The organism is Luteipulveratus halotolerans (genome assembly GCF_001247745.1).
Lineage (GTDB): Bacteria > Actinomycetota > Actinomycetes > Actinomycetales > Dermatophilaceae > Luteipulveratus > Luteipulveratus halotolerans.
Genome location: NZ_LAIR01000002.1, coordinates 3,896,793 through 3,954,463, shown reverse-complemented (window position 1 = coordinate 3,954,463; position 57,671 = coordinate 3,896,793). Strand labels below are relative to the sequence as shown.

50 protein-coding genes and 2 pseudogenes (2 of these 52 cut by a window edge) are annotated in these 57,671 nt (G+C 68.1%); 30 read left to right on the top strand and 22 right to left on the bottom strand.

Translation table 11 applies throughout. The features are described from left to right. Positions 1-1,544, top strand: the 3' portion of a protein-coding gene (locus VV01_RS22965; protein WP_157508978.1) for a S8 family peptidase. 175 nt of this gene lie to the left of the window's left edge; only the last 1,544 of its 1,719 coding nucleotides appear in the window; its start codon lies beyond the left edge, outside the window; its stop codon occupies positions 1,542-1,544. A gap of 265 nt (positions 1,545-1,809) precedes the next feature. On the opposite strand, the gene VV01_RS24085 is transcribed toward VV01_RS22965, so the two are convergent. Then, complete coding sequence (locus tag VV01_RS24085; protein ID WP_197275114.1) at positions 1,810-2,193, bottom strand: hypothetical protein; 384 nt, start codon at positions 2,191-2,193, stop codon at positions 1,810-1,812. Between VV01_RS24085 and VV01_RS19845 the strand changes: the two genes are divergently transcribed. Then, positions 2,185-4,050 (top strand): CHAT domain-containing protein, encoded by a 1,866-nt coding sequence (locus VV01_RS19845; protein WP_197275113.1) that lies wholly within the window; start codon positions 2,185-2,187, stop codon positions 4,048-4,050. The genes VV01_RS24085 and VV01_RS19845 overlap by 9 nt on opposite strands. 346 nt (positions 4,051-4,396) lie before the next feature. Here VV01_RS19845 and VV01_RS19840 read toward each other — a convergent pair whose 3' ends face one another. The 4 genes from VV01_RS19840 to VV01_RS24075 all read right to left on the bottom strand — a co-directional run bounded on the left by VV01_RS19840 (position 4,397) and on the right by VV01_RS24075 (position 8,558). After that, positions 4,397-5,830 (bottom strand): FAD-dependent oxidoreductase, encoded by a 1,434-nt coding sequence (locus VV01_RS19840; RefSeq protein ID WP_231635288.1) that lies wholly within the window; start codon positions 5,828-5,830, stop codon positions 4,397-4,399. An 86-nt stretch (positions 5,831-5,916) separates the two neighbouring features. Continuing rightward, the gene (locus tag VV01_RS19835) at positions 5,917-6,465 is read right to left on the bottom strand and encodes a GNAT family N-acetyltransferase (protein WP_050671408.1); all 549 of its coding nucleotides are present in this window, start codon (positions 6,463-6,465) and stop codon (positions 5,917-5,919) included. 249 nt (positions 6,466-6,714) lie between these two features. After that, on the bottom strand, positions 6,715-7,557 hold the full coding sequence (locus VV01_RS24080; RefSeq protein WP_071606462.1) for a DUF7507 domain-containing protein: 843 nt from the start codon (positions 7,555-7,557) through the stop codon (positions 6,715-6,717). Then, positions 7,512-8,558, bottom strand: a complete 1,047-nt coding sequence (locus tag VV01_RS24075; protein ID WP_071606461.1) for a sialidase family protein — start codon at positions 8,556-8,558, stop codon at positions 7,512-7,514. Before VV01_RS24075 ends, VV01_RS24080 begins: the two co-directional genes overlap by 46 nt. A 255-nt stretch (positions 8,559-8,813) precedes the next feature. Here VV01_RS24075 and VV01_RS19825 point away from each other — a divergent pair. The 3 genes and pseudogenes from VV01_RS19825 to VV01_RS19815 all read left to right on the top strand — a co-directional run. After that, positions 8,814-9,623: pseudogene (locus tag VV01_RS19825) on the top strand (C1 family peptidase); the annotation flags it as partial. 26 nt (positions 9,624-9,649) lie between these two features. Further along, complete coding sequence (locus VV01_RS19820; RefSeq protein WP_050671406.1) at positions 9,650-10,120, top strand: hypothetical protein; 471 nt, start codon at positions 9,650-9,652, stop codon at positions 10,118-10,120. A 4-nt stretch (positions 10,121-10,124) separates the two neighbouring features. After that, positions 10,125-10,448 (top strand): protease inhibitor I42 family protein, encoded by a 324-nt coding sequence (locus VV01_RS19815; RefSeq protein ID WP_050671405.1) that lies wholly within the window; start codon positions 10,125-10,127, stop codon positions 10,446-10,448. Here the strand turns inward: VV01_RS19815 and VV01_RS19810 are convergent. Continuing rightward, a complete protein-coding gene (locus tag VV01_RS19810; RefSeq protein ID WP_050671404.1) occupies positions 10,429-11,694 on the bottom strand; it encodes an MFS transporter in 1,266 nt (421 codons plus the stop codon). The two genes, VV01_RS19815 and VV01_RS19810, sit on opposite strands and share 20 nt — an antisense overlap. An 87-nt stretch (positions 11,695-11,781) precedes the next feature. On the opposite strand from VV01_RS19810, the gene VV01_RS19805 reads away from it, so the two are divergent. Next, complete coding sequence (locus tag VV01_RS19805) at positions 11,782-12,660, top strand: winged helix-turn-helix transcriptional regulator (protein WP_050672044.1); 879 nt, start codon at positions 11,782-11,784, stop codon at positions 12,658-12,660. A 19-nt stretch (positions 12,661-12,679) separates the two neighbouring features. On the opposite strand, the gene VV01_RS19800 is transcribed toward VV01_RS19805, so the two are convergent. Next, on the bottom strand, positions 12,680-13,111 hold the full coding sequence (locus VV01_RS19800; RefSeq protein WP_197275112.1) for a MarR family winged helix-turn-helix transcriptional regulator: 432 nt from the start codon (positions 13,109-13,111) through the stop codon (positions 12,680-12,682). A gap of 51 nt (positions 13,112-13,162) precedes the next feature. On the opposite strand from VV01_RS19800, the gene VV01_RS19795 reads away from it, so the two are divergent. Then, positions 13,163-13,972 carry an SDR family NAD(P)-dependent oxidoreductase gene (locus VV01_RS19795; protein WP_071606460.1) on the top strand — a complete coding sequence of 270 codons (810 nt, stop codon included), beginning with the start codon at positions 13,163-13,165 and terminating at the stop codon, positions 13,970-13,972. On the opposite strand, the gene VV01_RS24540 is transcribed toward VV01_RS19795, so the two are convergent. After that, positions 13,953-14,855, bottom strand: coding sequence for an SMP-30/gluconolactonase/LRE family protein (locus tag VV01_RS24540; protein WP_050671403.1), 903 nt, complete (start codon positions 14,853-14,855; stop codon positions 13,953-13,955). The genes VV01_RS19795 and VV01_RS24540 overlap by 20 nt on opposite strands. A gap of 33 nt (positions 14,856-14,888) precedes the next feature. On the opposite strand from VV01_RS24540, the pseudogene VV01_RS24985 reads away from it, so the two are divergent. Next, positions 14,889-14,969: pseudogene (locus VV01_RS24985) on the top strand (TetR/AcrR family transcriptional regulator); the annotation flags it as partial. A 63-nt stretch (positions 14,970-15,032) separates the two neighbouring features. Beyond that, a complete protein-coding gene (locus VV01_RS24530) occupies positions 15,033-15,437 on the top strand; it encodes a hypothetical protein (protein WP_231635286.1) in 405 nt (134 codons plus the stop codon). A 30-nt stretch (positions 15,438-15,467) separates the two neighbouring features. Here VV01_RS24530 and VV01_RS19780 read toward each other — a convergent pair whose 3' ends face one another. Then, positions 15,468-16,430: an alpha/beta fold hydrolase gene (locus tag VV01_RS19780; protein ID WP_050671401.1), complete on the bottom strand. Its 963-nt coding sequence runs from the start codon at positions 16,428-16,430 to the stop codon at positions 15,468-15,470. 161 nt (positions 16,431-16,591) lie between these two features. Here VV01_RS19780 and VV01_RS19775 point away from each other — a divergent pair, with 161 nt between their 5' ends. Continuing rightward, on the top strand, positions 16,592-17,230 hold the full coding sequence (locus VV01_RS19775) for a TetR/AcrR family transcriptional regulator (protein ID WP_050671400.1): 639 nt from the start codon (positions 16,592-16,594) through the stop codon (positions 17,228-17,230). A 21-nt stretch (positions 17,231-17,251) separates the two neighbouring features. Here the strand turns inward: VV01_RS19775 and VV01_RS19770 are convergent, their stop codons facing one another. Next, positions 17,252-17,632: a DUF202 domain-containing protein gene (locus VV01_RS19770; RefSeq protein WP_071606459.1), complete on the bottom strand. Its 381-nt coding sequence runs from the start codon at positions 17,630-17,632 to the stop codon at positions 17,252-17,254. After that, entirely contained in the window at positions 17,629-17,991 is a 363-nt protein-coding gene (locus VV01_RS19765) for a YidH family protein (RefSeq protein ID WP_050671398.1), read from the bottom strand. The genes VV01_RS19770 and VV01_RS19765 overlap by 4 nt, the downstream gene beginning before the upstream one ends. Positions 17,992-18,098: 107 nt before the next feature. On the opposite strand from VV01_RS19765, the gene VV01_RS19760 reads away from it, so the two are divergent. The 5 genes from VV01_RS19760 (at position 18,099) to ggt (ending at position 24,880) form a co-directional block, all read left to right on the top strand. After that, positions 18,099-18,968 carry a hypothetical protein gene (locus VV01_RS19760; protein WP_157508973.1) on the top strand — a complete coding sequence of 290 codons (870 nt, stop codon included), beginning with the start codon at positions 18,099-18,101 and terminating at the stop codon, positions 18,966-18,968. Between the two features lie 116 nt (positions 18,969-19,084). Beyond that, positions 19,085-20,707, top strand: coding sequence for a sigma-54-dependent transcriptional regulator family protein (locus VV01_RS24065; RefSeq protein ID WP_050671396.1), 1,623 nt, complete (start codon positions 19,085-19,087; stop codon positions 20,705-20,707). Next, positions 20,593-20,919 carry an AAA-type ATPase lid domain-containing protein gene (locus tag VV01_RS24060; RefSeq protein WP_456237225.1) on the top strand — a complete coding sequence of 109 codons (327 nt, stop codon included), beginning with the start codon at positions 20,593-20,595 and terminating at the stop codon, positions 20,917-20,919. The genes VV01_RS24065 and VV01_RS24060 overlap by 115 nt, the downstream gene beginning before the upstream one ends. A gap of 273 nt (positions 20,920-21,192) precedes the next feature. Continuing rightward, positions 21,193-22,857 (top strand): hypothetical protein, encoded by a 1,665-nt coding sequence (locus VV01_RS19745; protein ID WP_157508969.1) that lies wholly within the window; start codon positions 21,193-21,195, stop codon positions 22,855-22,857. A gap of 166 nt (positions 22,858-23,023) precedes the next feature. After that, positions 23,024-24,880, top strand: a complete 1,857-nt coding sequence (ggt, locus tag VV01_RS19740; protein WP_050671393.1) for a gamma-glutamyltransferase — start codon at positions 23,024-23,026, stop codon at positions 24,878-24,880. Between the two features lie 80 nt (positions 24,881-24,960). On the opposite strand, the gene VV01_RS19735 is transcribed toward ggt, so the two are convergent. The 3 genes from VV01_RS19735 to VV01_RS19725 form a co-directional block, all read right to left on the bottom strand. Next, positions 24,961-26,232, bottom strand: coding sequence for an ATP-binding protein (locus tag VV01_RS19735; RefSeq protein ID WP_050671392.1), 1,272 nt, complete (start codon positions 26,230-26,232; stop codon positions 24,961-24,963). A 132-nt stretch (positions 26,233-26,364) separates the two neighbouring features. After that, on the bottom strand, positions 26,365-27,300 hold the full coding sequence (locus VV01_RS19730; RefSeq protein ID WP_157508968.1) for a hypothetical protein: 936 nt from the start codon (positions 27,298-27,300) through the stop codon (positions 26,365-26,367). Beyond that, the gene (locus VV01_RS19725; protein ID WP_050671390.1) at positions 27,297-27,944 is read right to left on the bottom strand and encodes a hypothetical protein; all 648 of its coding nucleotides are present in this window, start codon (positions 27,942-27,944) and stop codon (positions 27,297-27,299) included. The genes VV01_RS19730 and VV01_RS19725 overlap by 4 nt, the downstream gene beginning before the upstream one ends. Before the next feature lie 227 nt (positions 27,945-28,171). On the opposite strand from VV01_RS19725, the gene VV01_RS19720 reads away from it, so the two are divergent. Then, on the top strand, positions 28,172-29,077 hold the full coding sequence (locus VV01_RS19720; RefSeq protein WP_050671389.1) for a hypothetical protein: 906 nt from the start codon (positions 28,172-28,174) through the stop codon (positions 29,075-29,077). Between the two features lie 15 nt (positions 29,078-29,092). Here VV01_RS19720 and VV01_RS19715 read toward each other — a convergent pair whose 3' ends face one another. Continuing rightward, on the bottom strand, positions 29,093-29,338 hold the full coding sequence (locus tag VV01_RS19715; protein WP_050671388.1) for a hypothetical protein: 246 nt from the start codon (positions 29,336-29,338) through the stop codon (positions 29,093-29,095). Positions 29,339-29,421: 83 nt separating this feature from the next. Beyond that, positions 29,422-29,934, bottom strand: a complete 513-nt coding sequence (locus VV01_RS19710; protein WP_050671387.1) for a DUF4262 domain-containing protein — start codon at positions 29,932-29,934, stop codon at positions 29,422-29,424. A gap of 211 nt (positions 29,935-30,145) precedes the next feature. On the opposite strand from VV01_RS19710, the gene VV01_RS24055 reads away from it, so the two are divergent. The 7 genes from VV01_RS24055 to VV01_RS19675 all read left to right on the top strand — a co-directional run bounded on the left by VV01_RS24055 (position 30,146) and on the right by VV01_RS19675 (position 42,229). After that, entirely contained in the window at positions 30,146-30,916 is a 771-nt protein-coding gene (locus VV01_RS24055; protein WP_050671386.1) for a hypothetical protein, read from the top strand. After that, positions 30,913-31,824 (top strand): J domain-containing protein, encoded by a 912-nt coding sequence (locus VV01_RS24050; protein ID WP_050671385.1) that lies wholly within the window; start codon positions 30,913-30,915, stop codon positions 31,822-31,824. Before VV01_RS24055 ends, VV01_RS24050 begins: the two co-directional genes overlap by 4 nt. Next, entirely contained in the window at positions 31,821-32,471 is a 651-nt protein-coding gene (locus VV01_RS19695; RefSeq protein WP_050671384.1) for a hypothetical protein, read from the top strand. Before VV01_RS24050 ends, VV01_RS19695 begins: the two co-directional genes overlap by 4 nt. Positions 32,472-34,358: 1,887 nt before the next feature. Beyond that, a complete protein-coding gene (locus VV01_RS19690) occupies positions 34,359-35,570 on the top strand; it encodes an IS30 family transposase (protein ID WP_071606428.1) in 1,212 nt (403 codons plus the stop codon). Between the two features lie 379 nt (positions 35,571-35,949). Then, on the top strand, positions 35,950-37,149 hold the full coding sequence (locus VV01_RS19685) for a DUF6361 family protein (RefSeq protein WP_050671383.1): 1,200 nt from the start codon (positions 35,950-35,952) through the stop codon (positions 37,147-37,149). Then, the gene (locus tag VV01_RS19680) at positions 37,149-38,951 is read left to right on the top strand and encodes a phospholipase D family protein (RefSeq protein ID WP_050671382.1); all 1,803 of its coding nucleotides are present in this window, start codon (positions 37,149-37,151) and stop codon (positions 38,949-38,951) included. Before VV01_RS19685 ends, VV01_RS19680 begins: the two co-directional genes overlap by 1 nt. Continuing rightward, on the top strand, positions 38,948-42,229 hold the full coding sequence (locus VV01_RS19675) for a DEAD/DEAH box helicase (protein ID WP_050671381.1): 3,282 nt from the start codon (positions 38,948-38,950) through the stop codon (positions 42,227-42,229). Before VV01_RS19680 ends, VV01_RS19675 begins: the two co-directional genes overlap by 4 nt. A 62-nt stretch (positions 42,230-42,291) precedes the next feature. Here the strand turns inward: VV01_RS19675 and VV01_RS23535 are convergent, their stop codons facing one another. The 4 genes from VV01_RS23535 to VV01_RS19660 form a co-directional block, all read right to left on the bottom strand. Continuing rightward, positions 42,292-42,834 (bottom strand): hypothetical protein, encoded by a 543-nt coding sequence (locus tag VV01_RS23535; RefSeq protein ID WP_157508966.1) that lies wholly within the window; start codon positions 42,832-42,834, stop codon positions 42,292-42,294. Positions 42,835-42,973: 139 nt separating this feature from the next. Then, entirely contained in the window at positions 42,974-46,039 is a 3,066-nt protein-coding gene (locus VV01_RS19670; protein ID WP_050672042.1) for a type I restriction endonuclease subunit R, read from the bottom strand. 18 nt (positions 46,040-46,057) lie between these two features. Beyond that, positions 46,058-47,329, bottom strand: a complete 1,272-nt coding sequence (locus VV01_RS19665; protein WP_050671380.1) for a restriction endonuclease subunit S — start codon at positions 47,327-47,329, stop codon at positions 46,058-46,060. Beyond that, a complete protein-coding gene (locus VV01_RS19660) occupies positions 47,326-49,284 on the bottom strand; it encodes a type I restriction-modification system subunit M (RefSeq protein WP_050671379.1) in 1,959 nt (652 codons plus the stop codon). The genes VV01_RS19665 and VV01_RS19660 overlap by 4 nt, the downstream gene beginning before the upstream one ends. 768 nt (positions 49,285-50,052) lie before the next feature. Between VV01_RS19660 and VV01_RS23530 the strand changes: the two genes are divergently transcribed. Beyond that, positions 50,053-51,315: a hypothetical protein gene (locus VV01_RS23530; protein WP_157508964.1), complete on the top strand. Its 1,263-nt coding sequence runs from the start codon at positions 50,053-50,055 to the stop codon at positions 51,313-51,315. Positions 51,316-51,473: 158 nt separating this feature from the next. Here VV01_RS23530 and VV01_RS24045 read toward each other — a convergent pair whose 3' ends face one another. After that, a complete protein-coding gene (locus VV01_RS24045; RefSeq protein ID WP_197275111.1) occupies positions 51,474-51,803 on the bottom strand; it encodes a hypothetical protein in 330 nt (109 codons plus the stop codon). A 441-nt stretch (positions 51,804-52,244) separates the two neighbouring features. Between VV01_RS24045 and VV01_RS19650 the strand changes: the two genes are divergently transcribed. After that, positions 52,245-53,276, top strand: a complete 1,032-nt coding sequence (locus VV01_RS19650; RefSeq protein ID WP_050671378.1) for a restriction endonuclease — start codon at positions 52,245-52,247, stop codon at positions 53,274-53,276. 11 nt (positions 53,277-53,287) lie between these two features. Here the strand turns inward: VV01_RS19650 and VV01_RS19645 are convergent, their stop codons facing one another. Beyond that, positions 53,288-54,748, bottom strand: a complete 1,461-nt coding sequence (locus VV01_RS19645) for an ADP-ribosylglycohydrolase family protein (protein WP_050671377.1) — start codon at positions 54,746-54,748, stop codon at positions 53,288-53,290. 77 nt (positions 54,749-54,825) lie between these two features. Here VV01_RS19645 and VV01_RS19640 point away from each other — a divergent pair, with 77 nt between their 5' ends. From VV01_RS19640 to VV01_RS19620, 5 genes are all read left to right on the top strand, one after another. Continuing rightward, positions 54,826-55,506 (top strand): NUDIX hydrolase, encoded by a 681-nt coding sequence (locus VV01_RS19640; RefSeq protein ID WP_050671376.1) that lies wholly within the window; start codon positions 54,826-54,828, stop codon positions 55,504-55,506. Positions 55,507-55,577: 71 nt separating this feature from the next. Beyond that, entirely contained in the window at positions 55,578-55,916 is a 339-nt protein-coding gene (locus VV01_RS19635; protein WP_050671375.1) for a helix-turn-helix domain-containing protein, read from the top strand. Further along, positions 55,913-56,770 carry an ImmA/IrrE family metallo-endopeptidase gene (locus tag VV01_RS19630; RefSeq protein ID WP_050671374.1) on the top strand — a complete coding sequence of 286 codons (858 nt, stop codon included), beginning with the start codon at positions 55,913-55,915 and terminating at the stop codon, positions 56,768-56,770. Before VV01_RS19635 ends, VV01_RS19630 begins: the two co-directional genes overlap by 4 nt. A 147-nt stretch (positions 56,771-56,917) precedes the next feature. Next, positions 56,918-57,424, top strand: coding sequence for a PIN domain-containing protein (locus VV01_RS19625; protein WP_050671373.1), 507 nt, complete (start codon positions 56,918-56,920; stop codon positions 57,422-57,424). Positions 57,425-57,477: 53 nt separating this feature from the next. Beyond that, a protein-coding gene (locus VV01_RS19620) for a hypothetical protein (protein ID WP_050671372.1) crosses the window boundary here: on the top strand, positions 57,478-57,671 show its 5' portion. It continues 178 nt past the right edge of the window; only the first 194 of its 372 coding nucleotides appear in the window; the start codon lies at positions 57,478-57,480; its stop codon lies beyond the right edge, outside the window.

The following is a 57,671-nucleotide window of genomic DNA, read 5'->3' as shown; positions in this document are numbered from 1 at the left end:
TCACCGTGTCGATGGCGACGGATCTCGACGTCGTGATGCCAATGCTCGTGACCGCGGCAGCCGACCTCGGCTGGGAGATCGTGGCCGCCGACGAGCCGCACACGGGCAGGAGGAAGACCAAGAACGAACCGCGCGCGTTCACCCACAGCGCCGACGGAACGCCCCTCGGCGTCACCTCGGTCGGCATCCGGGTGCAGAAAGGCAGGGCCGCTCAGGCACCGGACGCTTGGACTCTGCTCCAGCACGCGCGTGCCACGAATCGTGACGCACTGCAGTCGCTGCAGGGAGTGGCGCTCGACCACGTCCTGGTCGCCACCGCGGAGACCCGGACCGGGCGTCGTGTCATTCCGAACCCGGTAGGACGAGGCAATCCGGTCGGACGAGGCAACCCAGTTGGCCGAGGGAACCCTGTAGGACGGGGCAATCCGGTCGGTCGAGGCAACCCAGTTGGCCGAGGGAACCCCGTCGGACGCGGGAATCCTGCAGACGAGGCCGCAACCAGCTATGCGGTCGCATCGTATGGTTTGGCCGGCAGCGGTGGGCGTCAGCCGGTCACCGTCGTCAGTCCTCCGCCACATCGCCGCCGTGATGGCGACATAAAGGGTAGACGGCCAGTGGTCGCGATTCTCGACACCGGCTGTGGCTACCACCCTTGGTTGGAGGGTGTTGTCGAAACCGACGTCATGCTCGACGGCGAGCCGATCGGTGACGTCGACGCGCACACCGACGGCGAGCGCACCGGCGATGTCTCCGGCCCGCTCGACGGGGGGCTCGACGACCTCGCCGGCCACGGCACCTTCATCGCGGGAATCGTCCACCAGACGTGCCCTGATGCCCGCATTCTCGCGTGGCGCGTCATCAGCTCCTCCGGCGTGATCGTCGAGTCGACCTGGCTTAGGTCGCTATCACAGATCGCCGAACTCGCCCGGCGTCATGCAGCAGGAGAGAAGGGTGGCCATCCGATCGACGTGCTCAACCTGTCGTTCGGCTACTACCACGAGGCCCCTGAAGACCTGTTCTTCGACCCGACCTTGAAGCGCATCCTGGAGGTCCTGGCCGCGAGCGGTACGACCGTCGTCTGTTCGGTGGGCAACGACGCGACCGCTCGCCCGTTCTACCCCGCAGCTTTCGCACCGCATGACAGCGGTGAGACCGCCACGGCCGCTCAACTGCCGATCGTGTCGGTCGGCGCACTCAACCCCAACAAGCGCACGGTCGCGCTGTTCAGCAACAGCGGAGACTGGGTCAGCGTCTACGCGCCGGGCTCCTCGGTGCTCAGCACGACACCACCGTTCCAGGGTGGGCTGGAGCCGATCGCCCGTACCGAGTTCGATGGGCAGACCCATGAGTCGATCGATCCGGACGACTACACCGGCGGCTTCGCCCTCTGGAGCGGGACGTCGTTCGCGGCCCCGTACGTCGCTGGCCGGATCGCCGAAGAGCTCACCGGAACGCTGCCGAGCGCCGCCGACAAGGACCCGGCCAAGAAGTCCGTGCGACGCGGTTGGAAGGCGGTCACGGCCGTCACAGGGATCACGCCATGATGTAGGGGTGTTGAGCGCGGCCGAGTTGCATGAACGCGGACTCCTCGAGAGCCGGGCAGGCCGCCATGCCCAAGCCCGCCGAACGTTCACGAGGGCCCTTCATCGCGCCGCGGACAACGTCACGATTGCCCATATCCAACTGAGCTTGGCGTGGTCAGAATCCGAGTTGGGAACGCTGGACGCTGGCATCGCCCTGTGCGATGAAGCGCTCGCCCTCAATGACGTCCCTGCTCCAACGATCGGGCTGGCCTGGTCGCAGAAAGGCCTACTGCACTCGCTTGCAGGCAACGGCGATGCCGCCCTTGTGGCATTCGCTCACGCAGCGGACCTTCTGGATGGCCAGGACCACGAGCCGCTCGGCAACATGCATCTCAACCGAGGGCTCGTCTACCTCCAGCGCGGCCAGGCACTTCAAGCACGCCAGGACTTCGAGCGAGCGCTCGAAGAATTCGCAGCCGCCGGTCTCGCAGAAGCGATAGCGAAGGCACAGCACAATCTCGGTTACGCGAGCCTGATCGCCGGCGATCTCGCCCGGGCTATCGGATTGCTCGATGACGCACGTCCAGGCATGAACAATCTCGGTCCCGTCTACGCGGCCGTCAGCGCCCAGAACCGTGCCGAGGCGCTGATCGCAGCGGGCATGCAGCACGAGGCGACCGACGCCATTCGTGACGCGAGCTTGGTCCTCGGCCGCCGACGTCTGCGACAGAGTCAGGCGGAGGCGCTGCTGGTGCTGGCCCGGCTCAAGATCGGGCAGGACGAACCGCGCGAGGCTCGCAAGATCGCCCGCCGCGCCGCTCGCCTGTTCGCCGGCAGGGGCAGCGACGCGTGGGCCGCACGCGCTCAAGCCGTGGCCCTCTCGGCAGAGGTGCTCACCGGCGTACGCCGGGCCGCCCTGCTCGACGAGGCCGCCAACATCGCCGGGCAGCTCAAGGCGCAGGGCCTCGTCCACGACGCGAGCGCGGTGCTGCTGCAGTCGGCGCGCATGGCGATCCGCCTCGACGACCTGCCGGCGGCGCGAGCGCGCGTCCGGAGTGTCCGGCAGCGTGCCGACGCTCCGCTGGAGAACCGCCTGCTCCAGCATCAGGTCAAGGCCGAGCTCGCCAAGGCCACCCGTCGGCGCAAGCCCGCGATGCAGCACGTACGCGACGGGCTGGCCGAGCTGCACGACTGGCAGTCGTCGTTCGGGAGCCTCGACCTGCAGAGCTCGCTCGTCGGTCACGGCCGCGGACTCGCCGCCGAGGGGCTGCGCCTGGCGGTCGAGGACGGTCGGCCCGAGGTCGTGTTCGAGTGGACCGAGCGAGCCCGTGCGCTCACCAGCCGCGTCGCCGCAGTGCGTCCGCCCGACAACCCCGAGGGTGCCGCCCAGCTGCAAGAGCTGCGCGAGCTGCACGCCCAGATCAGGGCGGCCGACGCCGACGGTCGACCCGTCACCGCGCTCGTACGCTCGGCGTCCGCGCTGCAGCAGAAGATCCGCGAAAAGGCTTGGCACGACCCAGGATCCGGCGTCGTCACCGAACCGGCCACGCTCGATGCACTGCTGCCTCAGCTCGCGAAGCATAACGGCGTCATGGTCACGCACCTGGCCACGCATGGCGGCCGGCTGCGGGTGCTCGTCGCGACCGGTGACGAGACGCGCGTCGTCGACCTCGGCCCCTGGGACGACGTGAAGCACATCCTGCGCGGGCTCCAGGCCGACCTCGACGTCTCGGCCGCCCACCTGCCCGAGCCGCTGCGCGCCGTCGTCCGCGACAGCCTCGGCGACCGCCTCGCCACCCTGTCCGAACGCCTGCTCGCGCCCGTCGCCGACCTGCTCTCCGGCCGCCCCGTGCTCGTCGTCCCCACGGGCGGCCTCGCCGGTACGCCGTGGACCCTGCTCCCGCACCTGCGCGGGCTCCCCGTCACACAGCCGCGGTCGGCGACGCTGTGGCTCGCGCATCAGCACGGACCCGACCACCCGCGTCGGCGCGCGGCGTTCGTCGCCGGTCCGCGGGTCGACCGCGCCCACGAGGAGGTACGCCGGGCCGCCGCCGCCTGGGGCGAGCAGGGCTCGGTGCTGGAGGCCGCCGACGCGTCGGCCGAGCAGGTCAGCGCCCGCGCGGCCGATGCCGACGTGCTCCACGTCGCCGCTCACGGCCGTCACTCCGCCGACAACCCGCTGTTCTCCGGTCTCGAGCTCGCCGACGGGCCGTGGTTCGGGTACGACATCGACCGGCTCCCGCACGTGCCCCGCACCGTCGTGCTGTCCGCCTGCGAGCTCGGCCGCTCGACGGTCCGCTGGGGTGAGGAAGCCATCGGCATGACGCAGGCCTGGCTGCACGCCGGCGCCTGCACGGTCATCGCCTCACCGGCCAGCGTCGACGACGACGTCGCCTGTGAGGTGCTCGCCGAGACCCACGCGGGCCTCGCGGCCGGCCGGCTCCCGGCGTACGCACTCGCCGACGCGACGCAGAGGCTCGGGCTCGGCGACCGCAGCTCGTTCATGTGCTTCGGCGCCGGCTGGTAGCCGCGCCCACCTCGCCGAGAGGCCCAGAACGCGCCGAGAGGCCCACATATCGGCGGTCCGTACGTGGTCCTCTCGGCGGCGAGTGGGCCTCTCGGCGAGGGCCCGATCTCGCGATGTGAGACGCCTCACGGCCACGAGTATCACCGGGCCGGAGCGCCGCTCTTCCCGTATGTCATCGACGATGACCCCGCAAGACTCCTCGGCCTGCTGGCGACGCCGTGACGCCCCGCCGAGGGAGGTGGCCCCTCAAAGGTTGGGGGACCCTGGGGCCACCAACGCATGACCGGTGGGCGTGGCTGCTGGAGGGGGCTACGCCCACCGGCCATGTCTGCCCCGAATTCCCTTGTCAGGCAAGGGGTTTCAGACCGGCCAGCACCTCATTGAGAGCCTCAGTGCTCGACGGGTGGGTCCAGATCCCGTCCCGCAGCTGGGTCGCCGTCACACCCGCGCGCATCGCGAGCGCGACGAGGTTGATCAGCTCCTGCGCGTCGACGCAGAACAGTGTCGCGCCCAGCACCTCGTCGGTCTCGGCATCGACCACGAACCCGATGACACCGTGCGTCTCCTCGACGATCTTGGGTCGCGGCATCGCGGCGATGTCGGCCACGGCCTTGCTCGCGACCTTCACCGGGCGGCCCTGCTCGCGCGCCTGCGTGACGTTGAGGCCCACCCGCGCGAACGGCGGCGTGATGAACGTCGTCGTCGGCACCGCCACCCGGTCCTTCGTCGTCCGCGACCCGTCACCCGTCAGCGCACTCATCACGACCCTGTTGTCGTCGAGCGAGATGTAGGTGAACTGGGGGCCGCCGTTGACGTCACCCACGGCGTACACCCCGTCGACCGACGTACGCAGGTGGTCGTCGACGCGGACGAAGCCGCGCTCGTCGGTGTCGACGCCGGCGACGTCGAGCCCGAGGTCCTTGGTCACCGGCGTGCGGCCGGTCGCGAGCAGCACGGCGTCCGCGACGAGGTCGTCGCCGCCGTCGACCGCCACCGTCACCTGCGCGCCGTCGTCGTCGAACGACGAGGCGCCCGCGCCGAAGCGGAACGTCACGCCCGCGTCGGTCATCGTCTGCTCGACCACCCGGGCCACGTCGGCGTCCTCGCCCGGCAGCAGCCGTTCGCCCTGCTCGAGCACGGTCACCTCGGACCCGAACCGCGCGAACATGCCGGCGAACTCCAGCCCGATGAAACCACCGCCGACCACCACCAGGCGGCGGGGGAACGGGTCGACGTGCTGGATCTGCGTCGAGTCGAGCACCCGCGGACCGTCGACGCCCGGGATCGGCGGGCGGGCGGGCTCGGTGCCCGTGTTGATGACGACGGTCTCGGCGGTCACCCGCAGCACGTCGTCACCGCCGGTCACCTCGACCTCGTGCGGGCCGACAAAACGCGCGGTCCCGTCGATGAGCGTGACCGTGTCGACCTCGTCGAGCATGGCGTGGTTGCGCGCGCGCAGCTTGGCGGTGAGAGCGTCACGCTTGGTGACCGAGGCGGCGAACCACGTCGCGGCGTCGTCGGACTCGCGCTTCTTCTCAGCCTGGACGACGAGCGCCTTGGTCGGGACGCACGCGATGTTGATGCACGTGCCGCCGTACATCTGCGGTGACCGCTCGACGACCGCGACCTGTTCGCCGGCCCGCCCGAGCGCGCCCGCGAGGGTCTTACCTCCCTTGCCCCAACCGATCACCAGGACATCGACCGACAGCTGTTGCACGGGCACCTCCGCGTTGAGACCACTGGTGGCCCCATCGTGGCAGGCCCGGTCGTACGCAGTCACGGACTCTCCCGCGCGGTCACCGTGGTCTCGACTCGGTCTCGCTCAGCGGCTCGACCGGCTCAACCAGCGGGGTGGTGGGTCGAGGGTCAGGCGGTCGGGCGCAGGTCGAGCACCTGCATGACCCGGTCGTACCGCTGCCCTTCGCCGGGCGCGACGAACCCGGGGAGCCGGCCGTACTCGCGGAAGCCGTGCGAGGCGTACAACCGCTCGGCCGCCGCGTTGTCGCCCCGGAAGTCGAGCGTGAGCATCTCGATGCCTGCATCGCGCGCGCTGTCGACGAGCCGGCGGACGATCTCGTGGGCGAGGCCGCGGCCCTGGAAGTCCGGAGACACGGCGACCTTCTCGAGATCGGCGTGCGGGCGGTAGGTCGGTCGCAGGTAGCGCCGCCAGAACCCCAGCCCTGCGATCTCGTCGCCGACCTCGGCCACCACGAACGATGCGTCGCCCGGACCGTCGTCGACGACCTCCCAGACGAGGTCGGCCACCTCGGCCCGACTGGGCGGCGCGGTCCACCCGAGGGCAGCACCGTCAGCCACCAGGCGCTGGATCAGCACAGCAGCCTGGTCGGTGAAATCCGTTGTCAGATCAGCAGATTGGACCGCCCTGCACCGGATCGCCACAGTGTTCGACGACATAGGCGCAATACTTTCATCCGGCCGCGCGGCATTGCCGTTCCATGGTATTCGGCAGACCAGAAAGTGATCCGGTCGTGATGTCCGGCCACAGGCTGAGACGGCGCCGGGTCCCGCTGGTCGAGTAGGGCGGAGCGCTAGCGGAGACCGTATCGAGACCCGGTGCCCCGCGGGGAGAGCTCCCGTCCGCGGTGTCGGTGGTCTCGATACGGCTCGCCCTGGGGGCTCGCCTACTCGACCAACGATGTGGGGTCAGGGGTTGCGGACGTCGATCGGGTCCGGCGTGACCACTGTGGAGACCCGCGCACCCGACGGCGTCGTACCCGTCACCGTGATGCTCGGTGCGTACGACCCCGCGGCCACCTCGTCAGCGGTCACCGTGTGCGTGGCCGCCTTGCAGACGTAGGACTGGCTGGGCGCGAGCGCCGAGTAGTGACAGGTGGGCAGGCCGTCGAGGTTGCCGATCACGGTGACGTCGGTGAGGTCCTGGTTGCCGGTGTTGGCGACCCGCGCCCAGAACGTCAGCCGGTCTCCGGCCCAACCCGGGTCGCCGCCGGGTGCCGTGTTGTCGGGGACGAGCAAAGACGAGATCGCAGGCGCTGCAGGGGAATTCGCGGCCGGGGCCACAGTGAGGTCACGGGTGGTGGTGGACGACGAGACGCCACCGACGGCGTACCGGGCAGCGATCGGCTTGGCGCCGGCGACCGTGGTCGGCGCGCTGAACGGCACGGCCACGGTCCGCGACTCGCCCGGCTTGAGGGCGGGCACGGAGACGGGCTTGGCGCCCCACGTGGCTCCGGGTTCGAGCGTGATCGTGCCCGAGCCGAGACGGGTGCTGGTCTGGTTGGTGACGGTCACGGTGGCGGTGGCCTTGGTGCCGGCCGTGTGTGACACGGGGAGGGTGAGCTGCAGCGGTGCGCACAGCCCCTGCAACCAGTCGGTCCCGAAGCGGGAGAACGTGATCCGCTGATACCCCTCGCGCTCCCACAGCAGCCCGAGGTCACCGTCGGGCAGCCGAGTGAGCGTCGAGTAGCCCGAGGAGCCCGGTGTCACGACCTTGCTGATCGGCCAGGTCTTGCCGTCGTCGCACGACATGCGCACCGTGAGGTCGCGGCGGATCGACGGGTCGGGGTGTTGCTGAACACGAGCATCTTCGACCGCGGATCAGTCGCGGGCGCGTCGGGGTGCAGGCGCAGGATCGAGCCGTTGTTGGCCGGGTCGGGCAGATCGGTGTCCGCCTCGAACGGGCCGTACGTCTGGCCGCCGTCACGGGAGATCGCGACCTTGCGGTACGGCGCGGAGCGCGAGTTGAGCATGACGTCGCCGTAGGACAGCTCGACCGTCTTGTTCTCATCGGCGCGCGGGCCGACGAGCGCGCCGAACGTCCACGTCTCGCCGTGGTCGTCGCTGTAGAGGCTGGCGGCGTAGTTGGCGCCGTTGTAGCGGATGGCGTACTGCTGGACCAGCCGGCCTGCGTACTGGCCGTGGCGCAGCTGGATGCCCTCGCCACTCGCGGCGAACAGACCGCCCCACGCGGGGTTCTTGGCCATCGAGGTGATGCGACGGTGCTGCCAGGTGACGCCGTCGTCGTCGGACCAGCTGTAGTCCATCTGTGTGGCGTTGGGGTCGGTGTCGCTGTTGCCGGTCGCGCCGCCGCCGAAGCCCTGGTTGACCGAGCTGACGTAGAACACGAAGATCCGGCCGGTCTGCTGGTCGACGAGCAGGCTCGGGTCGCCGTGGCTCTCGGGCGCCGGGCTCTCGCGGACGATCTGCTGCGGCAGCCAGGTCCGGCCGCCGTCGGTGCTGCGGCGGATGACGATCCCGATGTTGGAGGGGACGTCGGCCATCGTCGGCCGGCGGTCGTACGCCGCGATCACGGTGCCCTTGGTCGTCGTGGTCAGGCCGGGGATGCGGTACTGCGTGCCGCCGTCGTAGCGCCGGGCGATGTCCTGGGTCTCGATCCCCGCGGTCGCTGCGGGCGTCGATGCTGCGGCACGGGCTGTGGTCGGGGAGACGTGCGGCGTGGTCGCCATGGCGGCGGGCGCCGTCACGAGCAGACCTGCGCTGACGACGGCGGCGAGAACGGTGGGACGCATCCGGGGCTCCTCGGGATCGGGCGGGACGGACCGGGCGGCACGGGCGTCGTACGACGACCGGTCCAGTTGTCAGACGTCTGACGTCTGGTCGGGCCGACGCTAGGTCGGACCCCCGAGTAGGTCGATGCCCTTGACCAACTGATGACCATTCGATGACCTGTTCCTGGTGTCGCGGTATCAGCCGGCGGCGCCGACACCTCTTGTCTGCAGTGGCACCGGACGAGGGAGCGAAGCCATGGCTAGGGCGCGTGCGGGTCGTGTGTGTCGTTCGGGAGCGTCGCCGTCATGGAGGGCACGGTCCGGTGGGGCCGTCGCGCGCCCACGCTCGCGGTCGACCTCTCGGAGGCGCACCTGTTCTACGGGCACGGCGGCTCGGTCGGCGTCACCTGCGACACCGGGTGGATGCCCTTGCCAGCACTGACGTTCTGCACCTCCAAGGGCATCACGTACGAAGCCGAGTTCCCTTATGTCGCAGGCAATCCCGGCGGCAAGACCGCGCCGACGGGGTGGGAGAACCATCGTGGCCGCGCGACCGGCACGACCGATCTCACGGGCAAGATCGCCGCGATCAAGACCCACCTCACGACCGTCGGTCCGGTGACCGGGTGCTTCATCGTCTACAGCGACTTCTTCGGCTACAGCTCAGGCGTCTACAAGCACGTCACGGGCGACGAGGAGGGCGGCCACTGCGTCGCGATCGTCGGGTACGACGACACCAAGGCCGCGTGGATCATCAAGAACAGCTGGGGAACCGGTTGGGGCATGGGCGGATTCGGCTACATCGGCTACGGCGAGTGTCTGATCGACACCTGGTCCAACATCGGCGTCACCGGCGTCCGGCTGCGCACCTGGACGAGCCCCAAGAAGGTCGTGGGCGGCTTCGCGACCGGCGACGACCGCAACGGTCGAGTGTTCATCCAGGACGTCGGGTGGCTGCGCGTCGGAGGTACGACGGGCACGGCTCACGTGGCGATGTTCGCCGACCTGCTCACCGCCAAGCAGAAGGGCGCCTTCGTCAACGCCTACGAGAACGAGGGCCTGATCACCCAGGCCTACGCCTACTGACCCAGCCGAAGCACGAGGAGAGCACCATGCCCAAGACCACCACCCGTCGTACGCCGAAGACCGCGCCCGTCAAGACTCCGGCGCAGAGCCCGGACCTCGAGGTGCCGTCCGAGCCGCACGCGCTCGGACCGGACGAGCTGGCCCTGATCGAGGCCGCGGGCAACGGCGCCGAGCCGGCCGCGGAGACTGCCGGTGACGACGCGACCGAGCCCACGCTCATGCCGCCGAGCGCCGGCGACATGCACGTCGCCGCACCGGTCGCGGCGGCGGCCGCGACGACCATCACCGGTCAACGGGTCACCGCGCTGTGGGCCGACCAGGTCCACCGCAACGCCCGCATCAACCTGCAGACCGCAGGCTGGAAGAAGCTGTCGACCAAGACCGACTCGGGGTCGACGACGCTGACCATCCTCGCCGCGCACGCCCGCTCGACGGGGAGTACGCCGACGCTCACCGAGGACCCGGCCGGCACCATCTCGTCGATGTACGTGTGGTGATCCGATGCACCACGTCGTCGAGTCCCCCGAGGACGGCCAGCGCATCGAGATGTCGCCCGGAGACAGCCTGGAGCTGCGGCTGGATCAGCCTGGTGCGACTGGATTTCGGTGGACCACCCAGGCCGTCCCGCCCGGTGTCGTCGCCCACCGGGCGGGCGCCGAACCCAGCGGCGAGGCCGGCGTCGGCGGGCCGCCCGGCGCTGCTCGTACGACCGTCATCGAGCTGGTCGCGAGCGCGGCAGGCGAGGGCGAGCTGACGCTGGCCCTCGCGAGACCGTGGGAGGACGAGCCTGCTCGTACGCTCACCGTCACCCTCGCGGTCGGCTGACCTCGCGCTCCCTTTCGGTCGCGACCTGATCGGGGAAGTCACGCAGGTGCCGGATCGGGCCGGCCATCAGGATGAGCGGCGAGAGCAGCGTCAGCGCAGCGAAGACGAACAGGGCAGTGCGCGCGCCGAGCCAGCCGCCGAGCGCACCCGCGACCAGCCCGCCGACCGGGATCGCACCCCACGACACGAACCGCACGGTCGCCATCACCCGTGAAAGCAGATCGGGAGGGGTGGCGATCTGCCGGTAGGTGCGCGTCGTCGTACTGAACACCACGACGCCACCCGCGAAGACGATGTTGCCGAGCGCGAACGCCACCCAGGCGCCCCAGCCCGACCCCACCGGGATCACGAAAGCGGCTGCGGCAGATACCAATCCGCCGACGACGCACAGGCGGGCCGAACCGACGACGCGGACGGCCGCTGGCACGAGCGCCGCGCCCACGAGCGACCCGACGCCCTCGGCTGCCAGCAGGAACCCGACCAGCCCGGACGGAGCGTCGGCGACGTGCACGAGGTAGTACGCAAAGAGCGCGACCTGACCGCCGCACGTGAAGTTGATGGCCGTCGCGGACCACATGCACGGCCCCATGATCGGGTGGTGAACGACGAAGTCCCAACCCTCACGGATCATCGCGCGCATGCCGGGTCGGTCGTCGGACTCCGCCTCGGGCTCGCGATCCGGGAGCGTTCGCAGCAGGACCGCCGAGGCGACATAGCTGGCGGCGTCGATCAGCAGGGTCGGCACCGCTCCGAGCAGCTGGACGGCAAGGCCGCCGAGCGAGGGGCCGCCGAGCTGGCTGGCCGCTTGCGTGCCGCTCATCAGGCTGTTGCGGGACTGCAGCTGCTCCTTCGGCACGACACGTGGCAGGAAGGTGAAGTTGGCGACGTCGAAGATCACGTTGGCGAACGAGATGACCAGCGCCACAGCGACCACGTGGGCGAGCGTCAGCGCGTCGAGCCACCACGCGATCGGCAGCGTCGCGATGGCACCGGCCCGAGCGAGGTCTATCGCGACCTGGGTGGCCCGCAGCGGCAGCCGCTGCACGATCGGCCCGGCCGGCAGCCCGATCACGATCCAGGCGACATAGCCCGCAGCCGCGACGACGCCCATCTCGAACGGCGTCGCGTCGAGGATCAGCACCGCCGTCAGCGGCAGGGCGATGGCCGTGAACGCCGACCCGAGGCTGCTCGTCGCGCTCGCCGCCCAGTAGGTCCAGAACGCGCGGCTCTCGTCGCGAGTGGTCATGCCTGTCGCCCTCTCCCCGAATCAGTGTCAAAATGGAACTTACTATGGGCGCAGCAAGGGCGCACCCGGGAGGGCAGGCTGGTGACCATGCACCGCGAGGACCTCGCCGACGACAGCTGCGGCATCGCCCAGACCCTGGGCGTCGTCGGGGACTGGTGGTCGTGGCTGATCGTCCGCGAGATCGCGGGCGGCCTGACCCGATTCGACCAGGTGCAAGGGTCGCTCGGCATCAGCCGCCGCGCTCTCACCGAACGCCTCAACGGCCTCGTCGACCACGGCGTCCTCACCCGTCGCCTCTACTCCGAACGACCACCTCGGCACGACTACGTCCTGACCCGCACCGGCGAGGGTCTGCTGCCCGTGCTCGTCGCGATGCAGGAGTTCGGCGACCGGTTCATGCTCGGCGACGGATCACTGACGGCGACCGCCGGCGCCGACTCGGCCGAGGCGAGCCGCGTCCACGCGCTGAGCGGACGGCGCATCCCTGACGTGAGTCTGTCGTCGTACGACGGCAGCCCGGTGCCCGTGCGCCCCGACGGCTCGTGGCGGGTCGTCTACCTGTTCCCGGGCGCTTTCGTGCCGGACGTGCAGGGCTACCCGCCCGGCTGGGGTGAGGTGCCCGGCGCCGCCGGCTGCACGCTGGAGTCGACGACGTACGCCGACCGCCACGACGAGTTCGTGGCCGCCGGGGCCGACGTGGTCGGCGTGAGCACGCAGCGCCCCGACCAGCAGGAAGCGTTCGCGATGCACGCAGACCTGCCGTTCGCGCTGCGCTCCGACCAGGACCTACGACTGGCCGCGGCGCTGCGCCTGCCGACGTTCAGGGCCTCGGGCGCCGAACGCTTCAAACGGCAGTCGCTGCTGCTGGACGCCGACGGCATCATCCGGCACGTGCAGATGCCCGTCACGGACCCGGCGGGTTCGGTGGAGGAGATGTTGACCGTCGTACGCCGGATGGTCGGCTGACCCTCGCGGGTCGACTCGGTCAGTCGGCGACGATCGCCTCGCGGCACTTCTCCAGCAGGCGACGCAGGCTGCGCCGCTCGCGCTCGGTCAGGGCATCGAGGATGCGCTGCTCGATCGCGGAGGCGAGCTCGTCGGCGTCCTTCAGCAGGCCGACTCCGTCGGCGGTCAGCGCGGCGGGGCGGACGTTGCGGTTCCAGTCGTCGTCGACGCGCTCGACCAGACCGCGCTCGACCAACCCCTTGAGTACGGCCGCGGCGGCCTGCGGGGTGACGAGGCATGCGCGCGCAAGGCCGGCCCCCGAGATGCCCGGGTGCTCACGCAGCGTGAGCAGCGCGGCGTACTGGGCGACGGTGAGCCCGAGACCGCGCAGGGCTCGTGTCTTGGCCGCCATCAGGACCTGCTCGGTCTGCTTGATGTCGAGGCCGAGCCGGTCGTCGGAGTGCAGCGCCATGGGGCGACGCTAGCCCTTGGCAAACATCAAAGCCTTGATAGTGTTCAAGCCATGAAGAAAACGGTGGTCACTGGCAGCACTTCCGGCCTGGGCACAGCCCTCGTACGCGACCTCGCCGTGCGGGGTCATCGCCTGCTGCTGCACGGCCGCGACGAGGCTCGACTCGCCACCGTGGCCACCGAGGCAGGCCGCCACGGTGCACAGGTCACGACGTTCGCGGCCGATCTCACCGACCCCGCCGCGGTCGACGACCTGTGCCGCCGCGCCCTGGACGCCACCGACACGCTCGACCTCGTGATCAACAACGCCGCGGTCGGCGGCGGCGCCGATCCGTCGCGGCGCGAGACCAACGCGTACGGCACCGAGCTGCGTATGGCGGCCAACGTCGTCGCGCCGCACCTGATCGCCCGCAGGCTCGCCCCGGCCCTGGCGCCGGGCGGGCGCATCGTGCAGGTCGGGTCGATGGGTCAGTCAGCGCTCGACGTCGCCGACCTCGGCTTCGAGCAGGGGTACGACGGCGTCGAGGCCTACTGCCGCAGCAAGCTCGCGCTGGTCATGGACACGATCGACCTGGCCGCCACCGGGGTGTGGGCCAACGTCGTCCACCCCGCCCACCTGATGCCGACGACGATGGTGCGCGACAGCGGGTTCACGCCGGCCGCGACCATCGACGACGGTGCGCTGCCGGTCCTGCGCGCCGCCCTCGACACCGAGCTCGCCGACGTCACCGGTCGCTACTTCCACCGGTTCGACGAGCGCGAGGCGCACCAGCAGGCGTACGACCCGGCGGTGCGCCTCGCGCTGCAGACGTGGGTGGGCGAACAGCTCGCGGCTGCAGACGTCAGGCTGCCGGCAGGCTGAGCCTCACGATCCGGCCGGACGACTCGGTGACGTAGAGCGTCCGCTGCGGATCGTCCGAGCCGAACGCCAACGGGGCGCGCACGCTCGTCGGCGTGATCAGGCCGGTCGCCGCGATGCATGAAGCGCCCGTGCGCTTGTCGACGCGGATGACCTCTCCGCGGGCGTAGGCCGCGACGTAGATGTGGTCGCCGACCACCGTGAGGTCGTCAAGAGCCTTGTACGCCAACGGATTCGGGCTCAGGTCGGTCACCGTCCGATGGGCGGCCGGGTCGTCGACCGGAGTGCGGTCGATCGGTGAGCTCAGGTCGACGATGGCGCTGGTGTAGAGGTTGCCGTCGTCGTACGCGATGCCGTTGGTGCCGAAGATGTCGGCCTGCGAGGTCCACTGCTCGTCCGTCGAGCCGTCCGGTCGGATCTTGAGGATCTGGCTGCCGAACTCGCGGGTGACGTAGAAGTTGCCGGCCGGGTCGAGCGCGAGACCGTTGATGCCGCTGAGCCCGGAGACGACATTGGTGGTGCCGCGCTCGGGCTGCGCGGGGTCGAACTTCACGATGCCCGCGCCCGAAAACCCTGGCCGCACACCGTAGTTCACGTACATCGCGCCGCCCGGACCACGGCGGATGCCGCCCGGGCCCGGCACGGCGACCGACGCTCGTACGGACCCGTCGGGGCGGAAGCCCTCGACCTTGCCGGCCGCGACGTCGGACACCCACATCGTGCCGGCGCCGTCGAGCTCGAGGTTCTCACGCCAGCCGAGCACGGGCAGACCGGACGCGAACGTGGTCGCCGTCGGAGCGGTCGACCAGCACCGGTCGGTCGGGGTGGTCGCGCCTGCGGTCGGCGCCGTCGCGACCGTCGCGAGGGCGAGCGCTGTGGCCGCCACACCCAGAAACGCTCAGAAGCCACCCGTGCGGCGCTGATCGGCGCCGGCCGCACGCTCTTCACCGACCGCGGGTACGACGGGGTCACCGCCGAGGACCTCGTCGCCGCCACGGGCCTCACCCGCGGAGCGCTGCACCACCAGTTCGGCGACAAGAAGGGCCTGTTCCGCGAGGTCCACGTGGCGCTCGAGCGCGAGCTGATGGAGCAGGTCGAGGCCGCGATCGCCGACGAGCCCACCACGGTCGGCCGGATGATGCTGGCCATCGGTGCGGTGCTCGACGCGTGCTCACGACCCGAGCTCGTACGCATCGCGCTGCTCGACGCGCCGAGTGTCCTCGGGTGGCAGGCCTGGCGGGCCGTCGAGTCGGAGTACGGGCTGCAGCTGGTGACCGACCTGCTGCGGGCCGGCGTCGACGAGGGCGTCATCGCGCCCGGACCCGGCGACACGTTGGCTCACATCGTGCTCGGCAGCGTCATCGAGTGCGCGCTGCTGATCGCCCATGCCGACGACCCGGCCGCCGCGCGGCAGGAGGCCGAGACGTCGCTCGGCCTCCTGCTCAACGGGCTGCTCGTCCCGACCTGATCGCCGACCAGGTCAGGGCCGAATCACGTTCTAGGCGAACGGAATCGGCGCGAAGCCCGTGCACGTGGGCTGGAAGTTGGTCGGTCCGTTGGCGAGCGCGTTCATCGTCATCTGCAGCGTCGGGTCGTCGAGGAACAGGAACGCGTGGCCCGTCTGGTCCCAGCCGCACTTGTCCTGCAGCGTGATGTTGGTGACGTTCGGGCCGGAGAGCTTCTGGTTGTAGTACGGCGTCACGACACGGTCCTGCTTGGTGGAGATGACGGTGTACTTCGGGCCGGCCGGCACGTCGTTGCTGCCGTTGGGGAACAGCGCCTTGGTGTAGTCGCTGGTGTAGGCCTGGTCGGTGGCGCCGGGCGCCTGGATCAGCTCGGCGACATTGCTGACCCAGCCCATCGCGGCGAAGGTGTCGCCGAGGGTGACGATGCCGTTGAGCGAGGTGCCGCGCGAGGAAGGCGCCCAGCCGACGTAGTGGTCGATGACGTTGGCGCCACCCATCTTCTTGATGTACCACATCGGCACGCTGCCGCCCTGCGAGTGACCGATCACGTCGATCTTGGCCGCACCGGTCGAGGCCCTGACCTTGTCGACGAACGGCGCGAAGTCGTTCTCGGCCGACTGCTGGATGTGGCCGAGGCCGCCGATCCGGCCGTTCAGCGACAGTGCGGTCTTGCCGTAGTTGAGCGTGTAGACGCAGTAGCCGGCGTTCTTGAGGCGCGGTGCGATCTTGACGAAGGACGCGCCGTGGTTGGCGAACGTGCCCGGCACGAGGATGACCGGGTTGGGGTGCGCGGCCGACGGCTTGCAGGTCCAGTCGTTGGCGCCGCGGGTGACGCCGGGCTCGAACACGTAGCGGTAGCCGGTCTCGGCGAGACCGCCCTCGGAAAGGGTCGCAGCCTGGGCGGGCGCACCCGTGCTGACCGCCAGTCCGGCGGCGGCAGCGACCGCCGCTCCACCGAGACGAACACGACGAGAGACGCGGGGCAGGAGCTGCATGGACTTCCTCCTCAGCTCGCCCCGGTGTGTCCGAGGTCACATCGGACGGCAGGGGTGCTTCGTCGGCGTACGTGGGGAAACGCTCTCGTTTCCCGAATAGTGAGACGCACGACCCACGCCTCGGACGGCCCTACGCGTCAGTACCGGGCTACGGTCGCCCGGTGAGCCAGGAGTCACCCACCACCCGCCGTATTCACGGCCAGGACGCCGACCAGCGTCGGCAGGCACGGCGCGAGGCGTTGCTCGATGCCGCGCTCGACCTGTTCGCCCGCCACGGCTTCCACCAGGTCAGCGTCGACCAGATCTGCCAGACGGCGACGGTCAGCACGAAGAGCTTCTACGGCATCTTCCGCAGCCGCGAGGACTGCTACCTGGCGCTGCACAACCACGTGACCGAGCAGGTGATGACGCAGCTCGCCGAGGTGATCGAGCAGACGCCGGCTGGTGTCGAACCGCCGGTGTCCGCCCTCATCGAGGCGTTCGCCGCGCCGTACCTCCACGAACCCCGTTACGGCACAGTGCTTTTCGGCAAGGGCGCCGCCGTCACGCCGACCATCGACCGGCTCCGTCGCGAGAACCGTCAGTGGGGCGCGGAGTTCGTCGTGACGATCTGGCGCGACACCCACCCCGAGGTCGACGTGCCCGCGGGCGTCGCCATCGGCGTGGTCGGCGGACTGTTCGAGATCATCCGCCAGTGGTCGAAGGGCGACCTCGACCCCGACACGCTGCGGACCGAGCTGCGGTCGTTCTACGACGCCACCCACCAGGGCCTGTTCGGACGACGGGCCACGCGACACTGACGCGCGCCGGGCGTCCTGGGGTCAGCGCGTGACCGCCAGCACCAGCACCACCGCCAGGCAGCCGACGCCGACCACGAAGGTGCCGAGCGCGGCCGCGACGATGTGCACACCCTGGGCACCGTCGAGGTCGGGCGAGTCGCACTCCTGGCACGTGGTGCCGGTCGCCGCCCGCATGCGTACGAGGGCGTCGGCCGCCCGCACGTGCGCGCTCCACCACAACGACACCGCCCAGACCAGCCCGAGCGCGCCGAGCACGACAGCCGTGGTCGCCGAGCGGGTCGCGCCGACGCGCAGCGCCGCCAACGAACCGACCGCCACGGCGAGAGCCGTACGCCGCCAGGCGAGCGTCGTACGCTCCGCCTGCATTCCCGGGTCGGGGACGGCGCGGCTGGGGCCACTCATGTGATCAGCGCACCGATGCCGAGCAGCAAGCCCGCGAGCGCGACGGTCACGGCGAGCGCCGGTTTGAACGCCGTCGACGGCAGCGGTACGCCGGCGCGCATCGCCCGCTCGGAGCCCGCCCACCCGAACCACGCGAGCAGCGCCGACCCGATGCCCGCCAGCACCAGCAGCACCGACGCGATCACCCGCAGGTGGGGCTCGACGTCGAGCTCGACGGCCTCGATCGCGACGCCCGCGGCCATCAGGGCGAGGGCGGTGCGGATCCAGGCGAGGAATGTGCGTTCGTTGGCGAGGCTGAACCTGGGGTCGGGCTCAGCACCGGTCTCGAACACTCCACTCGGCACACGACGTCGACTCACGGGCCCATCCTCCCCGACGGCCCGGCGGCGCGGTTAGGGTCACCAGGGAACGCTTCGCGGCCGGATCAGCGGTGGGACACCGGTCGCGCAACGATCGAGGGGACGGCATGGCCTATTGCGGAGAGTGCGGCAGCCCGGCCGACGGGAAGTTCTGCCGTGCCTGCGGGGCACGCGTGGTCGAGGGCACCGGCCTCGGCGCGCCCGCGACGCGTGACGACTACGACGACTACGGCTACGACGACCAGCCCGTCTTCGTCCGCGAAGAGCCCGCCATCCAGCCGCGGTCGATGGTGGCCGGCGCACTCGTGGCGGTCGTGCTCGGCGGGGCCGCGATCGCGGCGTACGCGGCGATGCGCGGCGACGACTCCTCCGGTGCGGGTGCAGCGGGCGCGATGAGTACGACGACCGCCTCCTCGCCCGCTCGTCCCGCCACCCCGGCGCCGCCCGCGTCGACACCCCGTCCGACGTCGGCACGTCCGTCGACCACGACCTCGACGACGTCCACCCCGCCGCCCGCGACGTTCAGCAACCCGCCGTCAGCGACCTCCACCGCACCGCCCGCGCCGTCGTTGCCGACCAGCAACGACCAGGCGATCGTGTCGCTCAACCACCGCGCCGACACCGACGAGGCGGCCACGCCGATCGACGGGCGCTGGGTGGTGCAGCTCGACAGCAAGTACGTCGGCGTCCGCGACAGGTCCCAGCAGATCGAGCGGTTCACCGCCCGCGACATCTGGAACAGGTTCCAGACCGTCATCAGCGACCCCCGTTTCGGCGGCAAGGTGCGGATCGTGCGCGACACCCACTTCGGCACCCGCGTCGGCCCCGACGGCAAGACCACCTGGATCGCGCTGCTCGACCTCGACCAGGGCAGCAAGGCGTCGGCGCAGGCCTGGTGCGAGGCCAACTTCACCGAGCGTGGCAAGGCGCTCGCCAACGTCTGCTTCCCCCGCCAGATCACCCCGCCTCGCGGCTGAGCGCGGCCGAGCCCGAGGCACAGTTCGGGCGTTGTTCCCCCGTTGAGGCGGGCGAGCGAGCACCATGGGCCCACGGGCGACATCTGCAGGACGTCGTGCACAACGAAGGGCCCCACATGGCTCACGGCAGTCGAGATGCGACGGCGGGCGTTCCGGCCGAGGCGGTCACTGACGCGCGCCGGACGTTCCTGCGCTCGGGCCAGGTGGCCCCCGAGGTGCGGGCCGCCATCCAGCAGTCATGGGCGCGCAGCGCGCGGCTCGGCGTCGACCCCGACGAGCTGCACGCCGACCACGACGCGACCGACGACGCCGACCAGGAGGTCTTCGAACGCATCCGCGACGTGCTGGCCCGCGCGGCCGAGTCGTTCGCCGGCGAGCCGGTGAGCATCATCTTCGCGGCGCCCTCGGGCCGGGTGATCCACTGGCACTGCTCGGACCCGAGCCTGGCCCGTCAGCTGGAGGCCGTCTCGCTCGTGCCTGGTGTGGCCTACGGCGAGCAGCACGTCGGCACCAACGGCATCGGCACGGCCCTCGAGCTCGCACGTCCCACGCTCGTCGTCGGCGGTGAGCACTTCAACGAGCGGCTGTCGGTGTTCGCGTGCGCGGGCGCCCCGCTGCACCATCCGGTCACCGGCGCCCTGCTCGGGGTCGTCGACATCACTTGCGCGGCCGACATGTCCAACGCGCTCCTGCTCGCGAGCGCCCGGAGCATCGCCTCACAGCTGCAGGACGCGCTGCTCGCGCAGGTCAGCGGCCGCGACCTGTCGTTGCTGCGCGACTACCTCACCACGTCGCAGAGCGAGGCCGGCCCGGTGCTCGCGCTCGGCGACGACCTGCTCATGCTCAACCAGTCGGCCCAGGACCTCCTCAACGACGTCGACCGTGCCGCGCTGGTCGACCGGTCGGCCGAGTCGGCGCACGACCCGACTCCGCGCACGTTCGAGACCGACCTGCCGAGCGGAGCCGTCGCACGCCTGCGCTACGAGCCCACGTTCCACCACGGCACGACCGTCGGAGGAGTGTTCCGGGTCCGGCTCGACGAGGGCTCCGATGGTGACGTCCCTCGTACGCCGACCGGCCGGCGTACGAGCGCTGTCCCGTCTCCCGCGCTCCCGGGCGTCGTCGGTTCGTCGCCCGCGTGGACCGGAGCCGTGACGCTCGTACGCCAGCACCTGCTGCGCCAGCGGACCGTGCTCGTGCAGGGCGAGCCGGGTGTCGGCAAGCTCGCGCTGATCAAGGCAGTTCACTACGCGCACAACGGTTCTCTGCACGTGCGCGTGTTCGACTGCGCGGTCATCGATGACCTCGACCGGTGGATCGAACGGCTGGTCGACGACCTCGACACGGGCGTCGGCACGATGGTGCTCCAGCACCTCGAACGCCTGCCGGTCGTGGCGGTCGCGCCGGTCGCCGCCCTGCTGCGCGAGTACGCCGCCACGTCGAGCGCGGAGGGACCGCGCTGGGTCCTCGCGACCCGCACCCACACCGGTCGGTCCAGCGCGATCGACGCATTGCTCGCGCCGCTGTTCGAGGCCACCGTCGAGCTGGCGCCGCTGCGCTCGCGCGCCGAGGACCTCGCGCCGCTGGCCCGGACGTTCCTCGAGCACGCCGCGGGGCCGAGCGGCTGCGGTTCACCCCGGCGGCGCTCGACCAGCTCGCGTCGCTGCCCTGGCCGGGCAACGTCACCGAGCTGCAGCAGGCCGTGCGCCACTCCGTACGCCGGCACCGCGACGGGCTGATCGACATCGCCGACCTGCCGGCCGACTGCCTGTCCAACCCGGCGCGGCCGCTCACCCTGCTCGAAGGCCTCGAGCGCGACGCGATCGTGCGTGCGCTGCGCGAGCAGGAGGGTGACGTCGACGCGGCGGCCGACTCACTCGGGATGGGCGGCGACGACGTGCGGCGCAAAGTCCGCGCGCTCGGCATCGTCACGGCGGCGTTCGTGCGCTGAGCTCTGTCGTCCCCTGCCCGTCCCCGGGCCGGCCACCGGTCGTCTGCTGGTCGTCCACACCCCCTGGTGATCGGCGAGGTTGTCCACAGGGCGCCGACTCAGCGCGGCGAAGATCGCGTTCGGTGATCCAGACTCTCGGCGCAGACGCAGATCCGGCTCCGCATCCGCGCCCGCAGGTCAAGACTTGTTCAAGATCTGCAGCCGACCTCACCACGTACACCGCGATGCCCGTTCGACGTGGCGTGCACCCGCACATGTCCAGGGGGGACTCAGATGACCAGTACTCGTATGCCCTTCCGCGCGTCCGCAGCGGTGATCGCCGTGGCCCTCGGGGTCGCCGGTTGCGGCGGAGGTGACGACGACGCGCACAAGATCGAGAAGGTCTCGATGAGCGGATCCCAGGTCAAGGACCCGGGCAAGCTGCTCGCCGACGCCAAGACGCAGTTCCTGAGCACCAACCAGGCCGCGATCGACAGCAAGTCGGCCTCGGTCAGCGACTCGACGTCGTGCTTCTTCCGACGCGAGTCGGCCAAGAGCGACGCAGTCATGCCCAAGGTGTTCTGCGGCCCGATCCGCCGCGCCGGCTCGGACACCGCACACGTGTGGGACGTCTACGGCGCCTATCCCGTGGGCACCGACGACCCGGCCGTCCTGGCGACCGGGAGCGCTCCGGACGTCATGCTCTCCGACCTGGAGCAGCAGGGCACGACCGTCGACAACGGGCTGCTCGTCCGACCCGACGGTGGCTCGCCGGCCGATGCGGCCAAGCTCGCCGAGCCGCAGGCGCCGCAGTCGAAGCTGCGCGACTACGCCGCCCTGCTGCCCGAGTCGCAGCAGCAGAGCGGGTTCACGTTCAAGAACCTCAGTGCCCCGGCCCGCCTCGTCACGCCGTCCGCGACGATCACGGTCCAGGCCGAGGCACAGCCCACGACCGTTCCGGCGTTCGTCGAGAACCCGGCTCCGTCGGACGCGGCCACCGACGACGACTACTCGGGTGACGACGACGCCACGGACGGCACCGAGCAGGACACCCCGGCACAGCCGTCGGCTCCGGCCGTGCCGTCCCGGGCGGCCGACGGCCAGCAGCTGCGCGCGTACCGCGTGACCGTCGAGCCCGGCGGCCGCTACCCCGACCCCAACGCCTCGGAGGGCTCGAGCTGGGGACCGTCGAACGAAGGCGTCAAGAACGCCTCGACCGCGTTGTCAATCTCGGTCGGTGGTCAGCGGCTGTCCGTCCACGGCGACCCGATCGGCGAAAGTGACTCGTACTCCAGCGATTCCACGCCCCAGGACACCGTCACCGTGCAGTGCAAGAGCCTGCCGTGCGCCAAGGGTGCTGAGCGGCAGTCGTACGTGCTGTTCGTGTCATCGGCCAAGGGTCAGGCCGCGAGCCTGACAGCGACCGTCGACGGTCAGGCGCTCACGCTGCCGCTTTCGGGTGGCAAGCCCGACGGGTCGGTGTCGCTCGTCGGCAACACCCGCACCAACCTCCAGCAGCAGACCAACGTGACCTGGCCCTCGCAGGAGATCGCGGTCACGTTCGACAACGAGTACGACTGGCTCAACAAGAAGACCACCGTCAACGGCGGGGTCCCGGTCGTCTTCCTCTCGCCGTTCGACAACCGTGCGGGCTGGGCACCCAAGGGGCAGGCCTGGCTGGAGGTGCCCGTAACAAGTCAGTCGGACTGGGACTCTGACTTCGCCATCGCGGGCTCTGCGTACTGGCTCGAGGTCGGCGGTCAGAAGATCACTTCCGAGGGCAACGCCGGCGCCGACGGGACCGTCGTCTTCAAGGTCCCGGAGGGCTTCACCACCGGCACTGTGAAGTACCAGCCAGCAGGGTCGGTCAAAGGCAACAGCCGTGATGGCGACTCGCTGACCAAGCCGTTCAAGCTGGCGACGCCGATGACGGTGCCGATCTCGATCCCGGCCGGCTGACGGGCCCGGGCGGGCGGCGGTCCAGCGTCAAGAGTTCTCCAAGTCTGGCCTCGGCTGCCCGCCGGCGGCGAAGGTGCGTCGTACGGTCGGGGGACGCGGCACCGAGGGTCAGACCTCGGGGGTGAGGCCTCGGCGCCGGCAGGTCACCCGAGCCCAGGAGCCAGCCATGGATTCTCACCCCACCCGCCGCACCGTCCTCACCGCGGGCGCCGCAGCAGCGTTCGGCCTCACCGCATCGCCGTCGTCAGCAGCCGGCCGTACGCCGACCGTCACGTCTCCCGTCACCGCGCCGACCGGCGTACCCGCCGTCGTCCCCGAACCGCCCAAGATGCCCGAGGCGATCGGAGGCGGCGGCGCCGTGTCGTCGGTCGACCCGTACGCCAGCGACGTCGGCATCCAGGTGCTGCGCGCCGGCGGCAACGCGGCCGACGCAGCGATCGCGATGGCCGCCACGCTCGGCCTGACCGAGCCGTTCTCGTCCGGCATCGGCGGTGGCGGATTCTTCGTGTTCCACGACGCGCGCCGCCGTCGCACGTTCACGATCAACGGCCGCGAGACGGCACCCCGCTCGTACACCTCGGACGAGTTCACCGACGGCGACGGCAACGCGCTCGACTTCGACACGGTCGTCAGCTCGGGCAAGAGCGTCGGCGTGCCGGGCACGTTGATGACGTGGGACGTCGCGGCGCGGAGGTTCGGGACCTGGCGGCTGGCCGCGCTGCTGGAGCCGGCCGAGCGACTCGCGCGGTCGGGGTTCGTGGTCGACCGCTACTTCCGCAGCCTGATCGAGGACAACGAGGAGCGATTCCGCCAGTTCCCAGAGACCGCAAGGCTTTTCCTGCCCGGCGGTGCCCCACCGGAGGTCGGGTCGACGTTCAGCAACCCTGACCTCGCCGACACGTACGCGCTCATCCGGAGACGTGGCATCCGCGAGTTCTATGCCGGCTCGATCGGGCGGGCTCTGGTGGGCGAGGTGCGCGAACCCACTACTGCCCCAGGCGTTTCCGTCTACAAGGGCGAGATGCAGTGGCACGACCTGGCGTCGTACCGCGCACCGGTCCAGGCGCCGACGTCGTCCCGGTACGCCGGTCTCGACGTGCACGGGATGGCTCGCCCGTCGTCGGGCGGGATCGCGGTCGGCCAGATCCTGCTGCTGATGGAGGCGTTCGCGGCGCGGACCGGCCGTGCGGTGGCGTCGCTCTCGGAAACCGAGTACCTGCACTGGTTCTCGGAGGCCTCGGCGCTGGCGTTCGCCGACCGCAACCGATACGTCGGCGACGTGCGCGGCGTACCCGAACGTGAGCTGCTGTCGCCGGCGTACGCGCGTGAGCGGGCCAAGTTGTTCGACCCCGCGCGGGCTCTCGCCCGGCCGGTGCCGTTCGGGTCTCCCGACGGTGACTACGCCGATGCCCCGGGCGGCGGGCGCCAGCTGCGGCTGCCGCACGACGGGCAGTCGACGACGCACCTCAACGCCGCCGACCGGTGGGGCAACGTCGTCGCGTACACGCTGACGATCGAGCAGACGGGCGGGTCGGGCATCACGGTGCCAGGGCACGGGTTCCTGCTCAACAACGAGCTGACCGACTTCGACTTCGTGCCGCTGCAGGAGGGCGTGCCCGACCCCAACCTGCCCGGGCCCGGCAAACGGCCGCGGTCGTCGATGAGTCCGACGATCGTGTTCTCCGGCGGGCGGCCGATCGTGTCGGCGGGGACGCCGGGCGGTGCGCGCATCATCACGACCGTCGCGCAGATCCTGCTCGGACACCTGTCGCGCGGGCTGCCGCTCGTCGACGCCATCGCGACTCCGCGGCTGAGCTCGCGCAACGGCACCGAGAACGGCGACCTCGGCCTGGTGTCGTCGCCCGTCGGCGTCGAGCTGAAGGCGATGGGCCACAAGCTGTCGTCGCTGCAGTGGATCTGCAACGCGTCGGGCATCTCGTTCCCCGGTGGCGACCGGTTCGTCGCGGCGGCCGAGACCGTACGAGGGGACGGCGGCTCAGCCCGCGTGGTCAACCCGGCCTGACCGCCGCTGGTCGAGGTCGGCGTCGTTTCGGTGTGACTTGCCGTGCGGTGGAGCGCACGGCAAGTCACACCGAACTGACGTCACAGTGCGAGCAGCCCGAGCGGAACGACGCCGATGCCGTCCGAGCGGCGATAAGCCGTCGGCCCGGTGTTGACCACGACCGCATCGAGGAGGTCGTCGCCGAGCCGGTCGGCCAGCCAACGGAGGTGCTTGACGTCACCGTCGCTGACGGTCGTCGCCAGCTTGACCTCGACAGCGAGCACCTTGCCGTCATCACGGACGAGGACGAGGTCGACCTCATGGTCGCCGTTGCGGGTACGCAGGTGTCCGACGGTCGCGTCCGCGGCTTGCGCCGGGACTCGTACGCACAACGTGGCCAACGACTCGAACAGCCGCCCGAGCATGGTCCCTTCCTGCGGTCCGAGCGGTTGGCCGTCTCCATCGAGCAGGGCATCGACACTCAGCCCGAGGAGACGCGCCGCCAACGCGGGGTCGGCAAGGTGATGCTTCGGAGTCTGCGCCAACCGGCTCAAGGGATGACCCGTGGGCGTCCAGGCGGGGACAGGGTCGAGCAGCCACAGCTGGGTCAGCGCCTCTCGGTAGGCGACGCTGGTCGCGCGCGACGGCTTGTCACTCTGGCCGGGCGTTGCGGCATCGAGCAGGTTCGAATAGCTGGTCGTCGAGGCGGTGGCCGCGGCGTACGCACGCAGCCAGGCGAGCATCGACTCCGGGCGACGCACGACGTGGCCGGTCTCGACGACGTCCCGGTCAACCGCATTGCGCAGGTAGGAGTCGAGCTGGAACCGCAGTGCTCGAGCCGTGAGATGACGCATCCCGGGAAAGCCTGAACGCACGATCTCCTCGACGTAGTCGGCCAGGCCGAGCTCGCACTCGCCGCTCAGCGGCGGCCGTCGACCCGCCAGCAGCTCGCTGAAGCTCACGGTCGGCGAGCAGACCTGTCGCTCGGACAGCGTCATCGGGCGCATCCGTAGTCGTCCGATGCGACCTGCTCCGGAGTGGGCAGTCGCACCTTCTGCAGGGCTCGCGCTTCCTGCGAGCAGGAACTGGCCAGCGGACGAGTCCTCGTCGACGGCCCGTCGTACGACGTCCCACACCTCGGGGACCTTCTGCCACTCGTCGATCAGGAGTGGACGGAGGCGACGCAGCGCGACTGCCGGATCAGCCTGTACCGCCTCACGGTTGGTCTTGGAGTCGAGCTTGAGCAGGCCTGCGACGTGCTGCTCCGCGGTGGTGGTCTTGCCCACCGCCTTCGGACCGTCGAGCGCGATCGCAGCGAGCTGGCCGAAGAGGTCGTCCAGCTCGTCATCGATGATGCGTCGGGCGTACGCCATGACTCCACTATACAATTCGCAGGGTTTCTACTAGACAGTTAGCAGGATCTCTGCTGGACGACTCGCCGAGTCGAGAGTCCGGTCTCGACCCGGCTCGCCCTGTGGGGCTCGCCTACTCGACCAGCGGGCGGCCTACTCGTTGACGAGGCGGTTCTTGGCGGTCAGGACCTGCAGCTGCTGGGTCGGGCCGGCGATGTCGGTCGTGCCCGGGATGTCGACCCACGCGCCACCGCCAAGGCGGAACTGGCCGCCGTACCGGGCGTTCGCACTGACCGTCATCGTGCCCGGGTTGGTGTACGCGTGCGTCACGTCACCGTTCGGATAGACGCCACCCATGGACGTGGTCGTGGTGCTCGTGCCGTCACCGAAGGTATACGTGATCTGCTTGAACGTCGGCCGGATCTGCACCCGCTGCCCGACCAGAGTCACGGTGCGGACCTCGTCGGGCTGGTTGCCGAGCGTCGGCCAGGACGCCTGGAAGTACGTCGGCAACGTCACTAGTGTGCGGTTGCCGACCGGCTGCATGCTCAAGCTCGGCTTGGAGAACGGCGTGTGCGTCCACGCCTCGCGGATCATCGCCAGCGTGAGCTGCGGACGCGTGTTGCCCGGCACCTTCTGCGGCCAGCACGTCGCACCAATGTTGTCCCAGGGCGTGCGCTCGTTGCCCGGACCGATCAGGCGGCGGTAAACACGCGAGTACGGGCCGGTCGTATTGGGCTGGCCCGCGCACATGGTGAGTGCACTCGCGCACCCGTTGCCACCCGCCGGATCATCCGGATTGGCGTCCGGGCAGGCCAGCGTTGTCACGTACTCGTACGGCACTTTCTGCGGCCTTGACCCACCAGAACCCTTGTCACCCTTCGGTTTCCAGTCGCCCGTCTTCTCGAAGACGTGGTTCTCCTTGAACCCTACGTACGCTCCGTCGCCCTCGACGCAACCGGCCACGCCACATGGCCCGTCCGGGACATCGCCGCCGGACGAATCATCGTCACCGGTCGCCGACGCGGCCGATGAGGTGGACACGGCAAGAAGCAGTGCAGCGGCCGCGACACGAATGTGCTTCGTCACGAGCCCACACCTGACTTGTCCGACTGGATCTTGGCGATGCGCCACCCCTGTCCACCCCACGTAAGAAAGAAGACTCCGGCTGCGTTCTTTACGAGCGGATATCGGTAGCTCACATTGCCGCCGTTCTCGACGACGTCGATGGCGGCTTGGTCGAACTCGGCCCGGATCACCATTCCAGCTTCACCGGCGATTCGATTGACGTGATGGACGATCGCGGCATCGCCCGAGTTGTGCTGCTTCTTCTTCACCAGGCCTTGGACGTTGCCGGCATACGCCGTGCACGACTTGCAACCGGGGAGGCCGTACGGCTCCAGAACACCAGTCCGTGGCTGTCGCCCTGTTGCATTGATCTGCGTGAAGTAGTGCTTCACGAAGGCGATGGCCGCCGCCTCCGTGTTGGCTCGCGCGTCGGCGGGAACGCCCGGCAGGCCGGGTCCGAGCTTCGTACTCGTCGGCGATGCCGCGGTCGAGGTCGTAGCCGACGAGGACGCGACCGCGGACGAGGAGGAGGCGGTCGGCGTACTCGATGCAGCCGACGAAGCACCTGCGCCGGCGGAGTCGCCACCACAGCCGGCCAAGGTCGTACCGAGCAGGGCTGACAGGGCGGCCGCGACGGCGGCGGTACGGACGGAACGTGACGGCATGAGACGAGGCCCCCTGGGGTCTGCGGTGATGGCCGACGTGAGTATGCCGACACGCCCGCCTGCGTGGGGCGTTGCGCGGCCGACCAATCTCACGACCGCAGCTACCCTGCCGCAGAGCGAGCACCTCGCGCGGCCGTCATCCACAGGTCCCGTCGCTCGCCGGAACGATGCACACAGGACATCTGCTCGCTGCCCAGCCGTGGCGTAGGGGGCGTTGACTACCTCGAGTGATCGCTCGCCGAGTCCAGGTCGCCGCTGCGCTGACCGCCGTCGCCGCTTTCGTCATCGCTCAGCCGAGCACGGCCGCTGAACCGGGCTACACCGTGGTCGGCACCGTCACCGACCCGGCGCTGATCGAGCCGTCCGGGCTCGCCGCCAGCCGCGTCAACCCCGGCGTGCTCTACACGCACGGCGAGGACAACCCGTACGTGCTCGCGATCCGCAGCAGCGACGCGTCGGTCGTCGGGCGGTACGCGGCGAGCACGGTGCCGTGGGACTGGGAGGACGCCGCGGTCGGGCCGTGCCCCACGGGGTCGTGCGTGTACTTCGGCGACATCGGCAAGGAGAGCGGCCGGCCGGGCCCACAGCCGACGACGTTCGCGATCCATCGAGCCGCCGAGCCCGACCTGGCCGCGGGGGAGACGAGCGGCACGCTGCCCGTCGAGACGTTCCGCTTCGCCTACCCCGACGGCGCCAAGAACGCCGAGGCGCTGATGGTGCACCCGGTCAACGGCGCGATCTACGTGCTGACGAAGTCCAACACCGGCTGGAGCGGCATCTACACGTTCCCCCAGCGCGTCCCGCCGACGGGCGACGGCGTCACGACGTTGAAGAAGGTCGGCGAGCTGCAGCTGCCCACCCGGCCGGGCGACCCCAACTTCTCCAAGGTCACGGCCGCCGCGATCCACCCGAACGCCGACCGGTTCCTCGTACGCACCTACAAGGCGGTGTACGAGTTCGGCCGGCCGGGCAAGTCACTGGACAAGGCGTTCGTCGCCGACCCGGTCCGGCTCACCGACACCGCCGAGCGGCAGGGCGAGACGATCGAGTACGCGCGGGACGGCTCGGGCTACTTCACGATGGGCGAGGAGAACGCGCCGCCGTACACGCTGAAGTTCGTGGCCCACTCCTGAGGGTGGGGCTTGGGTTCAAACCTGGTCGATGTCGGGGAACGTCTTGCGGATGACGGCCATCAGCTGACGCGCGGCGTTCTCGTCGAGCTGCAGCGACGGGCCGGCCTTCGAGGCGTCGCGGCCGGCGTCGGGCGCGTAGGTGGACAGGTGCAGGTAGCGGGTTTGATCGGACGCGACCGCCACCTGGTGGAAGCAGTCGACCTCCGACCGGTGCACTCGTACGTCCTGCCTGCCCGGCTCGACCTTCCGAACCCGCGCCATGCTCACTCCTCGCCTCTCGTGTGCGCCGCAGCTTAGGCCGCGCGGGCACGATCATGCCGGACAGAGCACGCTCTGAGCGGTCATCAACCAGAGCCGCAGCCGCACTCGCCGCCCTCATCGAGGACGAACGTGCCCGGGAGTGGTTGGACGTGCGGAGGGTACGGATAGCCCTCGTCGTCGGGGAACGCGCCGTCGACGTCCCAGGTGAGCTGATACGCGGGCACGGAGAACTCATCCGGTCTTCCATAGAACCGGTTGGCGGTGTAGAGCACGCCGCCAGGATCAGGGAACTCCTCGACACGTACGCGCGTGCTGCCGTCCGGCGACGTGAGGATCTCGCCTGGCATCAGGTCGTTGCCCTCACGGACGCGGTCGAAGCAGTGATTGAGCAGCCCTGCCGACGACGGCTGGTCGAGACCGAACACGATCAGCTCAGGATGTCTGATCCCGAAAAGCCCTGTCGTGTAACACAATCCGGTGCTCGCCTCTGCTGGACCAGAGATCACGAACTGGAGGAAGCACCCGAACTCGCGGACGCAGTCCCTGACGAGTGCGTCCTGCTGGTCGAGCCACGCCTGCACCTGCGGTCCGTTCACGGCCTCACGCTCCTGGTGTCGAAATTGCCGACACGCTAAGGAGGCGCACACCCACCGGTCACCCGCGCGATAGGCGCCTGTGGACGAAGCCGCTGCCGTCGTCGGAGCTGTGGACCGGGAAGAAATCAGAACGCTCCGCAAACCCCACCTTGTCGGTGACCGCGCATACGATCCTGGCGGCCGAAAGGCACAGCGGACTGGGAGGTCAGCAGTGGGGGAACTGGTTCACGGCTATCGCGACAGGAGCGTTGGTCGGCCTGCACCAAGGCAGTCGCGGCCGCAGGTCGGGACGGGTCGCGCGCTCAACGACGACGCCTGGACGGGCACGGTCATCGAGTTCGACGAGGTCGCGCCCATCATCGGCCGGTCCGCTGAAGCCATCACAGATGCGGTCAGCGATGACGGGCTCGTCCGACGGCGGAAGAGCGACCCGAACGCCTACTTCCGGCGACGGGTCGCATTCCGCGCATGGGCCGATCGGATCGCCGTCGCCGTCCAGGAGCAGCACCTCGCGCCTCGGGCCAACGGGACGATGGGCGTCACTGGGCCTTACGGTCCCGCGACGATCACGACGTACGACGCGCTCGGACCCGTCGCACGGCGTACAGGCGAGGTCGCGGTCGACGCCCGACGGAGTCCTTCGTCGGACGCGTCAGCTGCGTCCGCGGCAGCGCCCAAGACCGACCGCGCACACCAACGGGCACTCAGCCAGCTGGCTTTCCTGCCGGAGCCGGTGCGCAAGAGCGTGATGCAGCGCGCGCCGCGCCCGGATCACTTCATCGCAGAGGCCATCCGGCTCAACACCGACAGCGCCACGCCCACCCATCGCGTCAGCGTCCTACGCCTCGACAGCCAGGAGGCGATCGTTGTCATGGGCAGCCTGTTCCACGGCGCCACCCACTGGCAGGTCGAGCAACGCACGTACTCGTTCATCGAGCCCGATGCCATCACCGGCCCGGCCCGACCTGCTCTGGGCCGATGACCCACTACGACGTGCTGGGCGTCGAGCCCACCGCTACGCAGGACGATCTACGCCTCGCGTTCCATCGCAAGATTCGCAAGGCACATCCCGATCTCGGCGGTGAAGACAAGGCACTCGCGCAGGAGCTGCACTTCGCATACGAGACGCTACGAACGCCGGAGAAGCGTGCCGAGTATGACGCGTCGCTTGCTGGCCACGTCTCAGACTCCGCGGACCACTCCGCGTTCGAGGAGCCAGCCGCACCCCAGGATGACTGGGGCGAGGAGGTGGCGGACGACGACTTCGGCTCGACCGACGAGGTGATCGTCGACGACGCGCCCGAGGTCGTCGACGACTGGGGCGATGAGGAGGACGTCGACGAGCTGTCGGCGCACGAGCCCGCGCCGCACTGGCAGCCACCTCGACCTGATTGGCAGGAGCCGGCGCCGCAGTGGCAGCAGGCGCCGCCCATGCCGACGGACGCATGGTCCTACTCTGCCCACGCTCATCAGCCCGGCATGCCCTGGCCGGCGCAGCAGTACTCGCCACCTACTCCGCCGCGACTGAGGTGGCCCCGAGGCTGGGCGCTGATCCCACTCGGCCTGCTGCTCGCGTACACGTTCGTGCCGTCCATCATCGAGGCGGTCGGGAGCTCCGGGCTGATGTCCCTGAGCACGATGATGTGGCTCATCCCGATCTGGGCGATCGGCTACGCAGCGGCGAAGACCCGCGTCATGGCGGCGCGCATCACCAAGGGCTACGCCGTCTTCGTGGCCGTCATCCTTGGGCTCGGTGCGCTGTTCCTGCTTATGGAGGGCGGCTGGGCGATGACGGCCATGTCGGGGATCTGGGTGTCGCTCTACGTCTGGACCGTCGAGATGTGGGCGCGCCAGGCCGTCCGGGACGCCGCACGTCAGGCGCGGTCATGAACCAACCCGCCCTCAACAACCTCGACGCGGCGATCTGGCACACGATCGACATCAATGCGGCGATCGACCAGAACAACCTCGACAGCCGGCCCGTACTCACGACCGCCTTTCCTGTCTTCGACGGCGAGCGTGTCCTGTCGCAGGGCACGTTCACCCTGTACGACTTCCGCGCGCTGGGCGACGGCACGTACGCGCACAACAGCGGCTTCTTCTATGCGAGCGGCGGGTTCGGGGCAGCCCTGACTCTGGGTGCGGCCGCCGGCCGGATGGCCGGCAACTCGCGCCGGAAGCGAGAGGCTCAGGCAGCCGCCATCCCCAGGTGGACACCGATCGACACCGGATACCTTCACGTGACGACGCATCGGGCGTGCTTCCAGACGTCGACCAACTTCTTCACCTGGGACTACGGCTCGATGACGACTGTCCAGCTCGTCGGCTGCACCCAGATGCAGTTCACCGGCTCGACCGACGACGGCCGTCAGATCTGCTGGATCGTCGACAGCGTCTGGGCGGCGCTGCTCTTCACGATCTGGGCGCGGCGTTGTCACGTGCAGCACCCACAGTTCGTGTCGAGGGTGTGGATCCCGCAGGGCTGGTACGAGCGTGCCCGGGCCAGCTCGTACGGCCTGCCACGAGGTTCGAGCTGATGAAGGACGGACTGCCCGAGTCGCTCAGCGAGTACCTCGACGTGTGGTGCGCTGACCTGCTGGCGCGGCTGTCGACCAATACGCGTGGCGAACCAGCGCAGTCACACGCTCGAGGTAGCGATCACGCCCGGCTCGCTCAGCGAAGGCCGTTCTGCACGCGAGCCCAGGAGATCAGCGGTGTTGGACCCGCGAGACGAAACGGTCTGCCTCGCAACCTTCCGCTCATAGTGTCCGGAGCAGACGACCGGAGCTTGGAGGACCATCGGTGCCTGCAGATCCCGTAATGCGAGATGGCGCGCATGGCGTGCCCGACTCCTCCGACGGACGAGAACCGCGCCCAGTACAGATCGGATTCGGGTCGAGCCTGCCAACACGAGATGCTCACCCCCGTCGCCCTAGCGCCCTCGATCGCCTCTTGACCAAAGGAATCCAGCTCGCGCGGGCGGACCGGGTGTATCGCGCCATAGTTCTCGTTCGACAGGTCGATCTCGAACGCGCCCGCGACTGCCTCTCCCACAGTGCTTGGCGGGAGACAGATTTCGACCTTCCCACCCCTGGCGTCGCGAGAATATTCGCTGAAAGAACGACACAGGGCACTGCCCTTCATAACGTAGTAGCAGACCTCAGTCTGTCCATTGAAGTTGCCCTCGAGCGGGCCGGGATAGAGGCCATTGCGGTCATCATCGACGGATCTCGGCGCGCAAGCTTCGGCTACCACCGGTGGCACCTGGAAGACCCGGAAAAACTAGACAAAAATGGTCGAGCAACCCCACTTGAAGCAACTCTCCACACCCCGGGCGATTCACCAGACGTCGCGCATTTCGCCGCCGCTGTCGGCGCAGATAGAACCGTCGGAGTCGTCGTCCGCGAGACAGTTCCGAAAGACCGTCGATCGTTTCTGACCTTCTACCGGGTAGCGTCGATCACGTTTTGGGTTCTCGTGATCCTCGCCGGTGCAGCGATCATCGTGAAGGACAGCGCCGGAGAAGCACAGATCGGCTGGCACGTCACGAAGTGGGGCGCCGCGACCAGGAGCACTCTCGGCATTGCCGCCGGGTCCGCCATCGCCCTGTGGGGTCTTTACTTCCTTTGCAGGCTCTTCTTGGCGTTCCGATACTGCCGGAAACCCTCCCACACGGACCCAACCGGCCGCCGCCGCTGGCTCGGCACGATCGCAAAGCGATCAGATCGCGCCCTCCAACATGGAGCGCTAATACCACTCTCCGAAATCCGCGGGCATGCATCCATGGCCGTCGTTTGCACCATGGAATTCCTTATGGCCACCAATGTGTGGTGGCAAGGGTGGGCGACGCTACTCGTTTCAGCCGCGGCTGGCATTGCACTCTTTCTCTTGAGCGCAGCAGCCAGAGCGTGGTCGCGCTTTCCGCGCAAACGTCGAAACTTGAGCTCGCTCCTGGGCGCAGGAGTCATAGTGCTCGCTATAACCGTCGCGGCCCGAATTCTTGCCGACGAATATTTCCAAGCGATCGGAATCCCGCGAGGCGGAATCGATGTCCCAGAGGCCGTAACGGCAGCAATCTTCATACATGTCATGGCCAAACCAACCCTGGCGGGCGTGATTGCCGTAGCCGCCACGGTTGCAGCCGTGAGATACGCGCCCTCTCCCCTGGGCGCCTTGTTTATCGTACTTTTCGCTGCTAGCTCGCTCGGAGTAGTGACGTCGGAAATACTTCGCATGCAGAAAGACGCGCGCTCCATCGGATATGGAATGGCATATCAGTCCCATGGTTATGAAATAACTCCGGTATGCGCGTCCCTCATCGACAAGGCGCCAGGCGCCGAAATAGTTTTGGCAGATAGAACGCGACTCTCGGCGGGCTCAGGTGGTTCGCGCAACGCCTGTGATGAAAGGTCAGGTGTTGCAGCATGTCTCGTCCTCGTCGTGGGAGGCCGCCGGTGCCGTGGGAGCGGCGTCGGCTGTTCTGGGAGGCGTTGGCCGGTGGTGAGTCGGTCGCGGCCGCGGCGGCCGCGGCGGGCGTGTCCGATCAGTCGGGGTATGTGTGGTTGGCCCAGTCCGGTGGTATTCCTCCGAGGGTGAGTGAGTCCGGTGGGCGCCTGAGCCTGGAAGATCGAGCACAGCTGCAGTGGTTGCTCTCACAGCAGCCGCGTCCGTCGTTGCGGGCGATCGCGGCGCAGCTGGGGCGGGCGCCCTCGACGATCACCCGGGAGCTGGTCCGGGCCGGGGTCGATCCGAAGGACCCGGTCGGTTATCAGGCCGCGCGGGCGCAGCGCCTGGCGCAGGACAACGCGCGGGCCGCCGGCGCGGCCCGGCACGCGGGTCGGCCGTTGAAGCTGAGCCCGGGGAGCCGGTTGTGGGCCGAAGTAGTCTCGGGGCTGAAACAGCGGCATAGCCCTGAGCAGATCGCTCACCGGCTGCGCACGGACTTCCCTGACGATCCGGAGATGCGGGTGTCGCACGAGACGATCTACCAGGCGCTGTACGTCCAAGGGCGTGGCAGCCTGCGCGCGCAGGTCGGTGACGCGTTGCGGTCCGGGCGGGCCCGGCGGATCCCGCGCGGCGCGGCTCGGGCCGGCAAGCACGCGAAGATCGTCGGGATGGTCAACATCAGCGAACGTCCTGCCGAGGCCGATGACCGGGCCGTGCCCGGCCACTGGGAAGGCGACCTGATCATCGGCGCCGGCAACCAGTCAGCGATCGGGACCCTGGTCGAGCGATCGACCCGGTTCGTGATGCTGCTGCACCTGCCCAACGGGCACACCGCCGAGCAGGTCGAGCAAGCCATGACCGCCAAGATCATGACCCTGCCCGAACACCTACGCCGGTCACTGACCTGGGACCAGGGCAGCGAGATGGCCCGGCACGCCAGCTTCAGCCTCGCCACCGGCATCCCGGTCTACTTCTGTGACCCGCGCTCACCCTGGCAACGCGGCAGCAACGAGAACACCAACGGCCTGCTACGCCAGTACTTCCCCAAGAGCACCGACCTGTCCCTGCACGGCCCCGGCATCCTGGACAACGTCGCAGCAGAGCTCAACGGCCGCCCCCGCAAGACCCTCGGCTGGGCCACCCCAGCCGAGAAGCTCAACAAGCTCCTCAACCAGCAAAACGTTGCGTAAACCGCTTGAGACCGCCCTCGGCATCACCCACAAAAATGTTCCAAATCGGAATCGATGATGGCCGCATCATCCTCATGAATCCGGCCACGACGCGAGCCCTCCGGCAGAGCCTCAAACCCGATGCAGGCGCAACGCCGGTGATCGCCTACTTGCCGACGAATCTCATTGCGACGTCGGTCGTACCACGCAGTGCAAAATGCCCTGTAGCAACGCCGGGAATCGCAACTTCAAAGAAGTGAGTCGGCCGGCGGGCTCACGCGAAGGGCGGAGCGTGACGCCCCGACGCCTGCGTTGCCAGGCGGAGACGTACACCGCGAGGCGGTCTGTTCCATAGACTCGCGATCGGTCGGGAGACGTAGCGCCAGGGAGGGTCTGCGAGATGACTTCATCCATCGCGTGGCTGGACACATCCGCTGAACAGCGGCGGCAGGCCAACGAGATCATCGCGCTGTTCACTCAGCAGGAGAGCCGCGACGAACTCGGCATCGGCACAGTCCGCGACGCGTTCAGCAACCTGCTGTTCCCCGGCACCAGCGTCCTGCTCACGCGGGCGCGTTACTGCCTGTTCGTGCCATGGGCCTTCCAGGTCAGGCAGGTCGCGTCCCTGCACGGGCCGGACCACGTCAAGGCCGGCGAGCGCGCCGAGCGGCGACTCGTCGAGACGCTCATCGAGGAAGAGCCCCATTCCGGCGCCGGCGTCATTGGTCGCCGCGTCGGACGCGAAGTCCGTAACCTGCCCAGCACGATCTACTGGGGCACGCTGACCCGCTGGGGCATCACGCCTCGAACCAGCATGAGCCTGCTGGGCCAACCGCGCGGACCACGCGACGTCGCCACCGAGCTCGACCATCGCGCGGACACCGACTGGCATCCCGACCTGCCCACGGCACCGGACGACTTCCCGGCCAGCACGGACGGCGGCTTCGCACTCCGGCCGGACGAGGCTGCCTGGCTCCGCGATCGCATCCTCGACACCTGCCCGGACACAGCGCTCGCCGAGCTCGTCACGCCCGAGGTCGACAACGCCACACGCCTGGCCGAGGTTGAGGCGTCGCGCGGCCCGTGGGATCTGCCCGCCCTCGCCCGACGTGAGGACGTGGGCCAGGCTGACCTGTTCAGCCTCACGCTCGAGGGCGCCAACCTGGTCTACAACCTCCTTGTCGCTGAGCGGTGCGACGCCGCCGGTCTCGTTCGATTTGACGGTTACGTGGACAGATACCGCGAGCATCTCGACAGCTGGGCGAACGACATGACGCGCCACAGCAGATTCGCCACCTGGGATCTCGACGACCTCTGGGCCGCAGTCCTCCAGGCCGGCAGCCCACCCCAGCCGACCAGGACCTTCGTGGAGGCCTGGATCAGTCAGATCCGCGAGCGGGGTGTCGACGGGGTCGCCGACGATAACCACCTGCGAAACCTCGTTGCCCAGCGCGAGCGTCGCAAGGGCAAGCAGTCGCGCCTGGTCAACGACAAGATGCTCGAGACCTGGTCCGGCGAGTCAGCCGTCGGCCGCCTCAACTACCGCTGGGGCACGCTCCGGGTCCTCGCCCGCGACATCCTCACCGGGCTGGAGGCCTGATGCTCGACCCGACGATGCGGCATCTCCTCCTTGACGGTCTTCGCCCTCCGCAGGGCTCACACGTCGACTCGGCTGTCGCAACGACGTTCACACTCGATCTGTCTGCTGCGCTCCTGCCGCCGATCGCGTTCACGTCGTTCGGCCTCGAGGACGGCACGTCTGACCCGGTCGTCCTGCTTGAGTCGATTCGCCGCGCGGCCGATCGGGTCACGATCTTCTGCCAGGCCGGCATGATCGGCGTACCCCAGCAGGCGCCCGACCTGGTCGCGTTCCTCGAGCCGATGGTTCATCAGGTCGCGCCGCCGCGTGGTGGCCTGTTCCACCCGAAGATGTGGCTCCTCAAGTTTGTCGACGACGCGGGCACGCCGACGTACCGGCTTCTCGTGATGAGCCGCAACCTCGCGCATGACAACTCGTGGGACCTGATCGTGCGCCTCGACTCGACAGGGCTGGCCGATACGGATCGGGAGGAGAACGACGACCTGTTCTCCTTCGTCAGCGAGCTCGCTCGAACGCCGGGGCTGGCCAGCCATCGGCGGCGGGCAATCGCAGCACTCGCCCGTGACGTACGCCGGGTCGAGTGGGAGCTCCCCGAGGGCATCGAGTCGCTCACCTTCCACCACCTGCGCGCGGGTTCGGAGCCGATCGACTGGCGCGCGACCCGAGCATGCGTCATCTCTCCGTTCGTCAACGACGAGGGCCTGCAGACCGTGACCGAGCACGCCAGTGAGCGACACGTCGTCGCGCGACCGGGCCAGCTTGACCTGCTCAAGCCCGACACGGTCAGTGGCCTCCAGACGTACGTCCTCGACCCCGCCTCAGGGTCGATCCCGTCGGACGCCGATGACTTCACGAAAGACCCCGAGAGCACCTCCACCGACAAGCTCGGGATGCTCGCTGACCTGCACGCCAAGCTGTACGTCCTTGAGCCCGCCGGGAGCCGCTGGTCGCGCGCCCGCGTGCTCATCGGCTCGGCTAACGCGACGTCGGCCGCGTTGGCCAGCAACGTCGAGCTGATGGTCGAGATGGTCGGTGCCGCAAAGGAGTTCGGCGTCGACTCGGTCATCGGCCCTGATGCTCCGATGCGTCCGCTGATCCAGTCGTACCCGACCGAGGGCGGCCACCAGCTGGGCGATCGTGACGACCTGGAAGCGAAGGTCGAGAGCGCGGTACGCATGATCGCTTCTCTCCCACACTCGATCGTGGTCGAGCCGGACGATAACGGCTCCCACACGCTGAGGCTGACGGTCGACGGGTCGTACCCGCACCGTGACGAGTGGGAGTGCGAGGTCGGATTGCTGACCCGCCCTGGTCGAACTCGACAGGTCGCGCTAGGCACGTCGCCGCAGCTGGAGTTCGACGGCGTACCGACCGCAGACGTGACGGCGTTCGTGACGGTACGCGTCAGCGCACCCATGGACGTCGTCGTCAGCACCGTGGTCGTGGCCGACCTCGACGGTGCACCCACAGACCGGCTCGATCAGGTGATCGCCCGACAGATCGACACTCCTGACAAGCTGATGCGCCTGATCCGTATGCTGCTCGACTTCGGCAACCCTGCGCTGCTCGCCGAGCTCACCGCCTCGAACACCGCCGACGGCACTGGCTCGTGGGCGGCGGGGAGCGCCGGTGAGCTCGAGATGGTTCTGCGGGCGCTGGCGACCAACCCCAAGGCCATCGACAGCATCGACGACCTCATCCGACGGCTGGAGCGCACTGAGCACGGACGCACGCTGATCGGCGACGAGTGGGGATCGTTCTGGCAGACGGTCCGGGAGGCACGAAAGCAGGTGACCGCATGAGTGAGCTGCCTGCCTTCGACGCGGCTGCCGTCACGACGAATCTGACTGACTTCCAACGGCGTACGGTCCGCCACGTCATGAACCGCTTCCATCATGACGACCAGCGCAGCCGGCGATTCCTCGTCGCCGACGAGACCGGGCTCGGCAAGAGCATCGTCGCCCGAGGCGTCATCGCCGAGACCATTGCGCACCTCGAGAACGACCCGGCGATCGACCGCATCGACATCGTCTACGTGTGCTCAAACGCCGATCTCGCCAAGCAGAACCTTGGACGCCTCAACGTCACGGGCGAGCGCGACACAGCCTTCTCGAGCCGACTCACGTTGCTGGCCAAGCACTCTCATGCGTTGAACGACCGCAGCACTCGGCGTACGAGGAAGCCAGTCAACCTGGTGTCCTTCACACCTGGCACGTCATTCGACCACGGCTACCAGACGGGCAAGGCTGAGGAGCGCGCCATGCTCGCCGTGCTCCTCATCGAGATCCTGCGCGGCGGCGAGCCGCGTCTGCCTCGGTCACGCGAGCGTGCGGTGTACCTCCTGCTCCGGGGCGGTGTCTCCTCGTGGAAACGGTTCGAGGGCGGGTACGTCAGGTGGCTCCGCGAGGAGCTCGGCGACGCCGGCGCGGACCCTCGCATCCTCAAGGAGTTCGCGAGGCAGATGCGCAAGAGCCCAGTGGGCAGCGGCACGAGCCTCCTCACGCGCGTCAAGAAGGTCATCGACAAGGTCGACGGCCGCTACGAGCTGCCGACGTCGCTCAAGGCCGAGGCTGCCGAGTTGACGGGCGAGATGCGAGCGATGCTCGCTCGGTGCTCGGTCGAGACGCTAGAGCCGGACCTGATCATCCTCGACGAGTTCCAGCGGTTCCGTGGCCTGCTCGATCCCGGCTCTGCGCAAGGCGAGCTCGCGCACCACCTGTTTGATCACAAGGACGCGCGGGTGCTCCTGCTGTCGGCGACGCCGTACAAGCCGTTTACCTACGGCGAGGAGGACGAGAACCACGCGGACGACTTCTACGAGCTGCTGCGCTTCCTCTCCCGGTCCGACGAGCCTGTGCTCGACGTCGACGAGGTGAAGGCGGGGTTCGCGGCGTACCGGGAAGCCGTTCGGTTCGGCCGCGACGACATCACGCAGGTGCGCGTCGCTCTTGGCGGGTCGTTGCGTCAGGTGATGAGTCGGTGGGATCGACCGGCGATCCCTGACCATGCGGGCACGACGGACCGGGCGCGCATCGCCGACAAGGTCACTGCAGCCGACCTCACCGGCTACGTCGCACTCCAGCGCGCTGCGGATCTCGTCAGCCACGAACGTGACCACGGCCTGATCACGCCGGAGTACTGGAAGAGTGCTCCGTACTTCGCGTCGTTCTGCCAGGGCTATCGCCTCGCGACCCGGCTGCATGACGAACGACCAGACGCTGATGTCGCCAAGGTGCGCGCGGCCCTCGCGGGCGCACAGTCCATTGATCCCAACGGGATTCGTCGTTTCGCACCGCTCGACCCGGGCGGGGCACGGATGCGCACCCTCGTCGAGGACACCCTCGATCAGGGGTGGTGGCGGTTCCTATGGATGCCGCCGTCGCTGCCGTACGTGCAGCCCGGTGGCGTGTACGCCGACGAGCGGGCGCGCACGATGACCAAGCGACTGCTGTTCTCGTCGTGGACGGCGACGCCCTCGGCGGTCGCCGCGGTCCTGAGCTACGAGGCTGAGCGACGCATGGCCGAGGGCACGAGCTATACCGAGAACACCACCGAGGCGCGTGCTCGCATTCCGCAGGGCCTCGCGTTCCCGGTCCGTGACGGCACGCCGGGGCGCATGTCGAGTCTGCTGATGATGTGGCCGCTCACCCGACTGTCCGAGCTGGGTGACCCGCGGTCGATGGCGCGCGCCGGCGGCGCACCGATCAGTCCTGCGGACGCGATCGAGACCGTACGCGCTCGGCTACGAGCCGAGCACGCCTCAGTTTCGCAGTCTGAGCACGACGGCGAGACCGCTGACGACGCGGCAATGCCACCGAGTGTCTGGCGAGCGGCATTCAGTGACGCGCGGAACTGGGTCGCTCGTCCGCTTGAGGCCGTCCGCGGGGACGAGGTGTTGAGCGATGGGGTTCGCTTGGTGGTCGACGGACTCACCGGTGGCGCGGCGACGTCACCCTCTGATGACGAGCCGGCCGATCCGGGGGTGGACGACGCCTCCCGTCGGTCGGGTCTCGAGCGCCACATCCGTTTGGCTGCAACGGTTTTCGATCAGTCTGCTTCGCCCAGTGACGCCGACCTCGACGTGCTGGCGCGGATGGCGCTCTTCGCTCCGGGGTGCGTGAGTCTGCGCGTCGTACGACGGCTGGTCGAGGCGAGCGCCTCGGCTGTGTCGGACGTCGGCGTCCATGCAGCGGCTGCAGAGCTGGCGACGGGTCTGCGGTCGTTGTTCAACCGTCCGGACGTCACGAAGCTGATCGACCCGCGCGGCGACACGCGGCCGTACTGGAGTCACGTGCTGTCGTACATCGCCGACGGCAACCTCGAAGCGGTGCTGGACGAGTGGCTGTTCCACGTCTGGGCGGACGGCGGGTCACGCTCCCTCGACGACGAGTCGTTGCGTGAGCTGGTCGAGCGCGAGGCGGCGCGCATCAGCCTGCGCAGCCAGCCGTACCAGGCGCTCGACATGGACAACCTCGACCAGCCGATCCCGATGAGCGTCGGCTTCGCCCTCAGGTACGGCGCACGTCAAGCGACGGCCGACGGCGACGCCCGACAGCCAGAGGTGCGCGCGGCGTTCAACTCGCCGTTCTGGCCGTTCGTGCTGGCGTCGACGTCGGTGGGGCAGGAAGGCATCGACTTCCACTGGTGGTGTCACGCGATCTTCCACTGGAACACGCCGGCCAACCCGGTCGACTTCGAGCAGCGTGAGGGACGCGTCGACCGGTTCCGCGGACACGCGGTGCGCAAGAACATCGCGGCCACCCACGGGTCGGCGCTGCTCGCTGACGGCGTGTGCAACCCGTGGGCGCGGGCGTACGACGTGGCTGTCGAGCACCGGGCGCAGTACGGCGACTTCACGCCCGACTGGGTCTATCCCGGGCCGGCGCGCATCGAACGCCACGTCGCGCCGCTGGCGTTCAGCACGGACGGTGCGAGGTACGACAACGTGCGGCGGGACGTCGCCTACTACCGGCTCGCGCTCGGCCAGCCTCGGCAGGAGGACCTGGTCAACGCGCTCCGTGAGCGGGAGCTGAGCGACGACGAAGCCTCCGCCCTCCGCATCGATCTCACTCCAGGCTAGGGTCGCACCCTGCCAATCGCGCTCTTGCACGTACCTCGTTTGATTCCACCCGATCAGCCAACTCACGCGCTGGGAGTCTCACGTCGCGCAGGGCTCCGGGTGTGCATCGCCTCCGAGATCAGTCTTACTTCTTCCCCCCAGGAAGCGAGCGTCGCACGGTCTCCAGGAACGTAGGGCTCCTCTCCATACGGGTCAAGATCATCGTAGACAACGTAGTTCATCGTTCCGTCGATTCGGCGCGCAAGCTCTCTTGCGGGATCTCTAACATCTGCACTGGGGTGGGCGACAGAAATCTCCATCAACTTTCCGATTACATCGGCCCACGAGCATTCGTACTTTGGCTTCGCGAGACCGGTCTGCGCAGCGATACCTGCCTCGTCCTCGGTGAGTTCCAGATGGTAGTCCGCAACATAGATATGCTTTTGCACATCGACCACGAGCGGCAGATATCTCTCCCGCGCAACAGCGTGCGCCTCCTCTTGTCGCCTCTTGTCCTCGTGGGTGCGAGATCGTTGCTCTCGCCGACCCTGCAGAAGGCCAGAAACTAAGGGCGCCACGACCCCAGCCACGCCTCCAGAGCCGAGAATCGCCAGGCCCGTCTGCACCGCGTTAAGTCCTTGCGTCATCTGATTACCCCTCATTCAGAACTACCATTTGGTAGCGGCAAATCATTCTAGAATCTCACCGAACTTCCTTTGCCGGAGTTCGCGTGCATACCCATCCAAATGTGCACCGCACAGTTAGCTAGTTCACTTCCCTGAGCGAGTCTTGGAGGCCCAGGCGGATGAGCGCCTTCACCACGGCCTCGATGTCGTTGGAGCGCAACCGTTTCATCGCATCCTGATGACCGACATCGGCACTCCACAAGGCGTCCTCCACGGCCACGCGCAGTGTCGGGGAGTGAATGAAGTCCGAGCGGGCGTTGACGTTGGCCTGCACCTTCAGGTCCTCGTCCTCCATCACCTTGCGCATCAGCGTTTCGATGGACGACACCCGATCTGCCTCGGTCAGCTCTGACCCCTCGAACAGATCGTTGACGTACTCGATGACCTCAGCCTTGGTCGCCCGCTCACGTTCTCGCTGCGCGGCCATGCCGGCCTCGGTCATGCCAGAGAGACCCTCGGCCTTGTCGGGTGCGAGCGCGAGCGACTCCTCCTTGAGCTTCTCGAGCCGGAAGTGCGTCAGCACCACGCCGCTCACGTCGACCGGCGTCTCTGAGGTCGTCGTGTCGTTGAGCATCCGCACGAGCAGTCGCAAGAAGACCGCGAGCTTTTCGTACGCAGGGTCGCCGTAGTTCACGAACTGCGAGAAGAAGTCGTACGCACGGACGTACTGCGCAGCGACGGACTTGAACTCGCGGCAGCGTTCCTGCGCCTCAGCGTCGACACCATCGATGTTGGCCGCGCGCCACGCGTCGTCCCACCGGTCGCGTGCGGGATAGACACGCGACAGCACCGCCGTGTGCTTCTTCGCTCCGCCCGTGGCGGTCCACGCCTGATACATCAGGTCGACCTCTTGCCACGTGTAGATGTCGGCAGCGTCGAGCTTGTTGCGCAGGTCGTACACCAGGTGCTCGTCGGACTCCGTCAAGATGCGCGCGTCCTCGTAGTACTCCTGGAACGCCGCGCGGATCGCCTCGCCGTCGTTGACGAAGTCCACCACGTACGTCTGGTCCTTGCCGGTGGCCGCGCGGTTGAGCCGCGACAGCGTCTGCACCGCAGTGATGCCAGACAGCTGCTTGTCGACGTACATCGCGCAGAGCAAGGGCTGGTCGAAGCCCGTCTGGTACTTGTTGGCCACGATCATCAGCTTGAACTCATCGCGCTTGAAGGCCTCATCGAGCGCCTTGCCGCGAGCATCCGGATTCGCTTGAGCCTCAGTGAGTTTCGCCTTGGGTGTGGTCTTGGAGGTCTGGTCCTCGACCTCACCCGAGAACGCGACGAGCGCCTTGATCGGCAGCTCGAGCTCGTCGACCACTGCGTCGAAAGCCTGCTTGTAGCGCAGTGCCGCAGCCCGCGAGTCCGTGACGACCATGGCCTTCGCCCGACCACCCAGCAACGGCTGCACAATCTCGGTGAAGTGCTTGACGATGACCCGCGTCTTCTCGGTGATCGTGGTCGGGTTGAGCTCAGTGAACCGCTTGTACGCCTTCTGCCCGGCAGCCTTGTCGACGTCGATCTCTTCGCCGGTGCGTGCCTGCAGACGGGCATACATCTTCCACGTCGAGTAGTTCTTCAGGACGTCGAGGATGAAGCCTTCCTCGATCGCCTGCTTCATCGGATAGAGGTCGAACGGCTCCGGTTTCGCGTCGGGCGTCGGGCGCCGGCCGAAGAGCTTGAGCGTCTTCTCCTTAGGCGTCGCGGTAAAGGCGAAGAACGACATCCGGCCGTCCTCGTTGGCCCTCTCAGCCATGGCGCGGAGCGCATCCTCGTCGTCATCGATCGGGCCATCGGCCGGTGTGTAGTTGAGCGCCACCCGCAGCTTCGCCGTCGCATCGCCGGTCTGCGACGAGTGAGCTTCGTCAGCGATCACGGCGTAGCGACGCTCGTTGAGGCCGCCGGCCTCCTGGATCTTCGCGAGCGCCTCGGGGAACGTCTGCAGCGTGACGCCAATGATCGGCTTACCTTCGATCAGGGCCTCACTCAGCCGCTTCGACTTCGACGCGTCACCTCCGCGCGTGATCGCCTGGAAGGTGCCGGTCTTGGTCACAAGCTGGTCGATCGCCTGCTGCAGCTGCTTGTCGAGCACCTGCCGGTCAGCGATCACGATCACCCCGTCGAAGACCTTCTGACCGTCCTCGGTGTGCAGCGCCGCGAGTCGGTGCGCGAGCCACGCGATCGAGTCGGTCTTGCCCGACCCCGCGGAGTGCTGCACGAGGTACGACTCCCCCGAGCCCTCCGCCCGGGTCGCCTGTACGAGCTTCGTGACGGCCCGCCATTGGTGATAGCGGGGGAAACGGACGTGCGTCGTCGTGCGCTTCTCCGCTGTCACGGGGTCGGTGGTCGTCTCGTGCTTGAGGTAGACGAACTTCGCGAGGATCTCCAACCAGGTGTCGCGTTGGAGGGTTTCTCGCCACAGGTACGCCGACGGGCACGTGCCGTCGATGGGCGGATTGCCTGCACCGTGGTTGTGCCCGCGGTTGAACGGCAGGAACCAGGTACGCGCACCCGCGAGCTGGGTCGTCATGAAGACCTGGTCGGTGGACACCGCGAAGTGCACGAGCGCACCGCGCCCGGGGGTCAGGAGCGGCTCGTCCTTGGGGTCGCGGTCCTTCTTGTACTGCAGGATTGCGTCGTCCACCGACTGGGTCGCGTCGGTCTTGAGCTCGATCGTGGCGACCGGCAGGCCGTTGCAGAACAGCACGAGGTCGATCGAGTTGCCGTGGCTCGTCGAGTAGCGGACCTGGCGTACGACGCGGAGCCGGTTCTTCGCGTAGAGCTCGTGTGTCGCGGGGTTGAGGTTGTCCTGCGGTGGCTGCTGGATCAGCGGGAACCGTTTGGCACCAACGACATCGATGCCTTTGCGCAGCGTATTGAGCGTGCCACCGCCGTGGTCGTACGCGTCTTGGCCGAGCTGCTTGACGAGCCGTTCGAGCGTCTGGTTGCGCTTGTGATCGTTGGGTGCGTCGGGCGGACCGAAGACCTTGGCGAAGCCCTCAGGGTTGGCGTCGCGCAGCCAGGCCCAGAGGTCTTCGGGATACAGCGCGCGCCGCTTGTCGTAGCCCGCATCGTTGTGTGACACGAGCCAGCCCGACTGGTCGAGGTGATCACAGATCTCGTCCTCGAACGCCCGCTCCGTATGCACCTGCACCACAGCACAGTCCCCCTGCTACGCCGCCGTGGTCGGCGGCTTCCAGTCTCGTACCTCGATCTTGCCGGTCACCGCTGCCGAGATGAGCGCAGCACGCCGTTCCTTCGACAACGCAATCGCCTCCCGCGCGTCCGCAATCGCCGCATCAAGGGCGCCTCGTTCGCGGTTGATCTGCGAAACCACACCGGTCTGCGTTTCCAGACTCGGAAGTGGGATGCGGAGACGTGAAACAGTTCCCGCGCTGACGTTGCTCATCGTTGAGCCCACCGATGTGAGTTCCAACTGTTCTCGGCTACGACGGCTCGAGACCGCCAGTGCAAGAAACTCCGCCAGCGCACGGGCCGCGTTCGGCCTCACGAGGAGTGAACCCGTCCCACAAAGTACGTCGCCGTCGCAGGGACGAATAACCGCGCAGCGGCCCAGCTCGCCCCGTCGCCCGAGCACCAAATCTCCGGGCCTCATAAGGTGTCGCTTCAGTCGAGTAGCGGTCTCAGCAGAGACAGCTACTTTCCCGTCGGGCCTGATGCCCTTCTCTGCGATGTGCGCAGGGTTAATGACTGGAACGCCATCGCGGTCTGTGTACTCATTTGCGGAGAGCTGGCTTCCGAACGGGCCAGTTTGAATGAGCCTCGACGCGGCCGCCAAGGGCGCGGTCGCTGAGATATCGTCCAAGTACCTATCGACGATCGCCACCCGACGCTCGGTGAAGAGCTCGATGAGGAGCTCTTGGTCCGCGATGAACGCGTCGATCTCGCCCGTCTCGTGGTCCAAGAAGTCCGCAATCCGCCGCTGCACGGTAAGGCTTGGCGTCGGGATCCTCGTAGCCGCAACCTTCTCCGCGGTGAAGTGAGGCATAGACGCAGTGCTCGCTGTGACTGCGATGTACCCGACAGCGCGAAGGTGCAAGAGGCAGTACGTCATGAACCGGCCGTCGACACCTGCCCGTGGACGCACCCGGACGATCGAGTTCTGGAACCCCCAGCCAACCAGGTCTTGGTGAACGTAAGCGCTACGGCCATATCCACCCACCCCGCCTTCGACGATTACGACGTCGCCACGTCGCAAGTTCAACCTGCTGGCCTCGTTCACCGTAAACGGCATGGTCTTGATGTCGTCGAGCGCCAGTACTCCGTTTGGCTGCACATTTGCAGCACGCATGTAGGGCTGGCCAGCATCCCCGTCGTCAAGCGACTCCACCATCTTGCCCAGTGTCACCGCTCCCAGTTGGCTGATGCGTTGCACCGGCCACCCACCCGGAAGGCCGTCGTACCAATCAGCCCACTCCGTCATGCCCGGACCTGGTCGAGGCGCGTACGAATCCGGCCGAGGACTTCTTCGAGGTCGCGGTCGATCTCTTCAAGCGGACGCGGCGGCACGTACTCGTAGAAGTGCCGCGTGAACGGGATCTCGCAGCCCTCCTTGGTCTTGGCTTCGTCGATCCACGCATCGGGCACGAACGGCTTGACCTCGCGTTCGAGGTAGTCGTGGATGTCCTGGTCCCACGGCACGTTCTCGGTGTCGCGCAGGTCTGAGCTCGGCTCGACCTTGCCCTTGGCGCCCGTCACGATCTCGGCGGCGTCATCCGCGTCGGCGAGCTCGGCGTACAGGGTCTTCATCTGTGGCGGCGTCAGCGCGACTCCCGCCGCGGTCAGCGCAGGGCCCACCACCTTCTGGAACGTCGGCTTGCTCGTCCAGACCTCGCCCGGGTGCTCAGCCGCCAGCCCGTCGAGCGCCTTGCGCAGGTCGGCCTGCTCACCGTCACCAAGCTTCGACAGCGTCTTGGCGGCGAGTGCGCGCTCGATGCGCTCATCATTGACGGCGAAGTTGAGACGCAGCGGCCGCTCGACTGTGATCGTTCGGTAGAAGAAGTCGGTCGTCGCAAAGATCTTGCTCGTCTTCGTCTCGTCGAACGCGCGGTAAGCCGACGCGATCTCGGCGCGCTGGGTCTCGCTGATCTGATTGCGCTTGGAACCGATGCTCTTGCGCATCTTGTCGAACATGCTCGTCGCGTTGATCAGCTGCACCTTGCCACGACGCTGAACAGGCTTGTCCTTGTTGAGGATCCAGACGTAGGTCGCGATGCCGGTGTTGTAGAACATGTCGGTCGGCAGCGCGATGATCGCTTCCAGCCAGTCCTGCTCCAACACCCACTTGCGGACGTTGGACTCACCCGACCCGGCGCCACCGGTGAAGAGCGGCGAGCCGTTGAGGACGATCGCGGCGCGACCGGCCTTCTGGTCGTTGCGCGGCTCGTGCATCTTGCTGATCAGGTGCATCAGGAAGAGCAGCGACCCGTCCGACACACGGGGGAGGCCGGCGCCAAAGCGGCCGGCCCAGCCACGCTCGTCCTTCTCGTCCTGCACCTGCTTCTGGATCTTCTTCCAGTCGACGCCGAACGGCGGATTCGAGAGGCAGTAGTGGAACGTGCGGTTGGCGAACGCATCGGCGACCAGCGTGTCGCCGTACTTGATCGACTCGATGGGCTGGCCCTTGAGGATCATGTCGGCCTTGCACACGGCGTACGACTGCGGATTGATCTCCTGGCCAACGAGATTGACCGTGGCCTTGGGGTTAGCCGCACGCAGGTGATCGTCGGCGACCGAGAGCATGCCGCCCGTGCCAGCCGTGGGGTCGTACACCGATCGGATGACGCCCTCGTTGCCGATCTCGGGGTCACCGTCGATGAGGATCGCGACCATCAGCTCGATGACGTCGCGGGGGGTGAAGTGCTCACCAGCCGTCTCGTTGGAGGCCTCCGCGAACTTGCGGATGAGCTCCTCGAAGATGTGGCCCATCTTCTCGTTGTCGACGGCCGCCGGCTGCAGGTCGACCGCCGCGAAGTGCTGCAGCACCACGAGCAGCAGGTCATGCTGGTCGAGGTCGTTGATGATCTCCAGGATCTTGAAGCGGTCGAAGATGTCGCGGACGTTGTGCGAGAAGCCCTCGACGTAGTTCTCCAGGTTGTCGCGCAGGTTGTCGACGTCGCCGGTGAGCGTCTTGAGGGTGTACTTGCTGAGGTTCCAGAACGAGTAGTGGTGGTTAGCCCGCGCCCGCAGCATGCCCGCCGAGACGTCGCCGCCGTTGTCCTCGGCTGCCTTGAGCACGGCCTGCTTGGTCGGCTCCAGCACCGAGTCGAGGCGCCGCAGCACCGTGAACGGCAGGATCACGTCGCCGAACTCGTGCGACTTGTACGACCCGCGCAGCGAGTCAGCGACGTTCCAGATGAACTGAGCGTGGTTGAGCACTTGCTGGGTCCCTCACAGTCTTCGAGCGCGAGTGCGTCCGCGTGTTGGTCCATAGGGTCGCAGACGGTCCACTGCGATGCGCGCGAACGCGGCGGTTCCGGCGCAGGAGATCAGTCGAGTCCGGCGCAGACCACGCACCACGCGGGACACAATGGGCTGGCCCGTGTGGTATTCCAGTTGCGTTGACCAGCCATCAACTCGACTGCTCGCGGGGGTCCCATGCCAGATGCAGCCATTCCGACAACCGGGACGGCCGAGCGAGCCCCGTTGGTCGTCAACACCAATCAGGTTCGCCCGTACTGCTCGTGGCTACTCTTGAGCGACCGCCTTCCAGACGCTGCGCGACCGACGCCAGCGCGTCTAATCGAATCCGTAGCGCGAAAGTCGCCGAAGTACAGACGCTGGTCACACGTCGCCGAGGGCGATGAATCATTTATCTCGACCGCCGATGGATCCATCACCTGGAACGCATCCGTTTTCCTGGACGAACGTCCACCTAGCTGGGCAGTAGACGACGACCGGTGGACAGACGCGTCGCATGAGCTGGTCGTGATCGGCGGGAAGGAGGACCTGCTGGCAATACATGCACCCGCCGACTTGCTTGAGTCGATAAGGCGCGCGATATATCGAGCGGACCTCAGTCGCTACCGCTTGATCCCACCTCGTCGACTCGAAAATGCGTTGGTGCGGGGCGACGCAAGAACTGCATATCTTGCCGGGACCCATCGCCGCCAGCGAAACAAGGCTGACGGCAAGACGATCAGCGGCATGGCTGTGCAGGACTCCCTACAGCCGGGAGCAGACAGCTCGTATGTCCTTCGGGCGACACGCGTCATGGCGAGTGAGAATTTTCCAGCTGACACCGTCATCGGAGTTTCACTCGCCAATTCTTCGGCATGGATTTCGCGTTCGACGAGCTTCGACGAATTTTGCGTCCTGGCTGACATTACTTTAAGGGAGATCGCGGAAACACCCGAAGGTGCGAGCATGCCAGCCGCTTTCCCGTATCTGCGGTCCGAACATTCTTCTCTCGCGGACGTTAATACACCCTACGAGGTAGCATCAATTCCGTTAGCCACACTGAGCCCTGACGACTCCGAGGAGACTCGTCAAGCCGCGGAGACCCTCGACGAAGTTACATTCGAGACCGAGCCAGCGACAAACGGGACCGACGTTGCGTTACGCGTGTCTTTCCGTGGCTCGCTATCTCTGAGCTGCACCGGTCGTTTTCGCGAAGAGGACGGTCGTGTTCGGCTGTCCTTCGTTGACATTCAGCCTAGAGACACACTGACCGCAGACGAGGTTCTAGATGCGATAAGACACAAGGACCTCCTGACCGTGCACTTTGCGTCGGGACATAGTTGGCTCGATGGACATCTATATGACGTCGAAATAAGCGACACGCGGTTTCCGAGGTGGCGTTGGTCTGACTTTTCTGGCACTGACGTCTCCCGCGAGAAGCCGGGCAGTCCATATGATCCCGATCTGATCGGCTCAGCCGGTGATGACTCGCTTTTCGGCTGGGTGGTGCGCAACTTTGGAACGTCAGGGATCCTGACCTGCGATGATGGCCCGGGCGAAGTCGCCGATTTCATTCACGCCGGAGAGGGTGGCGTGAGCCTTATACATGTAAAAGCCGCTCACAGCTCGTCCCCAGGACGCGCAGTCTCCGCCACGGCATACGAAGGCGTTACCGCTCAGGCTCTGAAGAATCTGACGCATGCCTCGATAGGCGCCATCGCGTCGGCCCTTTCACGCCCTCACCCCGGATCCCGGACGTGGATCGATGGCGTACCGGATCGTGACGGCAGAGATTTCATGGTTCAGTGGCTAAATGACTTCGACCAAGGTCATCCTGTCGATGTGGCAATCGTTCAACCTCATGTTCTAGAGTCGGCATACAGGCGGTCGGTCATCACCCGCGATACATCGAATTTGCGCGTTCGACTACTTGAGACGCTGCTCAATTCGGCCAGAAGTGAGGTCGCCTCTCGGGCGGGAGACCTCACAGTTTACGGAATGGCCGGTTGACCTTCCCGCGCCCGAAGCCCCGTCGTCTCGGGCCTTGCCCGGTGACAGGCAACCCGTTCGTGAGCGCACGCTGTGGCAGCCGGGTGCTCATCGCTGCCGTGGGTCAGGTCTCGACCTTCCCATCGTGACTAACCCACCAGATCTCGATGCTAATGGCCTCAAGCGCGAAGGCGGTCTCGGCGTACAGGCTGCGGTAGCGCGCGAAGTCCGGCAGGGCGGATCACGCTGCGCCACTCCGGCTTACGGTTCCGCTGCCTCATCGCGGACAGGACGGCATCGGCGTACCAATGGCCAGCCTGCGTGCTCGGTTGCGCCCGCTTGGTTTCGTGCGCCCGCGACGGGTCGGCGTACGACCTGCTCGGGAAGCCCTTCACCTCGACACCTACGGTCTTGCCGTCGCGCTCGGCGACGATGTCGGTGCCGTGCTCGCGTGATGCGGTGTTGGCGACCGACAAGATCCGCCAGTTGCCTGCGGCGAGGAACGACACGACGGCGGCTTGGACGTTGGCTTCAGTGTGCCAGCTCTCGTCTCGTTGCGGTGTCGGAGCCGTCGGCTCGACTTGAACGATCGGCGCAGGTTCGGGTGATTTCTGTCCGCCTCGTACGTCGAAGCCGAGAGATGCCGCTGCGCGTCCGTCGAGATGAAATGCGACCGTGGGACACCGATGGCGACTCCGAGCGCCTGCTTCACGGGGAACCAGGTCTCGTTGACGAGGACTCCGTGCTTCTGGATGTTCTCCGGGCTCACGCCGTCAAGAGCGTGCTCGACGGCCTCGCGACTCAGCCGATGCCGACGTCCGTTCAGTACGAACTCGATTCGCCGCTCGCCCTCATCGGTCATGGCCCGACCGTAGACCTGACGGTGACACGAGTGGTGAGCTTCGGCGTACGACATGCTGGGTGGAGCAGCGCAGACAAGGGGAGTGGCAATGACGATGTGGGGCATCCACAACGACGCGCTCGGCGCAGAGACGGTGGACGGCGGGTTCATCTCGATTAGCTGGGATCGAGTGGGCGACCTCAGATTGATCGGCGACGACCGTGAGCGCATCAAAGAAGTGCTCGCGGCGAACTATCCGTCGGCCAAAGCCGGCGCGATTCCAGTCTGGGCCGGCGTCCTACGGCGATTCGCGTTCGACATGAACGTGGGCGACATCGTGGTCGCGCCGTACAAGCCGGATAGCACGATCAACTTCGGCGTCATCGAAGGCGAGTACGAGTTCCACGCTGACATCAGCGAGCATCCGCACAGGCGACGGGTACGCTGGAAGGAGGTGGGAGTGGCACGCGGCGAGTTCCCCCAGCCGGCGCTGTACGAGATCGGCTCAGCCCTCACGCTGTTCCAGGTCCGTAAGCACGAGTCCGTGTTCATGGAGTTCCTCGATACCGGTGCCGCACCGCACGCGCCTGAGCCGTCGACCACCTCGGGCCACGACGCCGACACCATCACAGACGTCGTCGTACAAGAAGAGCCGAACGCCGACCGCATCGACCAGCACACTCGCGACTTCATCGTTCGAACGCTTTTGAACGGGATCAGCCACGAGCAGTTCGAGCAGTTCACGGCCGACCTGCTGGTGGCCATGGGGTACGAGGCTCGCGTCACGCGCTTCAGCGTCGACGGCGGCATCGACGTGATCGCGCACAAGGACAAGCTCGGCCTGGAGCCGCCCATCATCAAGGTGCAGTGCAAGCACACGACGCGCACCATGGGTCGCCCGGACGTGCAGCAGCTCATTGGCACGCTCGCGCCGACCGAGGCCGGCCTGTTCGTCACGCTTGGCAGCTACAGCCGTGAGGCGTCAGACCTCGAGCGCGAGCGACAGAGCCTCCGGCTGTTCTCTGCGGCTGAGGTGACTGCACTCACGATCCAGCACTACGACGATCTTCCGCCCAGGTGGCGGTCGCTGATGCCGCTGCGCCGTGTGCTCGTCGTCGATCAGTCACCTGAGGAAGGCTGAGGCGGCCTGACTCACGCCTCAAGCTGGGCTGTCCGCCAGAGAAGTCCGTCGATCTCGTTAGCTCCCAGCGCCTTTCGGATCTGCTCGCTCGCGTCCTCGACGCTCAGACCGCAGTGCCGGACGGCGTACACCAACGCGACCGACGGCGTACGGTGCTGAGCGGCCACGCAGTGCAGCAGCACGGTCTTGCCCTCGGCGCGCAGCTCGGCCACCGCGTCGGCACAGTCGGCCAGGGTGCAGGCGAGGTCGTTGTGCGCGGCCGGGTCGTCGGAGTCGACGAGCCAGCACTCGACGTGGTTCTCCGGCGGGCGCGACGGCGATCGGTCGGCCAGGCCCACGCGGCTCAGTGACACGACGGCGTCGGCGTCGGTACGCGCGAGGTCGGCCTGCGTGCCGAGGATCAGCCCGTCGTCGAACGGCGCCCGTACCCCGAGCGGCCGACCAGGCTCGACCGGCGCGTGCGAGGCGAGCGGCCACGAGCCCGGACCAGCCGCACCCGCCGTCTGCAGGGCCAGCGACACGAGGTCGCGAGCGCGCAGTCCCGGCCAGCCGTGCACCCGCCGACGCCAGGTCGCGGGGATGCCGGACGCACCGTGCAGCGCCCCGATCAGCGCACCCGTGATTGCCGCGACGGTGTCGGTGTCGTGGCCGGCGGTGACCGCGAGCTGGAGCGCGCTGCGTACGTCGGTCGAGCCGGCGATCGCGGCCCGCGCGACGCGCAGCGCACCGAACGTCGAACCGTTCGCCTCGATCTGATCGGGCCGCAGCTCCGCCGCGCTCTCCAACCAGTCGGCCCACCGCGCCTGCGAGGAGCGCGGGAGCAGGTCGAGCCCGCGCGTCAGGTCGAGCACGCCCTCGACGACGGCGACGCGCACCGCCTCGGCGTGCAGAATGCACGACTCCGCGACCAGCGGGTCGGCGTGCGTCAGCTCGGCCACCGCTGCCGCGGCCCGCGCCGTCGCCTCGCGGTCGTCGAGCGCGACCAGGCCGACGATCCCGTTGCGCATCAGTGCGCCGTTGCCGGCCGAGCGCTCGTGCTTCTTCGTGTACGCCAGCGCCGCCTGCTCGTACGCCGCCGCCCAGGTCTCGTCGTCGAGCTCGTCCTTGCTGCAGTCCGCGTTCATCGCGGAACCGGTCAGAGACAGCCATGCGCTCCCGATCACGGCCGCGGTCTGGTTGCCGATGTCGCTCGCCCCGTGCTGGCGCCAGTCGTTGAAGCCGTGCGCGATCCGCCCCCGCACCGCCGGCGTCGTCAGGTCGGCCCCCGTCGCCGCGACCTGCGCGATCACGGCCGCCATCTGCGTGTCGTCGGACCACTCGCCAGGTGCGTACGGACCGAGGCCGCCACCCTTCATGACCGCATCGCCCTGAGGCGGCGCGGCGAACTCGTACGGCACTCCCAGCGCATCCCCGACCGCCTGCCCGAGGAGTACGCCGGCCGCCCGGTCTCGTTGTGCTGTCGTCAGTTCCATGGTCGGACCCCCTTATTGTCGCCATGACCATTAAGCCTCTCGGCGTTCGATCTTGTCAAGATGACTAAAATGCGAGGATGCCGAACCGCCTCACCGCCTGGATCGCGTCCGACATCGTCGCCCTCACGCTCCGCGAGGGCGCGCTGCACGTCGCGCTCGTCCGACGCCAGGCCGCCGCCGAGCGGGGCAAGTGGGCGCTGCCCGGCGGGTTCCTGCTCGACGGCGAGTCCGCCGAGGACGCTGCGCACCGCGAGCTGGCGGAGGAGACGGGACTGGAGGCGGCCGGCGTACGACTGGAGCAGCTCGCGACGTACTCCGCTCCCGATCGCGACACGGCCCACACCACGCGGGTGATCTCGGTGGCGTGGCTGGCCCTGGCGGCCGACCTGCCCGACGCTGCAGCGGGTACGGACGCCGCCGACGCCGCGTGGGTGCCCGTCGAGAAGGCGTTGCGAATGAGACTCGCGTTCGACCACCGCCAGATCCTCCGCGACGGCGTCGAGCGCGCACGAGCGAAGCTCGAATACACCACAGCCGCAACGGCCTTCCTGCCCGAGACGTTCACGCTGAGCGACCTGCGCGCGGTGTACGCAGCCGTGTGGGGGGAGGACCTCGACGCCGCCAACTTCCACCGCAAGCTGACCCGCGCGGACGGCTTCCTGGAGGACACGGGCGAGGTGCGGACTGGTCGCGGCCGGCCGGCGACGCTCTACCGCGCCGGCCCGGCCACCGAGCTGAACCCGCCGTTCATGCGTTGAGGTCGCGCGGTGCACGCTGTCGGCGCCTTCGCCTACTATAGTTGAATCACAACCGAGGAGAGTGATTCACGATGTCTGCGACAACTGCGACGACCTCCGGCGCACGCATCATCTCCGCGCGGCAACGCGTTGGGCTGTCACAGCGCCAGCTGGCCACCGCATCCGCGTTGTCCCAGGCGACGCTCTCGCGTATCGAGGCCGGAGACCGCCTCGCGAAGGTCCCTGAACTGGTTGCCCTTGCGGACGCGCTCGGGTGTCCGGTGTCGACGTTGTCGGAGCACTCCGATGTTCGAGATCGTGTGGTGAGCTTCGCGCGTGCCGAGAACGGTTGCGACATGACCCAGTTGCACCACGAGCTGGTTCACATGCTTGAGCTCGACGCGTTCCTCGACGAGTACGGCATCGAGTGACCGCGCCAGAGGAAGCCGAGCGCGAAGGACGTGCGGCTGCCCGCAAGTTCCGCACCGACAACGGGCTCGGAGTCGGCCCGCTCGGTGATCTTGTCGCTCTGATCGAACAGACCTGTGGTGTCGATGTGACCATGCTCGCCATCGATGACGCCGACGAGCATGGCCTGACGATGGTGGACCCCGCACGGGGAGCCGCCATTGTCGCGGTCGCCTGCTCGGACCGCCCCATGCGCTGGCGCAGTAACCTCGCGCACGAGCTCGGGCACCTCGTGCTCGGTGACCACGACTCCGGGCAACCGGGCAGGCTCACGGCTGACCCCTTCGTCGAGCAACGGGCTCGCGCGTTCGCACGGCACGTCCTGGTGCCTGTCGACGGCATCTCCCGGATGCGTGACAACGCACGGGGCGCTCGCACACAGTCGGCCGACCACCCTGGTCTCGCGCTGCTGTCCGACGTGGTGCAGCACTTTCAGGCCTCGCCACGCATAGTGACCATCCAGCTCCGAGATCTTGGGCTCATCGACGATGCGCTGTTCGCTGAGTGGTCGAGCGTCGACACCCCCGCGCTCGCAGCACGCTTCGGGTGGACCGACCAGTACGCCACCTTGCAGCACGCGTCACGCCAGCACCGTGCCCCTCAGCGTCTCCTCACACGCGCAGTCGCCGGCTACATCGCGGGGCTGGTATCACTCGAGACGGTCGCCTCCGTACGCGGCGTGACTCCGCACGACCTGGCGCTCGAGTTCGAGGCGGCCGGCATCGCACCCGCAGCGGCCATTCCTCAACCCGAGGAGGATGAGTTCCCGGACCCTGCTGGGGTAGACATCGACCTGTCCTGGCTGGACGACGAGTGACTCTCGACATCGGTGCGCCGAGCGCTGTGATCGACGCAGGACCGGCACTCACGTTCCTGTCCCGCAAAGGACACGACACGAATCCTCTTCACGGGCCTTGCGATGACCGACTCGACGTTGCATTCACCCGAGCAGGTCTAGGCCGAGGTGCGCCGCAAGAGCCGACAGGACAAGCATCGGTTTGGCGCCGTCGAGGCGACCTGGAACAGGGTTGTCTCGGCAGGGAGGTTGACCATCTTGTCGGACGACCAGACGCCTGAACTCGCGACCGCCGTCCAGCGGCTCAGCTTCATGCCCATAAGCGAACGGCTACGCCGGCAGAAGGACCTCGGCGAGCTTCTCGTCATCGCCCACGCCGCCGTCAAAGCGGAGGCGGGCCATGACGTTGCGGTGCTCATCCAGGAGAAGGACGGAACGGCCATGGCTCACCATGAAGCGGGCCGTCTCACCCGAATCATGGGCGCTGGTCGTCTTCGTGTGTGGGACACCACCACGATCCTGCGGCGAGCAGCGCGAAGCGACAGCCTCCCCGATCGGACTGCAATGAAGGCCGTGTACGAGCAGATGCGTGGCCTGGACCTCGCCCTTCCGCCGATCGCGGAGACCGGTCTGCTCGACGACCGGCTGTGGAAGTCCGGCAACAAGACCCCGTAGCGAACACGTCATGCACGACGCCGGGCGCTACCGCGTGCCCTAGCCTCCGAGACATGGGCGGACGACATCTGACACGCGACCAGGTCTTCACGTGGGTCGGGGAGTGGTCGGTGGCTGATCACCGCACGATCGCCGAGCACCTCGACCGTGTCGGCGCGGTGTCGTACTCCGTGCCGGCGAGCGGCGGCTACATCCGCTGCGCCGACGCGGACGACCGGATGGTCATGCGGATCGCACCCGGCTACGT

Coding starts and splice junctions, on each gene's coding strand:
- VV01_RS19845 (WP_197275113.1), top strand. CDS start 2,185: ATGCAGCACGAGGCGACCGACGCCATTCGTGACGCGAGCTTGGTCCTC.
- VV01_RS19835 (WP_050671408.1), bottom strand. CDS start 6,465: ATGTCGTCGAACACTGTGGCGATCCGGTGCAGGGCGGTCCAATCTGCT.
- VV01_RS24080 (WP_071606462.1), bottom strand. CDS start 7,557: ATGTCGTGCGACGACGGCAAGACCTGGCCGATCAGCAAGGTCGTGACA.
- VV01_RS24075 (WP_071606461.1), bottom strand. CDS start 8,558: ATGCGTCCCACCGTTCTCGCCGCCGTCGTCAGCGCAGGTCTGCTCGTG.
- VV01_RS19820 (WP_050671406.1), top strand. CDS start 9,650: ATGCCCAAGACCACCACCCGTCGTACGCCGAAGACCGCGCCCGTCAAG.
- VV01_RS19815 (WP_050671405.1), top strand. CDS start 10,125: ATGCACCACGTCGTCGAGTCCCCCGAGGACGGCCAGCGCATCGAGATG.
- VV01_RS19810 (WP_050671404.1), bottom strand. CDS start 11,694: ATGACCACTCGCGACGAGAGCCGCGCGTTCTGGACCTACTGGGCGGCG.
- VV01_RS19805 (WP_050672044.1), top strand. CDS start 11,782: ATGCACCGCGAGGACCTCGCCGACGACAGCTGCGGCATCGCCCAGACC.
- VV01_RS19800 (WP_197275112.1), bottom strand. CDS start 13,111: ATGGCGCTGCACTCCGACGACCGGCTCGGCCTCGACATCAAGCAGACC.
- VV01_RS19795 (WP_071606460.1), top strand. CDS start 13,163: ATGAAGAAAACGGTGGTCACTGGCAGCACTTCCGGCCTGGGCACAGCC.
- VV01_RS19780 (WP_050671401.1), bottom strand. CDS start 16,430: ATGCAGCTCCTGCCCCGCGTCTCTCGTCGTGTTCGTCTCGGTGGAGCG.
- VV01_RS19770 (WP_071606459.1), bottom strand. CDS start 17,632: ATGAGTGGCCCCAGCCGCGCCGTCCCCGACCCGGGAATGCAGGCGGAG.
- VV01_RS19760 (WP_157508973.1), top strand. CDS start 18,099: ATGGCCTATTGCGGAGAGTGCGGCAGCCCGGCCGACGGGAAGTTCTGC.
- VV01_RS24065 (WP_050671396.1), top strand. CDS start 19,085: ATGGCTCACGGCAGTCGAGATGCGACGGCGGGCGTTCCGGCCGAGGCG.
- VV01_RS19745 (WP_157508969.1), top strand. CDS start 21,193: ATGACCAGTACTCGTATGCCCTTCCGCGCGTCCGCAGCGGTGATCGCC.
- ggt (WP_050671393.1), top strand. CDS start 23,024: ATGGATTCTCACCCCACCCGCCGCACCGTCCTCACCGCGGGCGCCGCA.
- VV01_RS19735 (WP_050671392.1), bottom strand. CDS start 26,232: ATGGCGTACGCCCGACGCATCATCGATGACGAGCTGGACGACCTCTTC.
- VV01_RS19725 (WP_050671390.1), bottom strand. CDS start 27,944: ATGCCGTCACGTTCCGTCCGTACCGCCGCCGTCGCGGCCGCCCTGTCA.
- VV01_RS19715 (WP_050671388.1), bottom strand. CDS start 29,338: ATGGCGCGGGTTCGGAAGGTCGAGCCGGGCAGGCAGGACGTACGAGTG.
- VV01_RS24050 (WP_050671385.1), top strand. CDS start 30,913: ATGACCCACTACGACGTGCTGGGCGTCGAGCCCACCGCTACGCAGGAC.
- VV01_RS19695 (WP_050671384.1), top strand. CDS start 31,821: ATGAACCAACCCGCCCTCAACAACCTCGACGCGGCGATCTGGCACACG.
- VV01_RS19690 (WP_071606428.1), top strand. CDS start 34,359: ATGTCTCGTCCTCGTCGTGGGAGGCCGCCGGTGCCGTGGGAGCGGCGT.
- VV01_RS19685 (WP_050671383.1), top strand. CDS start 35,950: ATGACTTCATCCATCGCGTGGCTGGACACATCCGCTGAACAGCGGCGG.
- VV01_RS19680 (WP_050671382.1), top strand. CDS start 37,149: ATGCTCGACCCGACGATGCGGCATCTCCTCCTTGACGGTCTTCGCCCT.
- VV01_RS19675 (WP_050671381.1), top strand. CDS start 38,948: ATGAGTGAGCTGCCTGCCTTCGACGCGGCTGCCGTCACGACGAATCTG.
- VV01_RS19665 (WP_050671380.1), bottom strand. CDS start 47,329: ATGACGGAGTGGGCTGATTGGTACGACGGCCTTCCGGGTGGGTGGCCG.
- VV01_RS23530 (WP_157508964.1), top strand. CDS start 50,053: ATGGCTGTGCAGGACTCCCTACAGCCGGGAGCAGACAGCTCGTATGTC.
- VV01_RS19650 (WP_050671378.1), top strand. CDS start 52,245: ATGACGATGTGGGGCATCCACAACGACGCGCTCGGCGCAGAGACGGTG.
- VV01_RS19645 (WP_050671377.1), bottom strand. CDS start 54,748: ATGGAACTGACGACAGCACAACGAGACCGGGCGGCCGGCGTACTCCTC.
- VV01_RS19640 (WP_050671376.1), top strand. CDS start 54,826: ATGCCGAACCGCCTCACCGCCTGGATCGCGTCCGACATCGTCGCCCTC.
- VV01_RS19635 (WP_050671375.1), top strand. CDS start 55,578: ATGTCTGCGACAACTGCGACGACCTCCGGCGCACGCATCATCTCCGCG.